At 66.9% G+C, this 56,269-nt stretch carries 50 protein-coding genes and 1 pseudogene (1 of these 51 cut by a window edge); 16 read left to right on the top strand and 35 right to left on the bottom strand.

The window, feature by feature from the left end:
* Positions 1-196: 196 nt before the first annotated feature.
* Positions 197-637, bottom strand: coding sequence for an Rrf2 family transcriptional regulator (locus ACTJLD_RS03060; RefSeq protein ID WP_042974024.1), 441 nt, complete (start codon positions 635-637; stop codon positions 197-199).
* A gap of 139 nt (positions 638-776) precedes the next feature.
* Between ACTJLD_RS03060 and ACTJLD_RS03065 the strand changes: the two genes are divergently transcribed.
* Positions 777-1,691, top strand: coding sequence for an NAD(P)/FAD-dependent oxidoreductase (locus ACTJLD_RS03065; RefSeq protein ID WP_440657961.1), 915 nt, complete (start codon positions 777-779; stop codon positions 1,689-1,691).
* A gap of 27 nt (positions 1,692-1,718) precedes the next feature.
* Here the strand turns inward: ACTJLD_RS03065 and ACTJLD_RS03070 are convergent, their stop codons facing one another.
* Entirely contained in the window at positions 1,719-2,573 is an 855-nt protein-coding gene (locus tag ACTJLD_RS03070; RefSeq protein ID WP_440657962.1) for a hypothetical protein, read from the bottom strand.
* A gap of 230 nt (positions 2,574-2,803) precedes the next feature.
* Between ACTJLD_RS03070 and ACTJLD_RS03075 the strand changes: the two genes are divergently transcribed.
* The 4 genes from ACTJLD_RS03075 (at position 2,804) to ACTJLD_RS03090 (ending at position 6,826) form a co-directional block, all read left to right on the top strand.
* On the top strand, positions 2,804-3,730 hold the full coding sequence (locus ACTJLD_RS03075; protein ID WP_124840269.1) for a LysR family transcriptional regulator: 927 nt from the start codon (positions 2,804-2,806) through the stop codon (positions 3,728-3,730).
* A 139-nt stretch (positions 3,731-3,869) separates the two neighbouring features.
* Complete coding sequence (locus ACTJLD_RS03080) at positions 3,870-5,000, top strand: DSD1 family PLP-dependent enzyme (RefSeq protein ID WP_440657963.1); 1,131 nt, start codon at positions 3,870-3,872, stop codon at positions 4,998-5,000.
* A 108-nt stretch (positions 5,001-5,108) separates the two neighbouring features.
* A complete protein-coding gene (locus tag ACTJLD_RS03085) occupies positions 5,109-6,080 on the top strand; it encodes an ornithine cyclodeaminase family protein (RefSeq protein WP_440657964.1) in 972 nt (323 codons plus the stop codon).
* Positions 6,081-6,103: 23 nt separating this feature from the next.
* Positions 6,104-6,826, top strand: coding sequence for an HAD family hydrolase (locus ACTJLD_RS03090; RefSeq protein ID WP_060196622.1), 723 nt, complete (start codon positions 6,104-6,106; stop codon positions 6,824-6,826).
* Between the two features lie 133 nt (positions 6,827-6,959).
* Here ACTJLD_RS03090 and ACTJLD_RS03095 read toward each other — a convergent pair whose 3' ends face one another.
* Together ACTJLD_RS03095 and ACTJLD_RS03100 are read right to left on the bottom strand one after the other, a co-directional pair.
* Positions 6,960-7,577, bottom strand: coding sequence for a glutathione S-transferase family protein (locus tag ACTJLD_RS03095; protein WP_059693726.1), 618 nt, complete (start codon positions 7,575-7,577; stop codon positions 6,960-6,962).
* An 88-nt stretch (positions 7,578-7,665) separates the two neighbouring features.
* Positions 7,666-8,034 (bottom strand): hypothetical protein, encoded by a 369-nt coding sequence (locus ACTJLD_RS03100; protein ID WP_027790786.1) that lies wholly within the window; start codon positions 8,032-8,034, stop codon positions 7,666-7,668.
* Between the two features lie 81 nt (positions 8,035-8,115).
* Here ACTJLD_RS03100 and ACTJLD_RS03105 point away from each other — a divergent pair, with 81 nt between their 5' ends.
* Complete coding sequence (locus ACTJLD_RS03105) at positions 8,116-8,583, top strand: MarR family winged helix-turn-helix transcriptional regulator (RefSeq protein WP_027790785.1); 468 nt, start codon at positions 8,116-8,118, stop codon at positions 8,581-8,583.
* Between the two features lie 18 nt (positions 8,584-8,601).
* On the opposite strand, the gene ACTJLD_RS03110 is transcribed toward ACTJLD_RS03105, so the two are convergent.
* Entirely contained in the window at positions 8,602-9,213 is a 612-nt protein-coding gene (locus tag ACTJLD_RS03110; protein WP_027790784.1) for a TetR/AcrR family transcriptional regulator, read from the bottom strand.
* Between the two features lie 117 nt (positions 9,214-9,330).
* Between ACTJLD_RS03110 and ACTJLD_RS03115 the strand changes: the two genes are divergently transcribed.
* Both ACTJLD_RS03115 and ACTJLD_RS03120 read left to right on the top strand, forming a co-directional pair.
* Complete coding sequence (locus ACTJLD_RS03115; protein ID WP_440657965.1) at positions 9,331-10,377, top strand: saccharopine dehydrogenase family protein; 1,047 nt, start codon at positions 9,331-9,333, stop codon at positions 10,375-10,377.
* Positions 10,374-11,135 carry an isocitrate lyase/PEP mutase family protein gene (locus ACTJLD_RS03120; protein ID WP_091920277.1) on the top strand — a complete coding sequence of 254 codons (762 nt, stop codon included), beginning with the start codon at positions 10,374-10,376 and terminating at the stop codon, positions 11,133-11,135. Before ACTJLD_RS03115 ends, ACTJLD_RS03120 begins: the two co-directional genes overlap by 4 nt.
* 66 nt (positions 11,136-11,201) lie before the next feature.
* Here the strand turns inward: ACTJLD_RS03120 and ACTJLD_RS03125 are convergent, their stop codons facing one another.
* The 3 genes from ACTJLD_RS03125 to ACTJLD_RS03135 form a co-directional block, all read right to left on the bottom strand.
* Positions 11,202-11,522 carry a hypothetical protein gene (locus tag ACTJLD_RS03125; protein ID WP_059556255.1) on the bottom strand — a complete coding sequence of 107 codons (321 nt, stop codon included), beginning with the start codon at positions 11,520-11,522 and terminating at the stop codon, positions 11,202-11,204.
* A 36-nt stretch (positions 11,523-11,558) separates the two neighbouring features.
* Positions 11,559-11,954 (bottom strand): hypothetical protein, encoded by a 396-nt coding sequence (locus ACTJLD_RS03130; protein WP_060316931.1) that lies wholly within the window; start codon positions 11,952-11,954, stop codon positions 11,559-11,561.
* Positions 11,955-12,277: 323 nt separating this feature from the next.
* A complete protein-coding gene (locus ACTJLD_RS03135; protein WP_059695243.1) occupies positions 12,278-13,480 on the bottom strand; it encodes an MFS transporter in 1,203 nt (400 codons plus the stop codon).
* Between the two features lie 70 nt (positions 13,481-13,550).
* Between ACTJLD_RS03135 and ACTJLD_RS03140 the strand changes: the two genes are divergently transcribed.
* Positions 13,551-14,600, top strand: coding sequence for an AraC family transcriptional regulator (locus ACTJLD_RS03140; protein ID WP_060171396.1), 1,050 nt, complete (start codon positions 13,551-13,553; stop codon positions 14,598-14,600).
* Between the two features lie 105 nt (positions 14,601-14,705).
* Here the strand turns inward: ACTJLD_RS03140 and ACTJLD_RS03145 are convergent, their stop codons facing one another.
* Together ACTJLD_RS03145 and ACTJLD_RS03150 are read right to left on the bottom strand one after the other, a co-directional pair.
* Positions 14,706-14,873 carry a hypothetical protein gene (locus ACTJLD_RS03145; RefSeq protein WP_021161681.1) on the bottom strand — a complete coding sequence of 56 codons (168 nt, stop codon included), beginning with the start codon at positions 14,871-14,873 and terminating at the stop codon, positions 14,706-14,708.
* Positions 14,874-14,936: 63 nt separating this feature from the next.
* The gene (locus ACTJLD_RS03150) at positions 14,937-16,823 is read right to left on the bottom strand and encodes a DUF3857 domain-containing transglutaminase family protein (protein WP_440658261.1); all 1,887 of its coding nucleotides are present in this window, start codon (positions 16,821-16,823) and stop codon (positions 14,937-14,939) included.
* Positions 16,824-17,021: 198 nt separating this feature from the next.
* On the opposite strand from ACTJLD_RS03150, the gene ACTJLD_RS03155 reads away from it, so the two are divergent.
* Entirely contained in the window at positions 17,022-17,180 is a 159-nt protein-coding gene (locus ACTJLD_RS03155) for a hypothetical protein (protein ID WP_021161679.1), read from the top strand.
* Positions 17,181-17,260: 80 nt separating this feature from the next.
* Here the strand turns inward: ACTJLD_RS03155 and ACTJLD_RS03160 are convergent.
* Positions 17,261-17,866 (bottom strand): annotated as a pseudogene (locus ACTJLD_RS03160) (amino acid transporter); the annotation flags it as partial.
* 12 nt (positions 17,867-17,878) lie between these two features.
* Entirely contained in the window at positions 17,879-18,163 is a 285-nt protein-coding gene (locus ACTJLD_RS03165) for a hypothetical protein (protein ID WP_414143179.1), read from the bottom strand.
* A 480-nt stretch (positions 18,164-18,643) separates the two neighbouring features.
* Here ACTJLD_RS03165 and ACTJLD_RS03170 point away from each other — a divergent pair, with 480 nt between their 5' ends.
* A complete protein-coding gene (locus ACTJLD_RS03170; RefSeq protein WP_021161677.1) occupies positions 18,644-19,507 on the top strand; it encodes a crotonase/enoyl-CoA hydratase family protein in 864 nt (287 codons plus the stop codon).
* Between the two features lie 45 nt (positions 19,508-19,552).
* Here the strand turns inward: ACTJLD_RS03170 and pdeR are convergent, their stop codons facing one another.
* On the bottom strand, positions 19,553-21,556 hold the full coding sequence (gene pdeR / locus ACTJLD_RS03175) for a cyclic di-GMP phosphodiesterase (RefSeq protein WP_060171402.1): 2,004 nt from the start codon (positions 21,554-21,556) through the stop codon (positions 19,553-19,555).
* Between the two features lie 291 nt (positions 21,557-21,847).
* Here pdeR and ACTJLD_RS03180 point away from each other — a divergent pair, with 291 nt between their 5' ends.
* Positions 21,848-22,045 carry a hypothetical protein gene (locus ACTJLD_RS03180; RefSeq protein WP_440657966.1) on the top strand — a complete coding sequence of 66 codons (198 nt, stop codon included), beginning with the start codon at positions 21,848-21,850 and terminating at the stop codon, positions 22,043-22,045.
* A gap of 114 nt (positions 22,046-22,159) precedes the next feature.
* Here the strand turns inward: ACTJLD_RS03180 and ACTJLD_RS03185 are convergent, their stop codons facing one another.
* The 3 genes from ACTJLD_RS03185 to ACTJLD_RS03195 all read right to left on the bottom strand — a co-directional run bounded on the left by ACTJLD_RS03185 (position 22,160) and on the right by ACTJLD_RS03195 (position 28,126).
* The gene (locus tag ACTJLD_RS03185; RefSeq protein WP_440657967.1) at positions 22,160-25,831 is read right to left on the bottom strand and encodes a hydantoinase B/oxoprolinase family protein; all 3,672 of its coding nucleotides are present in this window, start codon (positions 25,829-25,831) and stop codon (positions 22,160-22,162) included.
* A 120-nt stretch (positions 25,832-25,951) separates the two neighbouring features.
* A complete protein-coding gene (locus ACTJLD_RS03190; RefSeq protein WP_027790774.1) occupies positions 25,952-27,250 on the bottom strand; it encodes an MFS transporter in 1,299 nt (432 codons plus the stop codon).
* 102 nt (positions 27,251-27,352) lie between these two features.
* Positions 27,353-28,126 (bottom strand): putative hydro-lyase, encoded by a 774-nt coding sequence (locus ACTJLD_RS03195; protein WP_027790773.1) that lies wholly within the window; start codon positions 28,124-28,126, stop codon positions 27,353-27,355.
* Positions 28,127-28,331: 205 nt separating this feature from the next.
* Here ACTJLD_RS03195 and ACTJLD_RS03200 point away from each other — a divergent pair, with 205 nt between their 5' ends.
* A complete protein-coding gene (locus ACTJLD_RS03200) occupies positions 28,332-29,264 on the top strand; it encodes a LysR family transcriptional regulator (protein ID WP_059695231.1) in 933 nt (310 codons plus the stop codon).
* An 869-nt stretch (positions 29,265-30,133) separates the two neighbouring features.
* Here ACTJLD_RS03200 and ACTJLD_RS03205 read toward each other — a convergent pair.
* The 12 genes from ACTJLD_RS03205 to ACTJLD_RS03260 form a co-directional block, all read right to left on the bottom strand.
* Positions 30,134-30,718: a hypothetical protein gene (locus ACTJLD_RS03205; protein ID WP_440657968.1), complete on the bottom strand. Its 585-nt coding sequence runs from the start codon at positions 30,716-30,718 to the stop codon at positions 30,134-30,136.
* Between the two features lie 223 nt (positions 30,719-30,941).
* Positions 30,942-33,227: a cell wall hydrolase gene (locus ACTJLD_RS03210; RefSeq protein ID WP_440657969.1), complete on the bottom strand. Its 2,286-nt coding sequence runs from the start codon at positions 33,225-33,227 to the stop codon at positions 30,942-30,944.
* A gap of 14 nt (positions 33,228-33,241) precedes the next feature.
* On the bottom strand, positions 33,242-35,329 hold the full coding sequence (locus ACTJLD_RS03215) for a type VI secretion system Vgr family protein (RefSeq protein WP_440657970.1): 2,088 nt from the start codon (positions 35,327-35,329) through the stop codon (positions 33,242-33,244).
* Between the two features lie 91 nt (positions 35,330-35,420).
* On the bottom strand, positions 35,421-35,939 hold the full coding sequence (locus ACTJLD_RS03220) for an Hcp family type VI secretion system effector (RefSeq protein WP_027790769.1): 519 nt from the start codon (positions 35,937-35,939) through the stop codon (positions 35,421-35,423).
* 451 nt (positions 35,940-36,390) lie between these two features.
* Complete coding sequence (locus ACTJLD_RS03225) at positions 36,391-36,651, bottom strand: hypothetical protein (protein WP_196488297.1); 261 nt, start codon at positions 36,649-36,651, stop codon at positions 36,391-36,393.
* Positions 36,635-37,333: a hypothetical protein gene (locus tag ACTJLD_RS03230; protein WP_247873412.1), complete on the bottom strand. Its 699-nt coding sequence runs from the start codon at positions 37,331-37,333 to the stop codon at positions 36,635-36,637. Before ACTJLD_RS03230 ends, ACTJLD_RS03225 begins: the two co-directional genes overlap by 17 nt.
* Positions 37,334-37,648: 315 nt before the next feature.
* Positions 37,649-37,975 carry an antibiotic biosynthesis monooxygenase family protein gene (locus ACTJLD_RS03235; protein WP_027790767.1) on the bottom strand — a complete coding sequence of 109 codons (327 nt, stop codon included), beginning with the start codon at positions 37,973-37,975 and terminating at the stop codon, positions 37,649-37,651.
* Positions 37,976-38,040: 65 nt separating this feature from the next.
* The gene (locus ACTJLD_RS03240; RefSeq protein ID WP_136469391.1) at positions 38,041-39,027 is read right to left on the bottom strand and encodes a YkgJ family cysteine cluster protein; all 987 of its coding nucleotides are present in this window, start codon (positions 39,025-39,027) and stop codon (positions 38,041-38,043) included.
* Positions 39,021-39,848 carry a MetQ/NlpA family lipoprotein gene (locus ACTJLD_RS03245; RefSeq protein ID WP_124546764.1) on the bottom strand — a complete coding sequence of 276 codons (828 nt, stop codon included), beginning with the start codon at positions 39,846-39,848 and terminating at the stop codon, positions 39,021-39,023. The genes ACTJLD_RS03240 and ACTJLD_RS03245 overlap by 7 nt, the downstream gene beginning before the upstream one ends.
* Entirely contained in the window at positions 39,845-40,894 is a 1,050-nt protein-coding gene (locus tag ACTJLD_RS03250) for a formylglycine-generating enzyme family protein (protein ID WP_027790764.1), read from the bottom strand. The genes ACTJLD_RS03245 and ACTJLD_RS03250 overlap by 4 nt, the downstream gene beginning before the upstream one ends.
* Positions 40,895-40,909: 15 nt before the next feature.
* The gene (locus ACTJLD_RS03255) at positions 40,910-42,868 is read right to left on the bottom strand and encodes an arylsulfatase (protein WP_136469392.1); all 1,959 of its coding nucleotides are present in this window, start codon (positions 42,866-42,868) and stop codon (positions 40,910-40,912) included.
* Positions 42,869-43,077: 209 nt separating this feature from the next.
* Complete coding sequence (locus ACTJLD_RS03260; protein WP_060171412.1) at positions 43,078-43,797, bottom strand: SDR family oxidoreductase; 720 nt, start codon at positions 43,795-43,797, stop codon at positions 43,078-43,080.
* A gap of 636 nt (positions 43,798-44,433) precedes the next feature.
* On the opposite strand from ACTJLD_RS03260, the gene csgH reads away from it, so the two are divergent.
* Positions 44,434-44,754, top strand: coding sequence for a curli-like amyloid fiber formation chaperone CsgH (gene csgH / locus ACTJLD_RS03265; protein ID WP_124839393.1), 321 nt, complete (start codon positions 44,434-44,436; stop codon positions 44,752-44,754).
* Between the two features lie 188 nt (positions 44,755-44,942).
* Here csgH and ACTJLD_RS03270 read toward each other — a convergent pair whose 3' ends face one another.
* Together ACTJLD_RS03270 and ACTJLD_RS03275 are read right to left on the bottom strand one after the other, a co-directional pair.
* Entirely contained in the window at positions 44,943-45,836 is an 894-nt protein-coding gene (locus ACTJLD_RS03270; protein WP_027790760.1) for a DMT family transporter, read from the bottom strand.
* A 241-nt stretch (positions 45,837-46,077) separates the two neighbouring features.
* Complete coding sequence (locus ACTJLD_RS03275) at positions 46,078-46,989, bottom strand: LysR family transcriptional regulator (protein WP_027790759.1); 912 nt, start codon at positions 46,987-46,989, stop codon at positions 46,078-46,080.
* Positions 46,990-47,116: 127 nt separating this feature from the next.
* Between ACTJLD_RS03275 and ACTJLD_RS03280 the strand changes: the two genes are divergently transcribed.
* Positions 47,117-48,136, top strand: a complete 1,020-nt coding sequence (locus ACTJLD_RS03280) for a zinc-dependent alcohol dehydrogenase family protein (RefSeq protein ID WP_440657971.1) — start codon at positions 47,117-47,119, stop codon at positions 48,134-48,136.
* Between the two features lie 49 nt (positions 48,137-48,185).
* Here the strand turns inward: ACTJLD_RS03280 and ACTJLD_RS03285 are convergent, their stop codons facing one another.
* From ACTJLD_RS03285 to ACTJLD_RS03295, 3 genes are read right to left on the bottom strand one after another with little or no spacing between them, the layout of a single operon-like run.
* Positions 48,186-49,370, bottom strand: coding sequence for a porin (locus tag ACTJLD_RS03285; protein ID WP_440657972.1), 1,185 nt, complete (start codon positions 49,368-49,370; stop codon positions 48,186-48,188).
* A 51-nt stretch (positions 49,371-49,421) separates the two neighbouring features.
* On the bottom strand, positions 49,422-50,219 hold the full coding sequence (locus tag ACTJLD_RS03290) for an ABC transporter substrate-binding protein (RefSeq protein ID WP_440657973.1): 798 nt from the start codon (positions 50,217-50,219) through the stop codon (positions 49,422-49,424).
* A 50-nt stretch (positions 50,220-50,269) separates the two neighbouring features.
* Complete coding sequence (locus tag ACTJLD_RS03295; protein ID WP_440658262.1) at positions 50,270-51,403, bottom strand: M20 aminoacylase family protein; 1,134 nt, start codon at positions 51,401-51,403, stop codon at positions 50,270-50,272.
* 184 nt (positions 51,404-51,587) lie between these two features.
* Here ACTJLD_RS03295 and ACTJLD_RS03300 point away from each other — a divergent pair, with 184 nt between their 5' ends.
* Positions 51,588-52,547 carry a LysR substrate-binding domain-containing protein gene (locus ACTJLD_RS03300; RefSeq protein ID WP_027790754.1) on the top strand — a complete coding sequence of 320 codons (960 nt, stop codon included), beginning with the start codon at positions 51,588-51,590 and terminating at the stop codon, positions 52,545-52,547.
* 67 nt (positions 52,548-52,614) lie between these two features.
* Here the strand turns inward: ACTJLD_RS03300 and ACTJLD_RS03305 are convergent, their stop codons facing one another.
* The gene (locus ACTJLD_RS03305) at positions 52,615-54,927 is read right to left on the bottom strand and encodes a TonB-dependent receptor (protein WP_334046258.1); all 2,313 of its coding nucleotides are present in this window, start codon (positions 54,925-54,927) and stop codon (positions 52,615-52,617) included.
* A gap of 212 nt (positions 54,928-55,139) precedes the next feature.
* Positions 55,140-56,269: the 3' portion of an MFS transporter gene (locus ACTJLD_RS03310; RefSeq protein WP_440657975.1), read on the bottom strand. Its footprint extends 88 nt past the window's final position; only the last 1,130 of its 1,218 coding nucleotides appear in the window; the start codon falls outside the window, past its right edge; its stop codon occupies positions 55,140-55,142.

Below are 56,269 nucleotides of genomic sequence, written 5' to 3' on the forward strand. Positions count from 1 at the left end.
GGGCGGCGGCGTGCGGATTGCGCACTGCCGCCGCCCGGCGCGTGATTCGGTCGCGCCCTCGCGGGTGCGGAAAACCCGTATTTTGCCCTGTGGCGGGCGAACCGGGCAGAAGTTGGGGGACAGAACATCGCGGCGCGACGGTTTCGGCCGCGCCGGCGCGCACGGCGGCCGTGCCCGGCCGCGATGCTGCAGCGCGTCAGCGCGGCTTGCGCCGCCGGGCCGCCTTCGCTTCGAAATCGCGCGACAGCATGCCGAGCGTGACTTCGCCGAAGCGCGCGAGCAGCGTCGTCTCGGCCTCTTTCAGCGTGGCCGACAGGTGCGCGTTGACGGCCTGCTCGACCAGGCATTCGGCCTCGTCGTCGGTGACGAGATCGGAGAACAGCGGCGGCTCGCCCACCGCGCCATAGACGTCGAGCAGCGTGATGTCGTCGAGCGCGACACTCAGCGCCCACCCGCCGCCATGCCCCTTCTCCGACTGCACGTAGCCGTGGTCGCGCAAACCGCCGAGCAGGCGTCGCACGACCACCGGGTTCGTGCCCAGCATCGTCGCGATCGTCTCCGACGTCAGCGGGCCGTCGGCCTGGTCCATGTGGATCAGCACGTGCAGCATGCGCGACAAGCGGCTATCGGTTCTCACGGGCGGCGCCCCTCTCTCGAAACTTTTGAAGTTGCGTGAATGATACCACCGCCCTATCATGCAACTTCTCGTGTTCCATGAGTTGGCCGCCATCGGAACACGTCCTTCAATCACGCAGGTTCAGGAAAGGAGCGGGTGCATGCATGACCATCATGAAGTGATCGTGATCGGCGGCAGCTTTGCGGGGCTGTCGGCCGCGATGCAGCTTGCGCGGGCGCGCCGCCGCGTGCTCGTGATCGACGCCGGCCGGCCGCGCAACCGCTTTGCCGCGCACGCGCACGGCTTTTTCGGGCAGGACGGCAAGCCGCCCGCGCAGATCGTCGAGGAAGCCGCCGCGCAACTCGCCGCGTATCCGACCGTGCAGCGGATCGCAGGCGACGTGCGCACGGCCGAACGCGATGCGGACGGCCGCTTCCACGTGACGCTGGCCGACGGCAGCCGGGCCAGTACCGACCGGCTGATCCTCGCGACCGGCATCCGCGACGAACTGCCCGCGCTGCCGGGGCTCGCCGAACGCTGGGGCGTCAGCGTGCTGCATTGTCCGTACTGCCATGGGTACGAGGTGAGCGGCCGGCGGCTCGGCGTGCTCGCCACGCATCCGCTGTCCGTGCACCAGGCGATCCTGATTCCGGACTGGGGCCCGACGACGTGGTTCACGCAGGGCGTGGTCGAAGCGAACCACGAAGAAGCCGCGTTGCTCGACGCGCGCGGCGTACGCATCGAGCGCTCGCCGGTCGTCGAAATCCTGGGCGACGCGCCGCGTATCGAAGCGTTGCGGCTCGCCGACGGGCAGGTCGTGCCGGTCGATGCGCTGTTCGTCGGCGCGCGTACGGCAATGGCGAACGATCTCGCGCAGCAGCTCGGCTGTGCATTCGACGACGGGCCGCTCGGCCCTGTCGTGCGCGTCGATGCGGGGAAAGAGACGAACGTCGCCGGCGTGTTCGTGGCCGGCGACGCGTCGACGCCGATGACCAACGCGACGTTCGCGTCGGCGTCAGGCGTGATGGCCGGGGTCGCCGCGCATCGGTCGCTGATTGTCGGGCTGCGCGCGTGACGCGGCGCGCAGCCCCGGGGCACACGATCAGGACTTCGCGATGCTCTCGAGCATGTGGCGCGCATCGTTGATCAGCACGCCGAAGTCGACCGTATCCGGCGCGGTTTCGACACCGGTGATCACCGCCGTGATCACCGCCTTCGACCCGTTGTGGTACGGATACACCTGCGTGACATACGTCATGTCGCGACCATGCAGGGTGGACACGAAGTAGCTGCTGTAGATCTTGCCCGTCACGGGATCGGCCCAGCCCTGCCGCGCGGTCATCGGACGCGCGAGACGCATGAAGTTCGCGGTCACCGATTCCGAGTTGTACGGCGAATCCACCTCGAAGCGGTAGACGATTTGCAGCGACGTCAACTGCGTGCGCAGGTCAGCGTCGTTGAAGTTCGGCACCGGAAACTTGCCGATCAGCCCCTGCTGATAGGCGTTGCGCGTCATCGGCTGAAACGCGACCTGATAACCCTTCGGCGATTCCTGCACGTTGAAGTTGACGTCGTACTTCACGCCCGACCCGGCGACCCCGTTGTCCGTACGCGCATGGACAACGAACGATCCGGGCGTCAGGTTCTCGAAGCGAAGCCGGTAGTACTGCGCGTTCGCGATGACCTGCACGCTGCGGCTGTCGTAGCCGACATCGCGGACGATGACCGTCGAATACGGCGCGACCTTGCGCGGCTGGATGCCGGGATCGTTCGGAATCTTCAGGACGACCGGCTTCTGGCTCGACACGTCGGCCCGGCCCGCGTCGGACGTCAGCGCGCCCATGATCCCCTGGCCGGCCTGTTGAAGCGGGTTCGTCGCGCCGCACGCGGCGAGCGAAGCGGCCGCGACGACGATTGCGAGGCGGCCTGCCAGGGGACGGGTAAAGACGGACTTCATAAGGTGAGAGGCTCCATTTTTTCGTTGGAATAGGTCCCGGCCTTCCACGGCATGCACCGCGCTGGTCTGGACACGCTGCACAGAAAGCCGGACGTCGTCTCTATATCGGCGCAACGCGACGGTTCTTTAAGCCGTCGACACCGGCCATGTCGCCCGCGCCGCCGCCTCGATGGCTACGACGCGTGATATGCGGTTTAATGCCCTGCATCGTTCACATTAAGAGACACGAAATGCTCGACCTCGACGACCTTCGGCTCGTACGCGCGATCGGTACGTCGCGCTCGCTGGCCTCCGCCGCCCGGCTGCTCGATCTCACGCCGCCCGCGGTCACGATCCGCCTGCAGCGGATGGAGGCGCGCTTGAACGCCAGGCTCGCGGTGCGTCAGCCGAAAGGGATCGCGTTGACCGACGAAGGGCAACGGCTGTACCAGGAAGCCGTCGACATTCTCGAGCGCGTGGACGCGCTGCCGGTCAGCATTTCAGGCGATCACGGCGACGTGCGGGGCACGCTGCGCGTCGTCGCCCCGCTCGGCTTCGGGCGAAAGTACGTCGCGCGGATCGTGCGCGACCTGCAGCGCGCGCACCCGAAACTCGACATCGCGCTCCACCTGTCGGACAGCCCGTTGACCAGCGCGTCGGGGGCCGACGTGGTCGTGCACGTCGGCAGCCTCAAGTCGTCGTCGTGGATCGGCTATCCGCTTGCGCCCAACGAGCGATTTCTGTGCGCGAGCCCTGCCTATGCCCGTCGCATCGAGGCATTGAACCATCCGTCCGACCTGGCCCGATACGACTGCCTGTGCCTGCGCGAGAACGACGAGGACATCCCGCGATGGCGCTTCTCGTCCGGCGGCGACGTCAAGGGTGCCCCACGCCGGTCCGCCGTGATCCGCGTCACCGGCGCGCTGTCCTCCAACGACGGCACCGTCATCACCGAATGGGCGCTGGCCGGGCTCGGGATCGTCGAGCGCTCCGAGTGGGACGTCGCTCCGCTGCTCGCGAACGGCAGGCTCGTCCGGTTGCTGCCCGACTGGCACCTGCCGCCCGCGCCGGTCACGGCGCTGCTGCCGTCGCGCACCGGCCGTTCCGCGCGGCAACGGGTATTCCTCGAAGCCGCGACGCGGTTGCTGAGCCCGCCGCCGTGGCGCGGCAAGGCATGAGTGGCGCCGAGCCCGGACTCGGGCTCGCGCGATCCGGACGATTAAACGGTGTTTAATGCCGTATTAGCGTTGCGTTAAACACGCGGCCCGTCGACGCGTCTACAGTGCTCGCATCGGCAACATTCCGAGGCAACGCATCGTGGACCTTCAAACCCTCAACACCCCGGCCGCCCTGATCGACGTCGGCCGCATGCGTCACAACATCGGCCGCATGCAGGCACACCTGGATGCGCTCGGCGTCAGGTTCCGTCCGCACGTCAAGACCACCAAATGCACGCACGTCGCCGATGCCCAGATCGCCGCGGGCGCGCAAGGCGTCACGGTGTCGACGCTCAAGGAAGCCGAACAGTTTTTCGCGCACGGTATCCGCGACATCGTCTACGCGGTCGGCATGGTGCCCGCGAAGCTCGGCCAGGCGCTCGCGCTGCGCCGGCAGGGCTGCGACCTGAAGCTGGTCACGGACAGCCTGCCGGCTGCACACGCGATCGCCGAATTCGGGCGCGCGCATGGCGAGCGCTTCGAAGTGTGGATCGAGGTCGACGTCGACGGCCACCGCTCGGGGATCCCGCCCGACGCGGGCCTGCTGATCGACGTGGGCCGCGCGCTGGTCGACGGCGGGCTCGTGCTCGGCGGCGTGATGGCGCACGCGGGCTCGAGCTACGAATACAGCACGCCCGAAGCGCTGGCGGCCATCGCCGAACAGGAGCGCAGCCGCACCGTGCGCGCGGCAGAACGCCTCCGGGCCGCCGGGCTGCCCTGCCCGGTCGTGAGTATCGGCTCGACACCCACCGCGCTCGCGGCGCGACACCTCGACGGCGTCACCGAGGTGCGTGCCGGCGTGTACGTCATGTTCGACCTCGTGATGCACAACATCGGCGTGTGCGACCTGTCCGACATCGCGCTGTCGGTGCTGACCACCGTCATCGGGCACCAGGAAGAGAAAGGCTGGGCGATCGTCGACGCAGGCTGGATGGCGATGAGCCGCGACCGCGGCACGCAGCGTCAGGCGCGCGATTTCGGCTACGGGCAGGTCTGCACCGAACACGGCGACGTGCTCGGCGACTACGTGATGAGCGCCGCCAACCAGGAACACGGGATCGTGTCGCGCGCGAGCGCGCCCGACTCCGGCATCGCGCAACGGTTTCCGATCGGCACCCGCCTGCGCATCCTGCCGAATCACGCGTGCGCCACCGGTGCACAACATCCCGAGTATCAGGCGATCGGCGACGACGGCAGCGCGCGGGCGTGGCCGCGCTTCTACGGGTGGTGAGCCGAACCGCGCGCCCGCACCGTGTCGCCGATGCATTGACTATTTGTCCAAATCTGGACAAAATTTAAACAACTCGTTTTGCATTGCGCCGAAAGCGCTTGCCCGAACATGCCGACAGACGCCCGACTCCTGCTTCTCGACCGCGATGCCGTCGAACCCGCCCTCGAGGCCGCTCAAGTGACGGCGGCGGTTCGCGAAGCCTTCGTGCTGCACAGTCAACGGGCCGGGCGCGTGTTTCCGGTGATTCGCGAGAAGCTGCACACAGGCGGCGTATTCGGGATCAAGTCGGGCGACGTCGCGTGCCAGGCGCTGCTCGGCTTCAAGGCGGCCGGGTTCTGGCCCGGCAACCGGGCGCTCGGCGGCGAACCGCATCAGGCCACCGTCGCGCTGTTCGATCCGGCCACGGGCCGCCCGCTGTGCATCATGGACGGCAATGCGATCACCACCGCGCGAACCGGTGCCGCCGGCGGCCTCGGGCTGCAACTGCTCGCGCGGCGCGACAGCACGCGAATCTGCGTGTTCGGCACGGGCGTGCAGGCGCGCGTCCAGCTCGACTACGCGCTCGGGCTGCTGCCGCAACGGTGCACGGTGCGGTACGTGAACGTCAGCGGCGAGCCCGACCCGGAGTTCGAATCGGCGTTCCGGGAGCGATGCACGATCGGCGTGGCACGCGACCGGAACGACGCGGTGGCCGATAGCGACGTGGTCATCACGGCCACACCGGGCGGCGGCGCGCTGTTCGATGCGGATGCGGTTCGGCCGGGCACCCACCTGACCTGCGTCGGCGCCGACACGGCCGGCAAGCGCGAGCTTCCGGCAGGCGTGCTGGAACGCGCGCGCATCGTCGTGGACGATCACGATCAGGCCCGCAGCATCGGCGAGTGCCAGTGGGCGCCGGATTTGCCATGCACTGAAATCGGTGACATCCTCGCCGGAACCGCGTCGGTCGACCGCGCGCCACACGAGATCACCGTCTTCGACATGACCGGGCTGGCGCTTCAGGACCTGACCGTCGCCCGCTTCCTGTATCGACAGGCCCTCGAAAACGGCACCGGAATTTCCATTCCGTGGCCGTGGTAAACGAAACCCTCTCGTCAACCGCCATGCGTCTCGCCAAAGTTTCCGCCCTCTCGTTCGACCTGGACGACACCCTGTGGCCGTTCGGGCCGGCCGTCGTACGGGCCGAAGCGGCGCTTCACGCATGGTTGATCGAGCACGCGCCCGGTACCGCGCGCGTGCTGTCCACGCAGCAGGCGCTGAGCGGGTTGCGTGAGGAATACGAACGATTGTGCCCCGGGCTCGCCGGCGATTTCCGTGCGATGAGGATCGGATCGATCCGGCTTGCGCTGGAGCGTGCGAACGAGGATGTCGCGCTCGCCGAGCACGCGTACGCGGCGTTCTTTGCCGCGCGCAACCGGGTCGAATTCTATGACGATGCGTTGCCGGCGCTCGCGTGGTTGAGCGCGCGGTTTCCGTTGATCGCGGTGACCAACGGCAACGCCGACCTGCGAATGACCGGCGGCGGCGAATACTTTCGTGCGACGCTCAGCGCGCAGGCGTTCGGGGTCGCGAAGCCGGAGCCCGGGATCTTCCATGCGGCGGCGGAAACGCTCGACGTGCAGCCGGCGGAACTGCTGCACGTCGGGGACGACTATCACCTCGATATCGTCGGTGCGTTGAACGCGGGGCTTCAGGCAGCGTGGGTGGTTCGCGACACGCATCCGGAACCGGAACGTGTGCAGCCGCAGGCCGCCGCGCCGCACCTTACGCTCAACGACCTGTCGATGCTGTGTCGCGCGCTCGGCGGGCCCGACGACGTAGCGTGAGCACAAGCGCCTGCGTGCGCTGCGCGCGCGACGCACGCTTTAACGCCATGACACGCGGCCGGCAGGCATTCGCCCACTGCGCAAACGGAACGGCCGGCCTGGCCGATGCGGCCCATGGCCGGCCGCCGCACGCTCACGCCGCCTTGCGCGCGTCCGCGATCCGCTGCGGCGCCTTCGGCCGCGCATACAGCCGTTCGAGGTACGCCCGCAACTGCGGGAACGATTCGATCAGGTTGCATTCACCGGCCCAGTCGATCAGGTAAGCCGTCACGCAATCGGCCACCGTCAGCGTGTCGCCGACGATGAACTCGCGCCCTTCCAGATGCTTGTCCAGAATCGCGGCCATCGTCCTGAAATCCTCGCGCGCCAGCTCGATGTCGGCCGGCGAGCGCTTTTCCGGCGGATAGAGGAACGAATGCCGCGTGATCCGCCACAGCGGCTGCTCGAGCTCGGTCACCGCGAACATCACCCACCGGTAGGCCTGCGCGCGCAGCGCCAGATCGACCGGCAGCAGCGCCTTCTCCGGGTACTTGTCCGCGAGATACAGCACGATCGCGGCCGATTCGGGGATCACGAGGTCGCCGTCCACCAGCACGGGCACCTTGCCGGCCGGATTGAGGCGCAGGAATTCGGGCCGCTTGTGCTCGCCCTGGAGCAGGTTCACCGAGACGAACTCGAAGTCGGCATCCAGCTCCTTCAGCCCCCACAGCGCGCGCTGAGTGCGGGTGCCGGCAAATCCGTAAAGCTTCATCGCCAGTCTCCATCCAGAATGTCGGAAATTTCCGCATGCCGGCCACGGCGCCTCGCCGATCCGCAACGCCTGGCCTCGCTCGTCTCGTTTACGCGCCGGGAATCGCCAGCACCGGCATCACGTCGATCGCCACGCCCGGGAACAGCGTGAAATGCGGATGGCCTTCGAACAATGCGGCCGCCGCGTCGTGCGACGCCGCCCGCACGACGGTAAAGCCGCTCATCGCGTTCGCCGTGTCGGTGACGCCGGCCGCATCGATCGTCTTCGTCTTGCCGAGCGGCCCGCCCATCTCGACGATCGCGTCGCGATTGCGGTCGACCCAGGCATGCCACGCGGCGATGCCGTCGCGCTCGCGCGTGCGCCGCTCGTCTTCCGGCAACGCCAGCCAGGCCTTCATGGCCGGGCTATCCTTGGCGCCGAGAAATACCGCGAGATACAACTGCTGTTGAGCACTCATGCCGCCTCCTCCGGTGACGGGCACGACGGACTGCCGCGCCTCGACCTTGACACGATAGGTTGATATCAACACAATTGCAACATGGCACGAAAAGAAAAGCTCCCTTTCGAAACGACGCTGATGGTGCGCGATTGCTGCCTGTGCCTGCACATGCAGCGCGCGGCGCGCAATCTTGCGCGGATCTTCGACGATGTGCTGCGCCCGCTGGACCTCACCAACGGCCAGTTTTCGCTGCTGATGTCGTTGAACCGGCCGCAGCCGGCGCCGATGAAATCGGTCGCATCGGTGCTCGCGATGGATCGCACCACGCTCACGGCCGCGCTCAAACCGCTCGAGCGGCGCGGCCTCGTCACGATCGCGCAGGACCCGGACGACCGGCGCAGCCGTCTGCTCGAACTGACGCAGGCCGGCCACGACCTGCTGGCCGAGGCATTTCCGCTGTGGCAGCAGACGCATGCCGAGATCGAACGGCCGTTCGCACCGGGGGAAGTCGATCAGTTGCGCGGCCAGTTGCGTGTGCTGTCCGTCGATCCGGCCGAACGCGGCTGAACGGAACCGGCGCGCGACTTACCGCGGCAGGCCGGCCTGCTTCCGGCCCTTCTTCGGCAACAGCAGTTGGGCGAATTCCTGCAGGAAGGCCACGGGCCCGTGCGCATGCAGCGCCTGCCCGCTGCTCAGCGCGCCGTCGATGACGGTCGCGAGCCGCAGCGCGAAGGTTTCCGGTTCGTCGACGCCCATCGCGCCCGCCAGTTCGGTCAGCCGGCGCCGCAGCTCCTGCTTGTGCGCGACGGCCACCTTGCGGGCCGGATGATTGCCGTCCGCGTATTCGGCGGCGATGTTGATCTGCGGGCAACCGCGATAGCCGGGGCGCGCGATGCGTTCACCGATCCATTGCAGTTGCGCATCCAGTTCCTCGCGCGGCGTGCGCCGGTACTGCGCGGCCACCGCATCCCAATGCGCCCAGAAATCGGCGTCCTCGCGCAGCAGGAACGCTTCGATCAGGTCGTCCTTCGTCGCGAAGTGACGATAGAGGCTCGTCTTCGCCACGCCCGCCTGCGCGACGATCAGGTCCACGCCGACCGCGCGCGTGCCCTCCCGGTAGAACAGCTCGCTGGCCGTTTGCAGAATGCGTTCGCGCGTATCGGGCGCGTTCCCTGGTGTACCTGTTTCCTTTTTCATCCCGACCCGGCCATGCTGGCCGCCCTTGCCGCAACAGTGAGCCGATCATAGCACCGCGGGATTGACGACGATACAGGTCTGTACTATAAAACAGACCGTTCTGTATCGGAGTTGATCATGGACGATCGAATGACGGTTGCAGTCTATGGCGCCACGGGTCATACCGGGCGGTTTGTCGTCGCCGAACTGGCACGGCGCGGCCTGCGCGCGATCCGCATCGGCCGCGATGCGGCGCGGCTCGCGGAAGGCGGCGGCGAAGCGTCGCTCGCGCGCGTCGCCGCGATCGACGATCCGGCCGCGCTCGACACCGCGCTGCGCGGCGCGGATACCGTGATCAACTGCGCGGGGCCGTATCTCGATACCGCGCTGCCGCTGGCCGATGCCGCACTGCGGGCCGGCATCCCCTATCTCGACCTGACGGCCGAGCAGCCGTCGGTGCTGGCGCTGGCCGAACACTGCGATGCCCGGTCACGCGCCGCGGGCGTGACCGTCGTGCCGGCCGCGGCGTTCTACGGCGGCCTGGCCGACCTGCTCGTCACGGCCGTCGTGGACAAGAGCCAGCCGATCGAGCGCGTCGATATCGCGACCGGGCTCGACCGCTGGCACCCGACGCGCGGCACGCGCGTGACGGGCGAACGCAACCGCGCGGTACGGCTCGTGCAGAAGGACGGAAAGCCGACGCCGGTGCCGTCGACCGCACGCGAACGCGCATGGCCGTTCCCGCCGCCGATCGGCCGGGTCGACGTCACGCTGCTGCCGTTTTCGGAAGTGATGACGCTCTCGCGCCACCTGCGCATCGACACGATCGAATCGTGGCTCGCGACGCTCGCGCTGCGCGACGTGCGCGATGCCGCCACGCCGCCGCCCGCGCCGACCGACGCGCTGGGCCGCTCGGCGCAGCAGTTCGCGATGGACGCGATCGTCGTGCAGGGCGGCACGACGCACCGCGCGACCGCGTCCGGGCGCGACATCTACGCGGTCAGCGCACCGATCATCGTCGAGGCCGCCGTGCGCCTGATGACGGGCAACACCGTGGTGTCAGGCGGCGTGCGCAGTCTCGGCGAACTGTTCGACGCGCGCGATTTTCTCGCGGCGCTCGATTCAGTGGCAGTATCGTTCGGCACGACGACCGACCCGGTTTTCCACAAGGAGACTCAAACATGAGCAGCAACGAGAAAGGCGCGTATTTCCGGTCGCTTCACCGCGCGGGCCAGCCGCTGGCGCTATTCAACGTGTGGGACGCCGGCAGCGCGCGCACGGCGGCCGACGCGGGCGCCGTCGCGCTGGCAACCGGCAGCTGGTCGGTCGCGGCGGCCAACGGGTTCGTCGACGGCGAGCAGATGCCGCGCGCGCTCATGATGGAGGTGCTCGAGCGCATCACGCGCGCGACCGACCTGCCCGTCACCGTCGATCTCGAAAGCGGGTACGGCGAGCGGCCGGAAGATGTCGCCGAAACGATCGCGCTCAGCATCGAGGCCGGTGCGATCGGCTGCAACCTCGAGGACAGCTTTCCGGCGACGGGCGAACTGCGCGACGTCGAAGCCGCCGCAGCCCGTCTCGCGGCAGCACGGCAGGCGGCGGATCGCGCGGGCGCCGACTACTTCATCAACGCGCGTACCGACGTGTTCTTCAAGGCGCCGGCCGACACGCACGACGAGCGCCTGCTCGATGCCACGCTGGCCCGCGCACGCGCGTACGCGGCGGCCGGCGCCGACGGGCTCTTCGTGCCGGGGCTGCGCTCGCCGGCGCTCATTCGCGCGCTGACGGCCGCATCGCCGCTGCCGGTGAACGTGATGCGCGTCGCGGAAACGCCGACATTGGCCGAACTCGCGGACTACGGCGTGGCCCGCATCAGTCACGGGCCGTATCCGTACCTGCAGGCGATGAAGACGCTGGCGGAGATGGTCAGGCAGGGCGGCTGACGCGCGTTGTCCCTTGGTACAGGGGGTGGCCGGCACTGCGATGCCGGCCGTACACGACGACGACCATCACAGGTCGCCGGGTTTCTCCCAGACCTTGACACGCGCCATCGCTCGCTCGACGTCATCCATGTCGTCGGCGCCGAGCGACAGGTCGAATTTCCCGGTGATGATCTTTCTGACCTCGGCCAGCCGCCGGGTCACGCCGCCCTCGTCGATGAACCGGTTGGTCTCCCGCGCATACTCCTGATCCGGGCCTGCGGCTGCCGCCGGGCCAGCGTGATAGTAGCGGCCGATATTGCGCAACGAAATGAGGATGTATTCGATCTCCGTGAGCACACGCAACGCCTCGTCGCCGGACAACCCGATCGTTTCGTTTTCCTTCTTCATTTCGCGTTCTGTCGCGCTCATTCGTCGGTTGCCTCACTATTTGCGGACGTTGATTCCGTCAGGCCCGATGTCGTCCACGAGTTCGATCGCACGAACGTCGAACGCGGGATCGGGCGCCCTTCCGGCCAGCGCCTGAAAAAGATCGCGAACATATTTCTCCTTGTCCGTCACGTCGTCCAGCGGAATCGCGTGCGGCACGATGCCACGCCAGTGCGCCAGCCATGAACCCGAAGCCAGCACATACTCCAGTGCGTCGACGACACGCGCCCGGGATTCAGCGCCGTATAGCCCGAACCGGGTCTTCATCTGCCGGAGCAACCACGCCCTCCCGTCATCGGAGTTGATGTAGAAATCGTCCAGCTCGTCATCGGTCATGATGAACAAGCAGCCGTACAACGGCCTCAGATAGTGAAAATCGATTGCCTTCTTCATAGAACCGGGCACTCCACGAACGCAGTTGCCATGTGAAAAAGTCCCGGGAGCCCATCGTGCTGCGCATGCGAACGGCCAATGCGTTCGCCGCGCCCTCTTTGCCGGACCACGATCGCCCGCACTTCCGGCTACGGGCGCCAACACGGGCCACGAATGGCGGCTCATCATACGATCGAATACATGCGCCGGGTGCTCCAGCGCGCTGAACCGCAGCCTTGCGGACCTCGACCGCATCGCGGGCGCCGGCACCGCCTGACGCTCGACGGGCGGACGGCCGCCGGCGGGCCTGCACCACCGCACCACCGCGCCGGCCCGCCGGCCGGTCAGGACGCGGCGACGCCGACCCGCTTCGGCACGCCCGTCACGATCGCCGCGACCGCGACGGCCAGCACGACGGCCGCGCCCACGAACACGCCAGCCGCGCCATTCGCGTCGAACACGACGCCACCGGCCGCCGCACCCGTCGCGATGGCAAGCTGGATCGCCGCGACGATCAGCCCGCCCGCGCTTTCGGCTTCATCGGGCACGGTGCGCGTGACCCAGGTCGACCACGCGACCGGCACGCCGCCGAAGGCCATCCCCCACAATGCGACGAGCACCGCATCGATCATCGGCGCGCGGCCGAGCGCGACGAGCGCGATGGCGAGCACGACCATCAGCGCGGGCATCGCGATCAGCATCGGCCGCAGCCGGTGTTCGAGCACGCGGCCCGCGAGCGACGTACCGACGAAGTTGGCGATACCGTAGCCGAGCAGGATCGCCGACAGGCCGTTCACGCCGACGCCCGCGACCTGTTCGAGGAACGGCCGCAGATACGTGAAGAACGCGAAATGCCCGGTGAACACGAGGATCGTCGCGAACATCCCGAGGCCGACGGTCGGCCGGCGCAGCACGTCGATCAGCGTACGCAGCCGCGTCGTGCCGCTCGGCGGCAGCGACGGCAGCGTGACGAGCTGCGACACGAACGCGATGCCGCCGAGCGCGCCCGCGATCAGGAACACGTTGCGCCAGCCGATCAGGTGGCCGAAGTAGCTGCCCATCGGCGCGGACGCGATCGTCGCGACCGCCACGCCGCTGAAGATGATCGACAGCGCACGCGGCACCATCGCCGTCGGAACGAGCCGCATCGTGGTGGCCGTCGCCATCGTCCAGAAGCCGCCCAGCGCGACGCCGAGCACGACGCGGCCGATCAGCAGCATCGTCAGGCTGGTCGCGAACGCGACCGCGAGATTCGACGCGACGAGCAACACCGAAAACGCGAGCAGCACGCGCCGCCGGTCGATCGTGCGCGTCACCGCGGAGATCAGGAGGCTCGTGACGAGCGCCACCGTCGCGGTGGCCGTGACGGCCTGCCCGGCGACGCCTTCGGTCACGCCGAGGCTCTCGGCCATCGGCGTCAGCAGGCTCGCGGGCAGGAATTCGGCCGTGACGAGCCCGAACACGCCGAGCGCCATCGCAAATACCGCGCCCCAGGCCGGTTCGCGGGGGGCCGCCGTCGCGGCGACAGAGGAAATTCCGGGATTCATGCGTCGTTCCGTGTCGTTTAGGGAAAATACCGATGACGGCGTATCGTAAGGAACCACGGCAGGACGGTCTATGACATACAATCCGCTCTTGTTGATCGATCGTCCGAATCTCGCCATGTCCGAGCCCTTGCCTTCGTCCGCGTCCGACGTACACGACCTCGTCAGCGAACTGCTGCTGGGGATGCGCCTGAGCGGCGTCCAGTACCGCCGCATCCAGGTGGCGCGGCCGTTTGGGCTGAGTTTCGGCGATGCGCCGGGCCGCGCGCAGTTCCATTTCGTCGGGCGCGGGCCCGTGCTGCTGCGCGACGCGAACGGCGAGACGATGCAGCTCGAAGCCGGCGACGCGATCCTGCTGCCGCACGGCGGCATGCACGCGCTGGTCTCCGACCCCGATGCGCCGTGCCGCGAGATCAACGGCTTCGAGGTCGCGAAGATCTGCGATACGGTCGCGTCGGTGGCATCGGCGGGCGCGTCGCCGGCAAGCTGCGCGACAACCGAGCCGGGTGCCGGCGACGCGCTGATCTTCAGCGCGTGCATGGAGCTCGATCTCGGCGGCATGCAGCCGCTCGTCGGCACGATGCCCGAGTTCATGCACGTCGGCACGCTGCTCGCGCGCTACCCGGAAATCCGCCCGATGCTCGATGCGATGGAGCGCGAATCCTGCTCGGCGCGCGCGGGCTTCGCCGGCATCCTCGCGCGGCTCGCGGACGTGGTCGCGGCGTTCATCGTGCGCGGCTGGGTCGAATGCGGCTGCGGCGACGCGACGGGCTGGGTGCAGGCGCTGCGCGAACCGAAGCTCGGCCGCGCAATCGTCGCGCTGCATCGCGATCCGGGCCGCAACTGGAGCGTGGCGGAACTCGCCACCGAAGCGGGCGTGTCACGTTCGGTGTTCGCCGAACGCTTTCTCGCGGCCACCGGGATGACACCCGTGCGCTACCTGACCGAGCTGCGGATGCGGCTCGCCGCGCAATGGATCACGCGCGACCACGAGACGATCGAGGCCGTCGCGTACCGGCTCGGCTACGGCTCGCTCGCCGCGTTCAGCCGTGCGTTCAAGCGCGTGGTGGGCAAGCCGCCGGGCGCCGTGCGCGCGGACGGCGAGGCGCGCGTCGAAGCGTAAGGCGCGACGTGTCACGCACGCGCCATGTATCGCGCGTGATGCCAGCCGCGGCCGCCGGCAGCCGCCAGCGGTCGCCCGAATTGCCGCCACGCGTGATTGCCGCGCTCAGCCGCTGCGCGCTTCCAGCCTGTCGACCAGCGCCGTCGCGCACTGCACGGCAAGCGCCGCGCACTGCTCCGCATCCACCACCGCGCCGCCGGCAACGGTGCCTTGCACGATCCGGCCCAGCAATTCCTTCGAGAGATCGGCGATCTCGTGATCCCGTTCCGTCATGATGTCCCTCCTGCGCGCCGACCGATGGTCTCCACGCGCTCGCGTCCCCTGCCCGATCGACGTTCAGCGCCCTTTCGCCCGCACGACGATCTGCGCCTGCGTGTCGCGCTCGATGCGTTCGAGCGACGCGCGCAACGCCGTGAATTCGTCCGGCGTACACACCTGGCGGCCGAAATCCGCCGTCATCCGCCGCGAGACCTGCACGACATGCGCGGCCGCGTCGAATACGTAATGCGACGTGAAGTCGACGAAGCGGTCGTGCACGGCCGTATCGGCCGGCAGGTCGGTCACCGTGACGTCGGCCGGCAGCGCGATCTGGCCGGTCTCGTCGAACGTGCCGCCGATACAGCCCCACGGCTGCGTGCGCACGGGTTCGGCCAGCCAGCTCTCGACCTGCGTCGCGATGCCGCCCGTCAGGCTCGACAGCGCGGGCAACGCGGTCGTGCCGTCGGGCCATACGAAATGATCGAGCGTGCCGGAAAGCGTCACGTCGAACGGCCCGTCGGTCACGCGCCGGTCGCTGGTCGACAGTTGCGCGCGGCCGCGCAAGCCGCTTTGCCGCAGACGGTTGTTCGCGAGCTGGACGATGGCGTCGGGTGTCGCGCGGCGAAACAGGTTGCGTTCGAGTTCGGCAGTCCAGCCGTCATCCTCGATGTACGCGTGAAACTGCGCGGCGCCCGGCCCGGCCGCATCGATTTCGACGCGCGCGAGGCGGCCGCGCGGCTGCGTGGCCGGGGTGCGCGACAGCACGCCCGAATCGACGAGCAGCGCGGGGCGATCCATCACGATGGGCGGCAGATAGCCGAACGCGATGCCGGACGTCGTCGTATCCGCAAAGCGGGCGAGATCGGGCAGCCACGTGATCGCATGATTGATCGCCCCGCCGCCGTAACCGGGCACCGACGGCAGCGTGTAGACGGACCCGAGATTGATCAGCACCGGTTCGCTGCGGATGCCGACCGCCGCGAGCAGCGCACCGAACAGCGCGACATGATCCTTGCAGTCACCGTAGCGGTTGCGCAGGATGTCGGTGACGCGATGCGGCGCGGCAGCCGTTTCGCCGAGAAACAGCCCGACGTAGCGCACGTTCGCCTGCACCCAGTCGTACAGGATGCGCGCCTTGTCGCGCGGATCGGCGGCGCCCGCGGTCAGCGTGCGCGCCAGTTGCGTCACGGCCGGATCGTCCGTGCCCGGATCGACGGCCGCGTTGCGGTAGCGCGCAGCGAACGCCGCATAGTCGGGCAGCGTCGACACGACGAGCCGGTCGCCGTAGGTCGCGTAGCCGACCGCGCCGTTCTCGATGCGGTCGTACGGGCCGTGCCGGTAGTCGAACTCGTAGCGCGTGCGGCCGTTCGCCGTGACCGGCGGCAGCGCGACGTAGCCGCGCGCATCCGCGTACAGCGGCATGTCGGCCGGCAGGTCGAAGATCAGCCGCTGGTTGTCGACCGGCTCGCGCGACGGCTCCACGGTGTAGCCGAAGTAACCGCGGTTGACGGGCTTCGTGCGGGTCTTGCGGAACGCCACGCGCGTGCTCGACCCGGCTTCGACGCCGGGAAACACGACGGTGCGCAACAGCCCGTCCTGGAACGTCGGCGCGCCGGCCGAGCGCGGTTCCTGCACGTCGCGGATGCCGTCCACGCCGACCGGATGCGCGACACCGTCGCGGTCGATCGTCTCGGCCGCGAGCAGGTCCACCTTCTCGAGATTCTTGTCGAACCACACGTAACGCTGCGCGACGGCGTCGATGCCGTTCGCGTTGTTCGCGCGCAGCGTCGAATCGTCGTGCTCGTCGAGCGAACCGTCGTGCTGGATCACGAATTCATGGACGTCGCTGACGAGCGTGACGGGCGCCGTGCCGGCCGTGTCGTGCGGCGCATCGGCGGCCACGTTCGCGCCCGGGCTCGCACCGGCCGCATGCGATGCGCCGAGCGCAACGGCACATGCCAACATCCAGCCGGCCAGGCCGACAGAAAAGCGCACCACATCGCACCTCGTCGCGGTTCGGAAAACGCGGCCGCGCGGCGGGCAAGGTCACGCGCGCGGCCCTCGTGCCGGCCAGTGTGGGCGACGCATCCGCACGCGTCAAGCCGGTGCAGGCCGACCTACAATGAGTCATCGATGTGTCATCGCGCGCGGCCGGGAGGCACCATGGAAAGCGCAATCGTGGAAGGCGTCGTCCTGCTGGCATTCGCCGCGCTCGCCGCGCTGTTCTTCTTCAAGCGACCGGGGCGCGACCGCGCGAGAGCCAGATTCCATCATCCGCTGCTGCGGCGGCCGAACCGTCCGCATCGGCATCATCGGCCCTGACGGCCGCCAAGGGGCAGTCGCCGGCGGCGCTTGCCGCGTCGCGTCCACGCGGGTGTGCATCGCGGCTGCCCGTCCCGCTGACCGACGTTCATCGGCAGCAGCACCGTCTGCTTGCCATCGACGTGCAGACACGCCTGCAACTCGACAGGCGTCTGGTTGTGCAGCCAGGCCGTGAGGCAATTCACGCGACGGAAGATCAGCTGGCTCGCGAAGCTCGCGGCGTTCGGATACTCGTCGAGCGTCGACGACGCGCGGTTCATGAATTCGACGACGGAGTTCGTGCCGAGCGCGATCCGGTAGTCGGCCGCGATGCCGCTGCGACGGCAATGCGCGACATCGTTGCCGAGCTTCGGTGATCGCGTGACGCAGCCGTTCGAGATGTTCGTGCCCGTCGTATGCCTTCGCATCGACCTCGCCGACCGCGAGGTCGATCACGTTGCGGAAGTGCCCGGGAAACAGCCGGTAACCCACAGCAGCACGCGCATGCTCGCGCCGCGATGCTTGCCGACCAGCAGCACGGCCGGTGGTTGCGACGGATCGGGCCTGCCCGGCGCGGTCGCCTCGTCGGCTTCAGGCGGCTTGCCCGAGAACAGTTCGTCCTCCTTGGCGAGCTGCGCGCGCGTATACGCGTAGCGGCGGTTGATCGTGAAGCACAGCGCGATCACCGCACTCGTCACGCACAGCGACGTCGCGGCGCGCTAGCCGCCGCCCGTCGGAAACAGCGCGATCACCTGGTTGCAGCCGAGCGAGATGATGAACACGGTGGCCGCCGTCGCGAGTGCGAGGAACAATGCGAGCGGCGTGCGGTGTGCCAGCGCGAGGAATGCCTCCTCCGGGCCGTAGCACGCCGACGACAGGCCGTCGGCGCCGAGCCCGCCCCGGGCCAGCAGCGGCGTCACGGCGATCGCATGCCGCGTGCGCGGATCGAGGGGGTCAAACAGCCTGCCGACGAGCAATTGCCACACCCTCCGGAAGGCGGTCATGGTCCCCTCCCGGAACGCCCGGTGCCACGCGCTGCGTGATCCTTCAAGACTGATCGACGCACTGGTACGGCGCCAGTCCACATCTTCCACAGGGGCCGCCCGGCGGCCCGGCACCGCTTTCGGCGTGTCAACGAACGACGCCGGCAGCCACGCGCCGGATCGTCCACCTGCACGCACTCGCGCAACACGACGACCCTGCCCCGGCGACCTTCACGGCGATCTTGCCGGCCGCCTTCCCCCGCCAGCCGGCCTCACACCTCATACCGCCCGATACCGGCCCGCCCCGCTCGCCGCCACTTTCCCCGCACGCCCCGGCGCGACCGGCACCTGCGTCCTGTTCGTGCGTTGTTCCCCGCAATTCGACTTTTGTGCGCGCGCAACAATGGCGATGCCTCGCGCCCGGCGCCCTGCGGGAAACCCGTCTCCCGCTCGGCACCGGGCGCGACGGTCTTCAAAAACCACATCTCTCGAGGACATACCATGCAACTCCAATCCCATCCCGCGTGCCGCCCGTTTTATGAAGCCGGCGAACTCACGCAACTGACTGCCTTTTACGAAGAAGGACGTAATGTCATGTGGATGATGCTGCGATCGGAGCCGCGGCCGTGCTTCAACCAGCAACTCGTTACCGACATCATCCATCTCGCACGCGTCGCACGCGACTCGGGCCTGCCGTTCGACTTCTGGGTGACGGGCTCGCTCGTCCCCGAGCTGTTCAACGTCGGCGGCGACCTGAGCTTCTTCGTCGACGCGATCCGCAGCGGCAAGCGCGACCTGCTGATGGCCTACGCGCGCTCGTGCATCGACGGCGTGTACGAGATCTACACGGGCTTCGGCACCGGGGCGATCTCGATCGCGATGGTCGAGGGCAGCGCGCTCGGCGGCGGCTTCGAGGCCGCGCTCGCGCATCACTACGTGCTCGCGCAGAAGGGCGTGAAGCTCGGGTTCCCCGAGATCGCGTTCAACCTGTTCCCGGGCATGGGCGGCTATTCGCTCGTCGCGCGCAAGGCCGATCGGGGCCTCGCGGAGCAGCTGATCGCGACCGGTGAAGCGCACGCATCCGAGTGGTACGAGGATCGCGGCCTGATCGACCAGACGTTCGACGCGGGTGACGCGTATCTCGCGACGCGTACCTTCATCGACGTGACGAAGCCGAAGCTGAACGGCGTGCGCGCGATGCTGCGCGCACGCGAGCGGGTGTTCCAGCTGTCGCGCTCCGAGCTGATGGACATCACGGAAGCATGGGTGCATGCGGCGTTCACGATCGAGCCGAAGGATCTCGCGTACATGGAACGCCTCGTGATGCTGCAGAACCGGCGCGTGTCGAAGCTGCGCACGGTGTAGTGCGACGGGCGCCGCTTGCGGGCGGCGCCCTTTCATGAACGGAGCTCAGGCGATCAGCCTGAGCTTTCTCGTCTCCGCGAGCCACGCCTCGAACGCCTGTGCCGGCATCGGGCGCGCGTAGTAGTAGCCCTGCGCGTGATCGACGTCGAGCTGCTTGAGGAATTCGGCTTCCGCATGCGTTTCGACACCTTCGGCGATCACCACGAAATTCAGCGCCTTCGCGAGCGACACGACCGAGCGCACCAGCGCCTGCGAGCGCGGATTGCGGTCGATGGCCGTGATGAAGCTGCGGTCGAGCTTGATCGCGTCGAGCGGCAGGCGCGACAACTGCGACAGCGACGAATAGCCGGTGCCGAAATCGTCGAGATGGATCTCCGCGCCGAGCTGGCGGAACTGGCGCATCAGCCCGTTGGCCGCATCCTCGTCCTCGATGAAGCAGCTCTCGGTCAGCTCGATGTCGAGCAGGCCGGGCTTCAGCCCCGCGGCGTCGAGGATCGACGCCATCTGGTGCACGATGTTCATGTCCTGCAACTGCCGCGCGGACACGTTCACCGCGATCCGGATACCGAGCCCCTTCGCCTTCCACGCGGCGGCCTGCGCGGCCGCGGTGCGCATCACCCAGCGCCCGAGCGGCGCGATCAGGCCCGACTCCTCCGCGAAGCGGATGAATTCGATCGGCGCGACGAGCCCGCGATCGGGCGACTGCCAGCGGATCAGCGCCTCGACGCCATGCACGTCGCCGGTCGCGATATCGACGACCGGCTGGTAGTGCAGCACGAACTGCTCCTCTTCGAGCGCCTTGCGCAGGTTCGTGTCGAGCCACATGTACTTCGCGACCTTCTGGTTCATCTCCAGCGAGAACACGCGGTACGTATGCTTGCCCTCTTCCTTCGCGACGTACATCGCGGTATCCGCGCTGCGGATCAGCGTCTCGAGCGAGTCGCCGTGCTGCGGATGCATCGCGATGCCGATCGAGCAGCTCGTGTAGACCTCCATCAGCCCGAGATGGATCGGCGTGCGCAGCCGCTCGAGAATGATCTGCGCGGTCGCTTCGAGCAGCGGCCGCGTGCCGTGCTCGAACAGCACGAGGAATTCGTCGCCGCCGAGCCGCGCGAGCGTCGCGCCGGACGGCAGGCAGCCGCTGATGATCGCCGACACGTCCTGCAGCAGCCGGTCGCCGGTGATGTGCCCGTAGTGATCGTTGACGCGCTTGAAGTTGTCGAGATCGAGGAACAGGATGCCGACCTGCCCGCGCGTCGCGGCGGTTTCGGCGGCGATCGCCGCGTGGATGCGCTCGCTGATCGCATGGCGGTTCGGCAGCCCGGTGAGCACGTCGGTGTTCGCGAGTTCGGTGAGCCGCTGCTGCGCGCTGCGCTCCTCGGTGATGTCGATGCCCGAGCAGATCAGGAACTGCTCGTCGACCCCGCTGCCGCTCTGGACGAACTTGTTGCGGAACTGGAACAGGCGCGGCCCGTTGACCGTATTGATGTAGCGCTCGACCGCGAACGACTGGTTGCTCGCGAAAAAGCCGGTGATGTTGCTGCGCGACTGCGCGCCCTGCTCCGGGCTCATGAACAGCTCGAACGCGCTGCGGCCGATCACGTCGACCTCCCGCTTGCCCGTCACTTCCTCGCACAGGCGGTTGAAGCGCTGCACCATCCCGTTGCGGTCGAGGATCACGACGAGCGAGTTCACCTCCGACACGACCTGTTCGGCGAACGCGAGCCCGTGCGCGAGATCGATCGCGACGGACTCGGCATCGGAATAGGCGGAGGCGGTGCCGGCCCAGTTGCTCGTGTCGACCTTCCGGCCAACGAGATGGAGCCTGACCGGTTCGCCGAACAGCGCGATGTCGAGCACGAGGTGCGACGTGACGCCGGTCAGCGCGCGGATGCTCGCGGCCTGTTCGGCCGTCAGCGCGACGGCGACGTTGGTCAGCCCGCGGACGGCCGCCAGTTCGAGTGCATTGCTGTCGCTGCCGAGACGCCAGCAGGGGCTGCGCGTACCGACGTGCGCCTCGAGCACCGCGCTATCGTTTTCGTCATCCATGGAGACGCCCCGATCCAGAAAAAACGCACAGTGTAGACGGAGGCGAGTCGGCCGACCGCCCTTCCGGGCCGCGCAGCGCGCGCTCCCGGAAGGGCAACCGTGGTTGCCGTGATGATGGGCCTCGTCCCGTACTTGTTTCCAGCTAATGCGACCCGGCGTTCGCGCATGATGCGCGCAGGTTGTGCCTAACGAATGATGAGAGCCATCTTATCAAATGACGATCGAGAATGGCACTCACATTTAGAGCGGAGTGTCAAGGAATTGGGACTCGATTGGCAAGCCGGATTTTTCATGATTGGCAGCCTGCCTGAACGCGGGTGCGACGGTGCGCAACGAGTCTGGCGCGGCAGGCTGAACGCCCCGCCGGGCGGGCGTTTGCGGCCGATTTCGGAATACCGGGACAGCGATGCGGCGGGATCGTGGCGACAGGGTCGGATCGCGTTCCTGCGATCCGATTTCCCGTATTTTTTGATTCCGTTCGGGCATTAATGCACGGCTTTATTCCACAGTCCGTTGCAATGTTATCCGCGCACCGGCGCGGGGCTCCCACGCCGGTCGCCCACGCCGGTCGCCCACGCCGGTCGCCCACGCCGGTCGCCCGGCTCAGCCCGCCGCGCCGTATCCGCCGCCGCCCGGGGTTTCGACGACGAACACGTCGCCCGGCGCCATCTGCGCACGGCCGATATGCTCGAGCGCCTCGACCGTGCCGTCCGCGCGCTCGATCGTGTTGCGGCCGAGCGCGCCGGCCTCGCCGCCCGCCGCGCCGAACGGCGCGTGGATCCGGTTGTTCGACAGGATCGACGCGGTCATCGGCTCGAGGAAGCGGATCCGCCGCACCGCGCCGTCGCCGCCGCGCCAGCGGCCGCCGCCGCCCGACCCGGCGCGGATGCGGTGCGAATCGAGTCGCACCGGGTAGCGCCATTCCAGCACCTCCGGATCGGTGAGCCGCGAGTTCGTCATGTGCGTCTGCACCGCGCCGACGCCCGCGAAGCCGTCGCCGGCACCGCTGCCGCCCGCAATCGTCTCGTAGTACTGGTAGCGATCGTTGCCGAATGTGAAGTTATTCATCGTTCCCTGGCTCGACGCGACGCAGCCGAGCGCGCCGTACAGCGCGTTGGTGATGGCCGACGACGTCTCGACGTTACCCGACACGACCGCCGCCGGATACTCGGGATTCAGCATCGAGCGGGCCGGCACGATCACCGTGAGCGGCTTCAGGCAGCCGGCGTTCAGCGGGATGTCGTCGCCGACCAGCGTGCGGAACACGTACAGCACGGCGGCCATGCATACGGCCTTCGGCGCGTTGAAGTTGTTGTCGAGCTGCGCGGACGTGCCCGTGAAATCGATTTCCGCGCGCCGCGCGGCCCGGTCGACGCGGATCGCGACACGAATCTCCGCGCCGTTGTCGAGCGGGTAGCGGTACGCGCCGTCCTGCAGCGCGCCGATCACGCGCCGCACCGCTTCTTCCGCGTTGTCCTGCACGTGCCCCATGAACGCGAGCACGACGTCGCGGCCGAACTGCGCGACCATCCGGCGCAGCTCGTCGACGCCCTTCTGGTTCGCGGCGACCTGCGCGCGCAGGTCGGCCATGTTCTGCTCGACGTTGCGCGCCGGGTAGCGGCCCGACGCGAGCAGCGCGCGGGTTTCCGCATCGCGCAGCGTGCCGGCCGACACGAGCTGCCAGTTGTCGATCAGCACGCCTTCCTCGTCGATATGCGTCGAATCGGGCGGCATCGAGCCCGGCGTCGTGCCGCCGATGTCCGCGTGGTGGCCGCGCGAGCCGACGTAGAACAGCGGCGCGTCCGAACCGTCCGCGAACACCGGCGTGATGACGGTCACGTCCGGCAGGTGCGTGCCGCCGTGATACGGATCGTTCAGCATGAACACGTCGCCGTCGCGCATGCGGCCGCGGTTGCGCTCGATCACCGTGCGGATGCTCTCGCCCATCGAGCCCAGGTGCACCGGCATGTGCGGCGCGTTCGCGATCAGGTTGCCGTCGCCGTCGAAGATCGCGCACGAGAAGTCGAGCCGCTCCTTGATGTTCACCGAGTACGCGGTGTTCTGCAGCCGCAGCCCCATCTGCTCGGCGATCGACATGAACAGGTTGTTGAAGATCTCGAGCCGCACCGGGTCGGCGTCGGTGCCAAGCGAGCGGCGCGTCGGCAGCGGCGTCGTGCGTGTCAGCACGAGGTTGCCCTGCGCGGTCATCTGCGCGCGCCAGCCGGGCTCGACGACGGTCGTGCCGTTCTTTTCCGCGACGATCGCCGGGCCGTCGATCGCGTCGCCAGCCAGCAGCGTGTCGCGCACGTAGAGCGCCGCGTCGTGCCATTGGCCGCCGGAATAAAAGCGCACCGCGGAATGCGCGCGCAGTGCGCCAGCGCCGCCATCGCTGCCGTCGCTGCCGTCGCTGCCGTCGCCGCGCGGCGCGAGCGGGGCGATCTCCACCGGCGCGTCGGAGCGGCCGATCGCCTCGACCGACGCGAGTTCGGCCACCAGCGGCGTGCCGGGCATCAGGAACGCGTAGCGCTGCCGGTACGCGGTCTCGAATGCCTGCTGCATCGCGGCGACGCTGCCGGCCGGCACGTCGAGCGTCGAATCGGTGCCCTGGTAGCGCAGGTGCACGCGGCGCTCGATCGCGATCCGCGCCTGCGGCACGCCCTGTTCGAGCAGCGCGCCGACGGCCTCGTCGGCCAGCCGGTCGAGCGCCGCGTTCAGCGCCGGCAGCGACGCGTCGGACAACACCGCTTCGACCGCGCGTTCGCGCATCGCGGTCTGGTCGGCGAGGCCCATCCCGTATGCGGACAACACGCCCGCGAGCGGGTGCGCGAACACCTGCGTCATCCCGAGCGCGTCGGCCACGCCGCACGCATGCTGGCCGCCCGCGCCGCCGAACGTCGTCAGCACGTAGCGCGACACGTCGTGGCCGCGCTGCACCGAGATCTTCTTGATCGCGTTCGCCATGCTGCCGATCGCGATTTCCAGGAAACCTTCGGCGAGCGCCTCGGGCGTCTCGCGCCGCCCGGTCGCCGCGTGGATCTCGTCGGCGAGCGCGGCGAACTTCGCGACCACGCCGTCGCGGTCGAGCGGTTCGTCCGCATGCGGGCCGAACACGCGCGGGAAATGATCGGGCTGGATCTTGCCGAGCATCACGTTGCAGTCGGTCACCGTCAGCGGGCCGCCGCGCCGGTACGCGGCCGGCCCCGGGTTCGCGCCGGCCGACTCGGGCCCGACGCGCAGCCGCGCGCCGTCGAAGCCCAGCACCGAGCCGCCGCCGGCGGCCACCGTATGGATGCTCATCATCGGCGCGCGCATCCGCACGCCGGCCACCTGCGTCTCGAACACGCGCTCGAACTCGCCGTGGTAGTGCGACACGTCCGTCGACGTGCCGCCCATGTCGAAGCCGATCACGCGCTCGAAGCCGGCCGCCTGCGCGGCGCGCACCATCCCGACGATGCCGCCGGCCGGGCCCGACAGGATCGCGTCCTTGCCCTGGAACGCGTCGGCACGCGTGAGGCCGCCGCTGCTCTGCATGAACTGCAGGTTCACGCCCGGCATCTCGTGCGCGACCTGCTCGACATAACGACGCAGGATCGGCGACAGGTACGCATCGACGACGGTTGTGTCGCCGCGCGACACCATCTTCATCAGCGGCGACACCTCGTGCGACACCGATACCTGCGTGAAGCCGATCCGGCGCGCCAGCGCGGCCAGCGCGCGCTCGTGCGCGGTGTAGCGATAGCCGTGGATCAGCACGATCGCGAGCGCGCGCACGCCCGAGTCGTACACGCGGCGCAGCGACGCTTCGGCCTGCTCCGCGTCGAGCGGCACGACGACGTCGCCGTGCGCGCCGATGCGCTCGTCGATCTCGACGACGGTTTCGTACAGCGCATCGGGCAGCACGATGTCGAGATCGAACAGGCGCGGCCGGTTCTGGTACGCGATGCGCAGCACGTCGCGAAAACCGCGCGTCGTCGCGAGCGCGGTGCGTTCGCCCTTGCGTTCGAGCAGCGCGTTGGTCGCGACCGTCGTGCCCATCTTCACCATGTCGACGCGCGCGGGCGTGATCGGCTCGCCGGCCGCGAGGCCCAGCAGGTGGCGAATCCCGGCCACGGCCGCGTCGCGGTACTGCTCGGGGTTCTCCGACAGCAGCTTGTGCGTGACGAGCGTGCCGTCGGGCCGGCGCGCGACGATGTCGGTGAACGTGCCGCCGCGGTCGATCCAGAATTGCCAGCGCGCGGCGTCGGAGGAAACGGGGGTGTCGTGTCGGTCAGTCATGATGTCGGGTCGATGCGTCGTGAAATCGAGGACGAGCGCCGCCGCACGGCGCGCGCGGCGCGCCATGTCACGGTGTCGATGAAAGGGGGAAGAAAACGCGGGGCGGACCGCCCCGCCGGTTCAGGCGGCGTCGAGTTCGCGGCCGCGTGTCTCGGGCAGCGTCAGCGCGGCGACGATCACCACGCCGTATGCGGCGACCGCGAAAATGCCGATGCTCATGCCGAGCCCGTATTGCTTGGACAGCGCGCCGATCAGGAACGGGAACAGCGCACCGATCGCGCGGCCCACGTTGTAGCAGAAGCCCTGGCCGGAGCCCCGCACGCGGGTCGGGAACAGTTCGGTGAGGAATGCGCCCATCCCGGAGAAGATGCCCGATGCGAAGAAGCCGAGCGGAAAACCGAGCCATAGCATCGACGCGTTGGTCAGGTTCAGCGACGTGTACGCGAACGCGATCACCATCGAGCCGAGCGCGAACAGGATGAAGTTCGGCTTGCGGCCGAGGCGGTCGGTCAGGTACGCGCTCGTCAGGTAGCCGACCCACGAGCCGAAGATGATCATCGCCAGATAACCGCCGGTGCCCATCACCGTGAGGTGACGCTCGGTCTTCAGGAAGGTCGGCAGCCACGTCGTGATCGCGTAGTAGCCGCCCTGCGCGCCGGTCGTCAGCAGCGCCGCGCGCAGCGTCGTCGTGATCAGCTTCGGCGCGAAGATCTCGGTGAGGCGCGGCGCGTCGGCCACTTTCGCCTGCGCGGCCTTCTCCTTTTCGTAGACGTCCGGCTCCTTCACGTAGCGGCGGATCGCGACGACCAGCAGTGCCGGTGCGAGCCCGACGAGGAACAGCGCGCGCCACGCCTGCTCGGCGGGCAGCACCGAGAACAGCAGCGCATACAGCAGCGCGCACAGCCCCCAGCCGATCGCCCAGCCCGACTGCACGAGGCCGACCGCCTTGCCGCGGTCGCGCGCGCGGATCACTTCGCCGATCAGCACGGCGCCGGCCGTCCATTCGCCGCCGAAGCCGAAGCCCATCAGCGCGCGCGCGGCGAGCAGCTGATGGTAGTTCTGCGCGAGCCCGCACAACGCGGTGAACACGGCGAACCACAGCACCGTGAGCTGCAGTGTGCGCACGCGGCCGATCCGGTCGGACAGGATGCCGGCGATCCAGCCGCCGGCCGCCGATGCGAGCAGCGTGACCGTGCCGATGAAGCCCGCATCCGCGAACGAGATGCCCCAGGTCGCGACGAGCGTCGGGATCACGAACGACAGCATCTGCGTGTCCATCCCGTCGAGCATGTAGCCGACCTTGCAGCTCCAGAACGCGCGGCGCTCGCGCGGCTGCGCGTCGCCGTACCACGAGAACAGGCCGTTGCGCTCGGGGCTCGCGGGCTCCGCGGCGTTCGCCGCGAGGGTCTTGCTTTCCATGGTGATGCTCCTGTCGTGATGCGCCGTCAAACGGCGGTCGTGCGTGCGGTATGTGGTGCGGTACGTCGTGCGATATGTGGTGCGGGCCGTCGTCGCCCCGGATCAGAATACGGCCAGCGACGCGTTCGTGATGTCGGTCATCAACATGTGGCCGGGCGTGTGCGCGATCGCGATCGGCAGCTTCGCGTCCATCAGCGCCGTTTGCGGCGTCACACCGCACGCCCAGAACACCGGCAGCTCGCCGTCGCGGATCGTCACCGCGTCGCCGAATTCGGGCGCGTTCAGGTCGGCGATGCCCAGTTCGCGCGGATCGCCGAGATGAATCGGCGCACCGTGCACGCCCGGAAACCGGCTCGTGACCTGCACCGCGCGGATCGCGTCGGCGCCGCGCATCGGCCGCATCGACACGACGAGCTGGCCACCGAAGATCCCCGCCCGGCGGTTCGGGATCGACGTGCGGTACATCGGCACGTTGCGCCCCTCCTCGACGTGGCGCAGGCCGATCCCTTCGCGGGCCAGCATGTCCTCGAATGAGAACGAGCAGCCGATCGCGAACACGACGAAATCGTCGCGCCACAGCGCGTCCAGCGACTCGACGCGCTCGGTCAGGCGGCCGTCGCGGTAGACGTTGTAGCTCGGCACGTCGGTGCGGATGTCGAGATCCTCGCCGAGCGCGTCGACCCGGAACGCGCCCGGTTCGCCGACGCCCAGCAGCGGGCAGGCTTTCGGATTCGCCTGACAGAAGCGCAGGAAATCGTGCGCGTACGCATCGGGCAGGATCGCGAGGTTCGCTTGCGCGTACGGACCGCAATGGCCCGCGGTCGGGCCGCGGAATGCGCCGCGGCGCACGGACTGGCGGAATTCGGAAGGCGTCATGAGGTTCTGTCGCTTGTCGGTGTGTCGTCGGGATGACGGTGCCGTGTCATCGGATACGGCGAAGAATAGAAAAGAAAAAATTTTGTCGCCAACGAGTTTTTTTGCGCTTCGTGTATAGAATTTCTTTACACGAAGCCGGGTTTTCCCCAGTCCCGTTCATTTTTTCAGCGGGACAAGCTGCGCGCCCAACGCCTTGCCGACCACCATGAACACGCGTTTTCTCGAAACCTTCGTCACGCTCGCGAAGCTGCGCAACTTCCGCACGACGGCCGCCGCGCTGCACGCGACACCGGCCGCGATCTCGCAGCGCCTGAAGGCGCTCGAGGACGAATTGCAGACGGTACTCGTCGACCGCGACAGCCGCGAGTTCCGGCTCACGCCGAACGGCGAATACCTGCTCGGCTACGCGAAAGCCGTGGTCGAGGCGACGCAGGAACTGCAGGCCGCCGCGTCCGGCGAAAGTGCGCTGCGCGGGAAGCTGCGGCTCGGCGTGATCGAGACCGTCGTGCACAGCTGGCTGCCGCACTACATGCGGCGGCTGGCGGCCGACTATCCGCAGCTGGAAATCGATCTGACCGTCGACGTCAGCGTCGTGCTGCAGCGCCGGCTGATGGCCGGCGAGCTCGACCTGATCATCCGCGTGGAAGGCAGCGACGAAGCGTCGGTCGTATGCGATGCGCTCGCGAACTATCCGGTGCGCTGGATCGCGCGGGCGGGGCTGCTGCCGAATACGCGCTCGGGCCTCGCGCGGCAGGTGCTGCGCCAGCCGATTCTCACGTACGGGCGCGGTACGGCGCCCCACCGCGCGCTCGAGGATATCGTCCGTACCCTTGCGCATGCGCACGGCGTGCCGCTGTCGGACACGCGCATCACCGGGTCGCCTTCCATCTCCGTGATCGTTCAGCTCGTGCGCGACGGTTTCGGCGTCGCGGCGATTCCGGTGCTGTTCGTCGATGCGCTGATCGAGAGCGGCGAAGTCGTCGAGCTGCCGCTGCAGCCGTCACCGCCGTCGATCGTCGTGTCGATGTCGCGGCGGGCGGATGCGCCGAGGTTCGTGCACGGCGCGTCGATTGCGGCGCGGGTCGCGTGTCACGAGTATTGCGAGAAGAGTACGCGGCGGTTGGTTGAAGCGCTTTGAGGCGTGGGGCGCGCAAGGCTGTGTTTTTCGGGTTCCTGAGCGGGTATCTCGCTTGTGACCAGGACGGGGGCGGGTTCACTGCCTCACCGAGTTGCCCATCGAAGCGAATCCGGCTTCCTCTCACCGCTCGACGTTTCTGGTGCGAATCTTGAGTAATTCAATAAACGCACGAACGGATTCGACATGACGCTTTGCCTTGGCGCCAATTTAATTTCCCGGTGCAGGAGGCCTCTCTATAATGGCGTCGACATAAATGGATAGCGGTAGGTTTCTGATGACAAACGGCGACAGGGCTGCCGTATAGCACGTGGCAGGTTGCCCTAAGCCCGGCAAATCATCGCGACACAACACACTGTCAACTCGTGCACATCGAACTGTCCCAGCCTATTGTGCTTCGTTGGATAGAGCCAACCATAGGAACCACCCATTACATAAACATACGTTTCCGACGATAACGGGTGTACTCAACCCATTTATTAATATGAAAGATTAGAGTATTTTTTAAAGTTATTTTCGCCGGCATAATTTCGGCATTTCATTCAAATATAGGTTTCGAAAATTTTTAAATTAATACAATCATCAAAAATACAATAAAACGTCGCCACCCCGAAATTTACTCAGCCCCCTCAACCCCAACCACCCATTTATTGGCATAGATTATATTGGCACATGCCAAAAAATAGATTTTATCCGTCGCCCCTTCCAACCTCGATACGCGCTCTCTAACTGAGCGAACATATTTATTCATCAAATCCACCGCCTCATCAAATTCATCCTCATTAGCCAATACAACGACCTGAGCTTCTCATGAAACCCCGCCCTTCAAAAGATTGCGTACAAACCTGACGAAAACTTGGCGCGCAAACCATTTACCGCGTCAACCTACCCTTCAGGATAGGCACCCGACGGCGAATCTTCGAGACGTTCCCCGCACGATCGGTATAAGTAATCACAAATCGGTGATCTTCGACCACAACCTCTTTAATGGAGGCAAAAGCATCCATCCCTTGGGGTATATCCAACGCAATCTCCCCAACGACTCGAGATTGCTTTGAGAACATGGCGTACATAGGGAGAGGATTCCGTTTGCTGAGCAAAACAACGCCACGCTCCACGTCATAAGCTTCGACGAAGGGGAACGGACCACCCAGCCCTTTCCTCTCACTATAGAAGTAGGTTGACGAACACTGTGTTCCACAAGGAAGGTCAATAACAAAAACTCCGGAAGTCATCGATATATTCGTTGGCGCACTAGGGTAATCGATGATCTTCTTCTCGCCGGCTGAGCCGGATGCATAGATCCCGCAATTCGCACCGCTGCCGAATTCCTGGCATCGCACCTTGATCTGACTAGAACCATCAGGAAAGTTCGTTGATTCATCTAGTGCGACAGCTAAGGCACCGTCCGCAATCGCAACAAGACAACTACATACGATAAAACTGATAATCCTCATCGCTAACACCCTCCGGATTTTTGACTCGCTTCTCCGGAACCGCAAATAGAGGCGTGTTCGGATATAGGGTCGGATTTTTGGCGTGCAACTGCGCTTGAGCCCGCGGGCTATAGTAGTGAGTCGCTCCTGGGAACACATTCTCCTCATCTCGCGCCAACATCACCTTCAATGCTGCCTTCTTGCAGTCCTTCCAAGGGTCACCCTGGGGATTGTGAATCGCTTTTTACCCGTCGGGATCAATCCGTTCGCTCCAGCACGTGAATTGGAGTCGTGCAGTCACGACATCCTTGTATGTATCTCCCCACGTCCCACGCTCCAATCGATTTCGGATAATCCACGCAACAGCGACCTTGGACTCAAAATTCTGCCCGCGTGCCTCCCCATATAGTGTCCGTGCCATGTACATCCATTCATCAAAATCTGGCCAATTGAAAATTTCGACAAGCGAGACGGGGTGGATATGAAAGACGGAGGGATCTACAGGGAAATCCTTAGCCTTGCCGGCGACGTTCTCCCACCATACAAGTTGCACAATTCGAGTTTTCTCCGACTCCCAGACCATCTTCGACGACGGTGGTATCAACGCATCGTAGGCATCCCACGCCTTCTTGTCTGCCTTCCATTCACTCGGATAGCGCAGGATGACGCGAGACAGTTGGTAGATGGTGTCACGATCGCGCTGCGCCGCCTTCACTTCGGCCAAGGTGAGCTGACCGTCGTGATTGGCATCGAGCAGCGCTCGCACTTCGCGCAGCGGCACGTCGAGGTCGGCGTCCTTCAATCCCAATCGCCCGCGCTGAAACTCCTCCATCTGCTTGAAGTCGGCAAAATAGCTGCCGTAGGCGGCCGTGGTTGGCTTGGACTCAATCAGTTTGAAGTCCACCCACTCATACGGCGAGTGCAGGGAAACACCAGCATGGCCCGCTTCGCCTACCCAGCCGATGGCGGTGGTGCCAACGGTTTTCAGTCGCACCTGCCACCATGCGTTACCCGCTTCATCCAGGGCAAACACCTTGGGCAGCTCCGTGGGGATTTGTTTGTCCGGTCTCGATTGCTGCAACATGAGCCGCGACACGTGCTGCGGCTGCGCACCGTTTTTGGGGCCGTTGGCTGCGAACGTCAGTGGAAAACTTACCCACCCTTGTGCCAAGTCCGCTGTCAACAACTTGCCTCCTTGGACACTGACCAGCGCAGTGTATGCATCTTTGGTGATCCAGACAGGTGTTTGGCTGGCAGTCCCGACGAAAACCCCGCGGAAGCGCGTGGCTCCAGGTTGACCGACCGTCCCCTGCCGAGGCACGCGGACGATATCCGCTGCCGTGTACACGGCCCCATCGTTGAGACGGAACAGATTGGCCTCCTTGGCGCCCGTCGGCAACTTGGCTTTGCGGTCGATCCACTGCATAACCGCCGTTGGCTTGACTTTGACGTACAGGGCATCGTCAGGCGGCGTACCGTCCAAGGCGACAATGGTATTCACCGGCAGCAAACCGGCCTGCGGCGGCGCGAGTACCGGGTTATGCAATTGGGCATCTGGCGCCACCCGCAGCAGAGTTTTCTGCTGAGGCGTGGCCCTTGCCGCAGCAGCACGACTCTTTTCCAGAAAGGCTCGCAGTTCCGGGCCGACGATGATCTCGTGATGCATCAGCCTGCGGCTCTGCCCCGGATCCTGTACTCGCCGATACTCACCCATGTGGCCCAACAGTTCGCCAGCTTTGACCGCCGGCGGGCTCGCTGGCGTAACCACGACATCAAAGTCCTCCGGCGCCTGGCCTCGTGCTTCCAGCCAGCTCATCGAGACCCATCCGCTATGCGCGGCGGCAGGCACCTCCGTCTGCGCGGTCGATGGCGGCACGATCGCTTTCTCGATCACGCGCTTAATCTTGACCCACTGTTTGTCGCGCTGGAGCACCGTAAAGCGAGCACCGTGTGGCAGGTAGCCAAGGACGGGCGAGTCTTTGGCAAACGAAGGCTTTGCACGCACGCTCAGTCCGATGACCGGCTGATCCGTGGCCCCTTTCGGTACAGTTTGTTTCTCTTTGGCGGTTTCCTTGACGCGACAGATCTTGGCCGGCCAGTACGCGGGACGCTTGACCACACTCCCCATGCGTTCGTAATCGCCAAACGAGCGCAGGTGCATTGCCAGGCAGAAGTACGTGAGCTTATTGCCGGTCGGGTATTCCAAGGTGTGCCGGGTCAGGACAAAGCCGGTACTAAAGGCGGCCGAGGTAGATTCGGCGGTCGTCGGTACTTTGGCCGCCCCGGGGGAGGTGGGGTATTCGCGATTGATCCGATAGGCGACCACTTCGCCTTTGGTCATGGCGCCGATGCCCTCGTCGAGGGACAGCAGGTTGGCCATCGCCGACTCATAGTGAATGCCACTATGTACGCCCGACGGTCCGAACACGTAATAACCACCGCTGGCCATACCGAGCGCGCTGTAGTAAACATCGGCGTCGACCACGTCCTTTCCGGCCTTGTCCTTGAAGGGGTATTTGTAGTTAGCCATAAATGTCCGTGTGCTTAGGCATCGCCCGAGAAGGTCAGGTAGAAAGCGTCATCCGGCGGATCACCGAATACCGAGTCGCCAGATAGTGAGAGCACATTCCCTGCACCCTTACGATCCTGAACCATTGGGCCCTTCACGCGGATGGCGACGGCTTCGATCTCCACGCCGCAATCGTCCAGCGTGATCGTGCCGCCGGGGCCGCGCAGGCGGATTACCTCGCCGGCTTGCAACTCAACGACCTTGGTGCGATGCCGAATGGCTTGCCCGGCCTCCAACTCGGCACGCCCCTGCACGCGCTGCGTCAGATGCCCGCCGATATCCATCGTGTGGTCGGCTGCGGTCTTGTCGCGCCGATGGTTGCCAACTTCCTCCGTGCGGTCCTTGGCCGTCGTAATGGTGTGGTTGCGACCAATGCTCAGGAAGTCGTCCTGCCCGATATCGTGGCGTCGGTCCTGCCCGATGGTGACCTGCTCGTCGTGGCCGACGGTCTCTTTGCGATCGTTACCGATGGCGATGGTTTCGTCGTGTTCGACCTGCTCGCTGCGGTCATGCCCGACGAACGTGGTTTCGTCGTGGTTGACGTGGATGTTCTGGTCCTTCTGCGCATGGACGTAGATTTCCTCTTGATCCGCCTCGTCCTCGAAGCGCAGTTCGTTGTAGCCCTCGCCCTTGTGCGTCTGACTTTTGATCGTCATCCGCGTTTTGTGCCGCGGCAGTTCGTACGGCGGCAACTGCAAGCGGTTGTACGCCCGCCCGATGATGAGAGGCTGGTCCGGATCGCCATCCAGGTTGACCACGATCACTTCCTGCCCGATGCGCGGGATCGCCATATGTCCCCAAGTCGCACCGGCCCAGTTCTGTGCGACCTGGATCCAGCACGAGCTGTGCTCGTCGTACTTGCCTTCGCGATCCCACGGGAACTGCACCTTCACCCGGCCGTACGCGTCGGTGTAGATCTCTTCGCCTTCCGGACCCACCACGGTTGCCGGCTGCGGGCCGTCGATGCGCGGGCGCGGCAGCGGCTCGGCGCGCCACTCGGCATCGTCGGGCACCAGCGCCGCTTCGTAACGGTAGTGCGTGCCTTGTTGCGCGTCAGCGCCCTCCTCCGCCTGGCTGGTGTATTGCTTGCCGTGATGCACGAGGCTCACCGGACGCCAGCCGCGGTTCATGTCCTCGCGCGGGTGGCCGGTGAGGTCGAACGCGATGCCGGGTTGCAGGCGCGCATCATCGCCGTTCACCCGCGCGATACGCGCATCGCGACGGTGACCACGCAGGCGATCCTGCGTAAACGCCTTGCCACTGCCCTCGTGCTTGTAGCGGCCCGGATAGTCGTAACGCGCGTAGCCACGGCCCTGGTGATCGAGGTCGGTGCCCTCGCGCGGGTACTCGTGCGGAAAGCGTGGGCTCTTGAACGTGTAGTCGCGCTGCACCTGACGCGCGGTGCGCACGTTCTCCGTGTAGGCGAAGGTGCGCAAACTGGGCTGCGGCTGGTCGCCGCCGGGCGTCGGGTTATACAGCACCGGCTCCCCCTGCTGCCGGCCGAAGATGAACAGCCGGTCGCAGTGGATCAACCGATGCCCATCGGCCTTGTGCTGGAAGGCGTAGAAGAAGCCTTCCTCGCGCAAGATACGTTCGATGAAATCGTAGTCGGTGTCGCCTGCCTGCACGCAATACTCGCGCGCTAGATGCTCGTTGGTGACACGCTGCTCGTAGTCCAGCGTTTGATGGTGTGCCTTGAGCACGGCCGTGGCGATCTCCGGCACGCTCAAAGTCTGGAAGATGCGCCAGTCGGAGGACAGCTTCAGACGCGCCAAACGCGGCTCGACCACCGCGGAATAGCGAGTACGTCGAAAGCCCGTGTCACGCTGAACGAATGATGAGATGGCGCCATGCACGTAACGCACCGGCTGCCCGCCCTGCCAAATCGTGAGCAGGCCGTTACGATCGAGCACCTCGCCAAAGTCGATGGCCGGATTCGCGCTGGCCAATTCGACCTGCAAGAGAAAGGTCTCGGACAGGCCCTCGTGCAGAGTGAACTCGACGACCTCGAACGATTCGTCGCCGATAGTGAAAGTAAAGTTCAAGTCGGTTCGATCAACCATGAGCGCCCCTTGCCGGCCCGTTACCGGGCCGGCGATCTACATGCTGAGTTGAGCGACCGGCTCAAGCGCCGGTCACACGGGTGACCCGACCTCAGGCTTCCTGGGGCTTGCGCCAGTCGTCCGATGCTTCGGTGCCGGCGATGGCGTGCGTCCAGGTAATCTTGCGGTAGGCCATGGCGACCTTCACCAGCTGGGTGTACTCAGCCTTGGTTGCATCCTGCGCATGCGGCAGCACGGTGTTGATGTTGACGATGGTGGCGTCTTCGAGCTTGGTGGTGAAGAAGTGCTCCTGCTTGCCCTCGGTCGACGTGCGATACCACTTCACTTCCACTTCGGGGAGCATTTCACCGGAGGCCAAGGCTTGGTACAGCAGCGGCGTGGCCTTGTTGAGCGGCGAGGTGAAGATGAACGGCTTGTGCACACGCTGGCCCGACGGCTGGCCGCTCTGCGGGTCGGTCGGCGTGGCGATCAGGTGTTCGACTTCCTGGACCAGGATCTGGTCCTCGTGACCTTCCTGATAGACGTTGCCGACGGAGTCGGCCGTGAAGGCGCCTTGCGTGATGTTGCCCTGGGTCTTGCCCTGGATGCTGATATAAGCGGGAGTCGGCATGGATGCAGTCCTTGTTGTTGGAATCGACACGGCCCTCCGACCGTGTTGCCATCGGCGATGACTGCTTACGTAACGCAATGCCCGTGCCAATTTTCTCAAATCGGCATTTAATCCTTTGATATCAGCGCATTAGTGGGGATGCGCATCGTTCCGCACAGACGACGGGGAACGTGAAGCCACGAAAACTGACTTTTTCGAGTGGAAATCGGGCCATTCGTGGCCCACTCAACACCAATCGCTTGAAAATAAAAGGGATTTACCGGGCCATTTTTGGCCCGACCGAGCCAAAAATGGCCCGATCGCCAAAGCGAACGACAATCCATACATCGCTGAAGATATGGAAGCCCCGAAGGCCACCCTGCATTCAGGGCTTTTTGCGGCGGTTCGCGAGCGTACGGGCCACTTGCACGCATGCGGCCACGCTCTTCGCTTCAGCCGGGTTTCACCCGCCTCAGTGCGACCGCCCCGTCTCCGTACCCGGCGCGAACTCGATACCCCGCAACACTTCCGCAAACTTCGCAGTCCGCAGCACGGCAAACTGCTCGTGCGCCGCCGTCGTCGCGCTCGTACTCTTCAACACGTCACGCACGGCAACCAGCCGGTTCGGATCGGCACCGACATCGTCGTTGACGCTGACCGTCGACGTAATCGCCCAGATAGTCATCGTGCCGTCGCGTTCGACGCGGCCCATCAGGTTACGCAGGCCCGTCACCGAATTGCTGCCCGCCGGGCAGCCGGCGACCGAATACGGCTGACCGAGGTTCAACCCGCTCTGCCGCGTATACGCGAGCTTCCACTGCATCGCGCCCGCGTCGTAGACCCACTTCTGCAGGCCCGCCGTCGTCTGCGCGGCCGTTATTACCGCTGTACGCATTCGTCTCGGTGAAGCGGAAGTGTCCGCGGCAATCGACGCGCGCGATCGCGCGATAGAAGTTCTGCTCGTCCGGGTCCGTCGCATCGACCGCGAGCGGCGCGTTCGAGTTCGACACGTCGATCGCGCTGACCGGCGCGACGTAACCCATGAACGTCAGATAGCTGCCGTCGAGAGACAGGTGCAACTCGAGTTCTGACTTCGAGCTGAAGCTCGTCACCATCTGGTCGTGCGCGAAACCTTTCTGCAGGCTGTTCGGCACTTCGAGCGTGCCGACGACGCCGCCGGCCGGCGTGATCTGGTCGAGGAAGATGCGGGACGTGATGCCGAAGCTGCCGCCGTAGCGGCCGTTGTTCCACACGTACGGATAGGTGCCGTCGTCCGGCGCGCCGGCAGCCGTGCCGCAGCCGACAGTGGTCTTCGTGCAGTTCGGCGGCAGGATCGCACCGGTCTGGGGATTGCCCGACACGTTGTCGTACACGCCGGCCCGGCACGAAACCCGGCGCAATACGGCTGTCGCCATTGTTGCCGTGCGGGGCGGCCTGCGCGCCGATGCTCGCGGCAATCAGCGTCAGTGCGGGAACGGGAACGGTACGATCGCGCAGCGCGCGGCGGCGCTTCGCGAGCAAGGCGACATTCGACATGGACAAGGCTCCGAACGACATCGAGTGAGGACCTTGTTGGTGGACAGACTGGCGACGTGAAGCCCCGCCATCCTAGCCATGCTTGACGAAGAATTTGCACGCGTTACCGCGAAAACCCGCGTCCCAACACGGGCTTCCGAGCACGGCGCGCCGCTACTTATCCGTCACACGAAATAAATGATTCAGACAGCCATTCACGCGGATTGCCCTGCATGCGGCTGCGTCAGCTTGCCGTCGCCGTACTCGCGCAGCACCTTCGAAATCACGACGCGATAGCCGTCCAGCCAGCGCGCCTGCTTCGCCTTTGCCTCGCGATGCGCCGGATGCTGCATCAACTGCTGCAGCGCCGCCTCCGACTCCCAGTAATAGACGTTCTGGATCAGCCCCGATTCGGCGTTTTCCCACGTCTCCTCGCCGAGATAGCCGGGTGTCGCGCGCGCCATGTCGGCGATCTGCCGGTCGAGCCGATGGAATTCGTCGTCGTATTGCCCGGCGCGAAAAATGAAGGTCGACGCGTACATGCCAGCTCCATCGAAAGCGATTGAAAGAGCGGCGATTGTAAGGCACGCGCGGCGTGCCGCGATCGTCACGCGGCTAGCGGATCGGCACCGGCCTGGCCGGTGAGCCACGCGTCGATGCGCGGCGCGTCTTCACGCATGCCGGCCGCGGGCGCCGGCATCGCGGCCAGCGCGTGCCGTGCACGTTCGAGCGCCTCCCCGAAGCCGCGCAACTCGCGCGTCGCGGGCCGGTCGCCGGCATGGCGGCGTGCGAGTGCCGCTTCGATGTTCGCGGCGATCAATGCACGCTGAGCGTCGATGAAGTCGATGCACAGCGTGCGGCAATGCGCGGATACCGACGCAACGGCGAGCAGGACGGGCACGATCGACACGGTCAGGTACCCGCCGGGCGCGAGCCGCGACAGCGCACGATGCCCCTCCTGCCCGCCGCCGGTCAACGATGCGAACACCGCATCGCGCCACACCGCGCGCTCGAACACGAGCGCATCGCGATACGCATCGAGCGCCGCACGGTCTGCGACCTGTCCGGCCGTCACCAGCGGAATCGGGAAAGAGGATTCGACGGGAGCCTGCGCGCCCGCGGTGTCGACAATGCAGTTCGCGCCAAGCCATTCCGCATCGTCGCGCCGCGCGGCCAGCACTCGGGACTGCAACCGGTCGGGCAGCATCGGATCGAGCGGCACCGCGCCGCAGATCGACGGCTTGTCCGCATGCACGCCGCAGCGGCCGTCGTCGGCCAGTGCCGCGCAACGACCGAGCGACGGATAGTCGTAGCCCTGCAGCGTCAGCGCGATCCATTCGCTCCCCGCGCCGCCGGTGCGATGAAACAGCTGCCCGGCCAGCGCATCGGAAGCCGCGACATCGTCGGCATCGAGCGCGTATTCACGGCCGCCCGCGCGCCAGCGCTCGCCGATCCGCCGCTTCGGCACACGACGGATCGTCAGCGCGCCGACGAAGCGATGACGATGCCGGAACAGTTCGCGCAACGACAGCGTCGGCGCACTGTTGCAGCAGCGTCCGCATGCGTTGCACGCGAGCAGGTAGGTGTCTACCACGGCCGTCGCACCGAATCCTGGTAGCGCGTGAGAATGAAGCGCGCGACGTCGTCCGAGTGATAGGCGGCGACGAGTTGCGTCACCCACGGCTTCGCGCGATCTGCGTCGCGCACCGTCAGCACGTTCGCATACGGCGAGCGCGCGTCCTCGAGGCTGATGCTGTCGCGCGCGGGTTGCAGCCCGGCGCGCGCGGCATCGTCGCTGTCGATTGCAACGAACGCGGCCTTGTCGAGCGCCGCGTAAAGGCGTTCGCGGCGCAGCGCGACGAGCTTCAGCCCGAGCCGGTTGCCGGTCACGTCGCGCAGCGTCGCATGCAGGCCGGCCTGCTCGCGCAGCGTCACCAGCGTGTCGTTCTGCAGCAGCACGAGCGCACGCGCCATCCCGCGCGGATCGTCGGGAATCGCGACCGTCGCACCGGGTTGCAGTTCGTTCAGGTTCTTGAGCTTGCGCGAATACAGCGCCATCGGCAGCGTGACGGTCGGCGCGATCCCGGTCAGGGCGTAGCGTTTCCGCGCGCGCGTCGCGGCAAGCTGTTGCGCGTCCTCGAAGCTGGCCGCGTCGATCCGGCCATCGGCCAGCGCCGCGTCGATGCGCGACGCATCGTCGAATTCGACGACGTCGATGCCGAATCCTCGTGACGCCGCGACCCGCTTCACTTCGTCGAGAATCTGCGCATGCACGCCGCGCGTCACGCCGACGCGGACGGCCGCAGCAGTCGCTGCAGTCGCCGCAGTCGATTCAGCGGCGACGGCCAAAGCCGGATGAACAGCCCCGCACGCAACCATCAGCCACGCGCCCAGGTAGTGCACGACGCGCTTCATGACGCATCCCTCAGAATCGTGCGAAATCCGATATGCGACGCGCCGAGATCGGCTTCCTGCTGTTCACGCGACGACGCGCGATAGCGCACGCAGTAATCGCGCGAGCACAGGAACGAGCCGCCCTTGATGACCATCGGCGTATCGTGCCGGCGCGTCGGCGGCGCGACGGCCGCCGTGTCGCCGTTGGTATGCGACTGGTGCGGGCCCGTGTATGCGTCCCGGGTCCACTCCCACGCATTGCCGATCATGTCGTAGAGCCGGAACCCGTTCGCCGCGTAGCAGCCGACGGGCGCGAGCCCCGCATGGCCGTCCTCGGCCGTGTCGAGCACCGGGAACGCGCCCTGCCAGTAGTTCGCGGCCGGCTTGCCCTGCGCGTCGCGCGGCGCCGCGTCGAGCGACGCGTCGTCGCGGCCGGCCTTGCCCGCGTATTCCCATTCGGCCTCGGTCGGCAGGTCGCGGCCGAGCCACCGCGCATACGCGAGCGCATCGCGCTGCGTGACGAGCGTGACGGGCAGGTTGCCGATCCCGTCGACGCCGCTGCCCGGCCCGCGCGGATGACGCCACGACGCGCCCTTCACCCACGACCACCACGCGAGGTCGCGCGCGTTCATCTCGTCGCGTGTCGGCACATGGAACACGGCCGCCCCGCCCTGCTGCTCGGCCTCGGTAACGTAGCCGGTCGCCTGCACGAACGCGGCGAACTGCGCGATCGTCACGTCGGTCTGGTCGATCCAGAACCCGCCGACGCGCGTGCGGCCGTCGCCCACCGGGCGCTCGTCCGCGTAGCCACGCGTGCTGCCGAACACGAACGCGCCGCCGCGCAGGTGCACCATCCCGGCCTTCGGGTCGTCGCGCCACCCGGCCGGCAGCCCCGAATAGCGCGCGCACTGCCGCTCCGAGCCGAGCGGCGCGAGCGCGCGGCCGCGATTCGCGTCGTCGAATGCGTCGCCCCCCGGCGCGACGGGATTCGCATAGCCGGCCGCGAACGCGGCGGCGAACAACGTGGCAGCCAGCGCCGCGCCGATCGTCCAGAACCGGAACCGCATCGTGTCGCCCCGGTATCAGTAGTAGCCGCGCGGACGCAGCGGTTCGACACCGCCGACGTTGCTCATGTAGGTCTTCCACTGGTCGACGAGCGTGCCGATCACCGACGGGTTTTGCGCCGACACGTCGGTCGTCTCGCCGCGATCCGACGCGAGGTCGTAAAGCTGCCAGTGCCCGTCGAGCGGCCCGAGCGGCGGTTCGGTCCACAGTGCCTTCCAGCGGCCGTCGGCGCTGCGCAGGTAGGCGCGGCCGTAGGCTTCGTCGCCGAACGGCGTCGTATGCACCTCGCCCGTCGCCGACCCCGTGAGCACCGGCAGCAGCGACTGGCCGGTGACCGGATACACGTAGCGGTTGTTGTAGATCACCTTGCCCTTGTTCTGGTCGACGCCCGTCAGCGTGTTGACGAGCGGCGGCGCCGGCTGCGACGGCGGCGTGACGCCCGCGATCGCGAGGAACGTCGCCGTGTTGTCGGTCACGTGCGTGAACGCGCGCAGCGTCGGCAACTGCTGCGTCTGGCCCGGCAGGCGCACGATCGTCGGCGTCGATACGCCGCCTTCGGCCGAATACCCCTTCGTGAGCCGGAACGGCGACGCGCTCACCTCGGCCCAGCGCAGCCCGTACTGCAGGCGCTGCGCGTTCTGCTTGCCGTTGTCGGTGCCGAGGGTCGAGTAGACCGGGTCCTGCCCGTTCGCGGTGTCGGTCGCCGTCGGGTCCGCGCCCGAGTCGATCGGCCAGCCTTCCGAGCCGTTGTCCGACTGGAACATGATGAACGTGTTGTCGTATTCGCCGATGTCCTTCAGGTGCTGGATCAGGAGTCCGATGTTGTAGTCGAGGTTCTCGACCATCCCCGCATAGATCTCCATGTAGCGCGCCTGCGCCCGACGTTCGGCCGGCGACAGGCTCGACCACAGCTTGTCGACCTTGCCGGGGCCGTAGTCGCTGTAGCCGTCGGCGGCCGAATGCACCGCGCTGACGTATTTCGCGTTCGCGGTGCCGTTGTTCGCGGTCGCGGGCGACGCCGCCGTCGTTTCGGGCAGGCCGTCGAACGGCTTGAAATCGGCGGGGATCAGGCCGAGCGCCTTCTGCCGTGCGATCCGCGCATTGCGGATCGCGTCGTAGCCGGCGTCGTACACGCCCGCGTACTTGTGCAGCCATGGTTCGGGCACCTGCAGCGGCCAGTGCGGCGACGTATACGCCGCGTACGCGAAGAACGGCTTGCCGTCGCGCTTGTTCGAATCGATGTACGAGATCAGCTTTTGCGTATAGAAATCGGTCGAATAGAACACGGCCGGGCTGCCGCCCGCGCCGCCCGGCTGCCCGGGCTGGCCAGGCTGCACGTAACGGCCGTCTTCCGTGTAGTTCGACGAGCCGGCCGGCTCGTGCGCGAAGTGGTTGGTCGCCGCGCCGCCGAGCAGCACGTAGCTGCGCTCGAAGCCCCACTGGTCCGGCGTCTGCCCGCTGCCCGTCGCGCTGCCGACGATCCCCGAGCCGATATGCCACTTGCCCGCGATGTACGTGTGGTAGCCGGCATCCTTCAACAGTTGTGCGAACGACAGCGCGCGGTCGTTCAGGTAGCCCTCGTAGCCGGGCAGCCCGCGCCGTTCGTCGGTCGGTACCCCCATCGTGCCTTCGCCGACCAGATGGTGATCGGTGCCGGACACCAGCATCGCGCGCGTGATCGCGCAGACGGTGCCCGTGTGATGGTTCGACAGGATGCGGCCCGACGCGACGAGCGCGTCGAGGTTCGGCGTGTTGATCTCGCCGCCGAATGCATGGATGTCGGAATAGCCGAGATCGTCGGCCATGATGTACAGGACGTTCGGGCGTTTCGCCGCCAGCGGCGGCGCGGGGTTCGTCGATGACGACGGCGGATCGCTGTCGACGCCGCCGCACGATGCGAGCGACAACGCGCCGGCAATCGCGGCGCAGACGACACGGAAACGAAAAGCATGCAACGGCGAAGCGGACTTTTTCATCGTTCTGGAACGCGCGATCTACGGGATCGGCGATCTTAGCGTCGCGCGCGCGGCACCCAAAGTCTGATTCGTCACATGCTAACGGGACGGCGGAATATGCACGCAAGCCGAATACCGGCCATCAGCACGCGCGTATGCATGCGCCCGCGCCGCGCGCCGAAGCCGGCCCCCGCCGGGCCGCGCGCGACGGCTCGGCGGCGCGTCGTGCTTCAGCTGCGTCCGCCGAGGCTGCCGCCGCCGTCCACGGCCAGCACCTGCCCCGTGACGAAGCCGGCCTCGTCCGACAGGAAGAACGCGATCGCGGCCGCCACATCGTCGGGCGTGCCGAGCCGGCGCGCGGGAATCGTCGCGAGCACCTTGCGTTCGGCTTCGCTGCCGACGGGCCGGGTCAGCCGGAACAGTTCCGTCTCGATCGGCCCCGGCGCCACCGCGTTGACGGTCACACCATGTTCGGCCAGTTCGAGCGCCCACGTGCGCGTGCAGCCGACGAGCGCGCTCTTCGCGGCGGAATACGCGGTGCGGTCGAGACTGCCGAAAATCGCCCGGCTGCAGATGTTGACGATGCGCCCGTGGCCGCGCGCCTTCATCGCGTCCGCGAAGTGCTGCGTGACCTGGATCGCGGCCCGCACGTTGAGATCGAACACGGTCTGCAGCGACCGGAAATCGATCTGCCCGAGCGGTTGCGGCATCACGATGCCCGCATTGTTCACGATACCGTCGACAGCGTGCTCCTCACCGATACGGGCAAGCGTTGCCGCCGTCTGTTCGATGTCGGCGAGATCGCACGCGCGCAATTCGCCGGGAAAGTCGATGCCCTGCACATTTCGCGCGAGGCCGATGACGTGATGACCGTGCCGTGCGAGCAAGGTGCTGACCGCAAGGCCGATGCCGCGCGATGCGCCGGTGACGAGATAGGTGCGAGATGACATGCGTGCTCCCGAAGTTCGTTCACGTGAGTAGCGTGGAGAGAGGTTTCCAGGGTGGAGGCCCGGAACCGGTACTTTGGTCAGACGATTCTACGTGCGTAACGGAAGTTACGTCGTGTCGTTACGGGCGTGTCCGTGGCAACACGGTACGTTTACTGCGCATGAGGTGCGTCAGGAATTTCCAAATCACGACTGGTGGGAATTATCGTCTGATTTAATCTTGATGCGCCGAATATAAAAGAAAGCTTGTTAATCAAATATCGAACCCGCAAACGTTTTACGCGAATGAATTACGCACCCGAAAAATTAGACTAATAACGAATTTAAAATAGATTCCGCTTGAAACGACAACAGGCACGCCTCTTGCTGACTCCTCTCACCATGTGCTGCGTTCGGCAAGGAACGAATAACCCGAAAATCGGGCGCAGCCATATTTCGCACAAGTGGATCCGGGCTACGTGACGCAGACCGGCTACAACAACGCCACGCTGGTGCAACAAGGAAACGCCAACTACGCGAACACCAACCAGAACGGCTTCAACAACACCGTTTCGGTCAAGCAGCATTAAGTGCCGCCGGCGTAACGGAAAGGCCGGACGGATACACGTTCGGCCTTTTTTTATTCGACAGGGGACGATCATGGTTGGCATTCACGATCTCAGCGCCTATTTCGACATCGCCGCCAGTGCCGGCGGCGTGAATATCGTGCCGCACGTGCGGGCGGCTGCACCGGTCGACGTGTCGTACAGCCTGCGCATCACCCGAACCGGCGGCGCGGGCTCGGCCTCGCTGACGCGCTCCGGCGAATCGCGGCTCGCTGGCGGCGAGGACCAGCCGCTCGCGACGCTGCTGCTGAGCGTCGATTCGAGCGATATCTGCAAGGCAACGCTGGTTCTGCACGTCAACGGCGAGCACGCGGAGTATTCGGCGGACTGCAATCCGCATCGGACGGCGGGTTGATACGGCGCGGCCTGGGCGCCGTCGCGCCGCATGGCAAGCGCCTGCCGCGCGGCGCGACCGGCATCGGCGCGCGCGGCGGTCAGCCGGCCCGCCCCTCCGCCATCGGCATCGCGCGCCGCTACGCGATCCGCCACGCACGAATCGGCCGGCATCGACACGCCGCCCCGCATCCCGCGCGCGTTCGGTATTCAGTAACGCATCACGAGAAACAGGCCGGCAGCCGCGAGCGCCATCCCCGGCCATGCGAGCGCGCCGATCGTCTCGCCGAGCGCCACGAGCGCGATCAGCGCGGTCGCGGGCGGGATCAGGAAGAACAGCGCCGACACGCGCGACGCCTCGCCGTACCGCACCATCGCGAGCAGCAGCGAGATCGCGATCAGCGAGTTGCAGATGACGAGGTACGCGAGCGAACCGGCGAGTCCGGCGGTCCATTGCACGTGCATCGGTTCGAGCGCGAACGCGAGCGGCGCGGTGACCGCGAGGCCGACCGCGTACTGCACGAGGTTCGCGGTGACCGGATGGACGTCGGTGCCGAAGCGTTTTTCCCACAGCGTGCCGCCGGTGATGCAGGCGAGCGCGAACAGCGCGAACGCGAGCGCCCAGGGCGACGCGACATCGACCGACGAACGCGCGAGGATCACCAGCACCGCGCCCGCGGCGCCGAGTGCGAGCCCGATCCAGCGCAGCACGCCGACGCGTTCGCCGGCAATCATCGGCGCGAGCAGCCCGACGAGGATCGGCTGCTGCGACGTGACGAGCGCGACGGCGCCCGCCGACATGCCGAGCTTCAGGCTCAGGTACGTACACGCGAAATAACCGGCCTGCAGCAACAGGCCGACCACGACGAGATCGCGCCATGCGCGCCCCGTGCGCGGCAACGCAGGGCGCAGCCACAGGAACGGGCCCGCGAGCAGCGCGACGACGCACGCATAGCGCAGTGCGAGGAAGGTGAGCGGATCGGCATAGCGCAAGCCGAGCTTCAGGAACACGAAGCCGCTTGCCCACAGCAGCAGGAACAGTGCGGGCGCGATGCGCAGCCAGCCGGGTTGCCGTGCGGCCTTCGTGGTATCGATCGTCGTCATGTACGCGCGCGCCGGGTTGTCGCAGGGAGGTCTGCCCCGTGCGCACCGGGGCTGCATGCCGGCCCGTGCATCACCGAAGAACCGTGTAACGGGTGAGGTTCGGAACGGACGCTGCGATAGCGATGGCGACCTGCGGTTCGCGCTTCATCACGTCGTGCCCCCGGCGGATTGGGTGTGCGACGATCATACGCCGCACCGGCCGACCATGCGTCGCGGGGATGCCGCGACCGACGCGCCCGCCTCAACCATCCGACGCGAGCATCTTCGGTATCTCGTCGACGAGCGCATCGATGACGACACGCACCTTCGACGGCACGTGGCGCGATGCCGGCCGCACCGCGAACACTTCGGCGCCCGACACGCTGTTGCTGTCCATCACGAGCGCGAGGCGGCCGTCGCGCAGGTAAGGCGCCATCAGCCAGCAGGGGAGCCACGCAAGGCCCGCGCCGGCGGCGGCCGCATCGGCAATGGCCTGCAGGTCGTCGAGCCGCAGGCGCCCGGCCGGACGATGGTCGTGCACCGCGCCGTTTGCGCCGACTATCGGCCACGGCGTCGGCTGCCCGCCGCGCGAATACGCGATGCCGACGTGCGACGCGAGTTCGTCGAGCCCCGCCGGCCGGCCATGACGTTCGAGATACGCGGGCGATGCGCAGATGCCCATGCGCTGCACGCCGAGCTTGCGGCCGACGAGCGCGCTCGTATCGGCGAGCTCGCCGATGCGCACCGCGATGTCGAAGCCGTCGTTGACGAGGTCGGCCACGCGATCGCTGAACGACACGTCGATTTCGAGCCGCGGATGGCGCTCCACGAGGCGCCGCATGAGGGGCGCCACGCATTGCCGCCCGAACAGCACCGGCACGCTGACGCGCAGCCGCCCCGCTGGCTCGCGCTGGCCCGCGTCGAGCGCGGCCTCAGTCTCGCCGAGTTCGGCGAGCAGCCGCCGGCACTGTTCGTAATAGACGAGCCCCTCGTCGGTCAGGCCGAGCTGGCGTGTCGTCCGCTGCAGCAGCCGGGTGCCGAGACGGCGTTCGAGCCGCGCGACGACCTTCGCGACCGCCGAGCGCGTAACGCCGAGCCGCAGCGCGGCCGCCGCGAAGCTGCCCGAATCCACCACGTCGACAAATTCGGCAACGCCTCTCAGCCGCTCGTCCATGCCATTTCGCTCCGGTGGGGTAACAGGTTTGTGTCCATGCAGGCGACAGTCATCGGCCGAATTATCGTCAATGCGTCCCTGCGCGCAACACTATGATAGTCCGCACTATCTCGAAAAAGGAGTCGACATGCACGCATGGCAAGTGAAACCGGGCGACGGTGCGGCCGGGCTTCGGCGCATCGACGCGACACGCCGCGCGGTCGGGCCGACCGACGTCGTCGTGAAGATCCATTCGGCCGGCCTGAACTATCGCGACCTGATGTTCGCGCGCGGCGACTATCTCGGCATCGGCACGGAAGCGCTGATTCCGGTTGCCGACGGCGCCGGCGAAGTCATCGAAACGGGCCGCGACGTCACGCGCTTCAAGCCCGGCGATCGCGTGATCAACACCTACTTCCCGCGCTGGATCGAAGGGCCGCCGACGCCGCAGAAAACCTCGGGATCGCCCGGCTCGCATTTCGACGGCGTGCTGGCCGAGCACTTCGTGTCCGACGAAGCGGCGCTGGTCGCGATTCCCGCGCATCTGGACTACGACGAGGCGGCGACGCTGTCGTGCGCGGGCATCACCGCATGGAACGCGCTGTTCGCCGACGGCGGCCTGGGGCCCGGCGCGACCGTCGTGCTTCTCGGCACGGGCGGCGTGTCGATCGTCGCGCTGCAGCTCGCGCATGCCGCGGGGCTGCGCACCATCGTCACGTCGTCGAGCGACGCGAAGCTCGAACGCGCCCGCGCGCTCGGTGCGGACGCAACCATCAACTATCGCGCCACGCCCGAATGGCAACACGACGTGCTGCGGCTCACCGGCGGCGCGGGTGCGGATCTGGTCGTCGAAGTCGGCGGCAAGGATACGCTGCCGCGCTCGGTCGCCGCGACGAAGATGGGCGGCACCGTGTCGGTGATCGGCGGCCTCAGCAGCTTCGGCGGCCCCGAGCTCGGGCTGCTGTCGCTGATCGGCGGGATCCGGCGGCTGCAGGGGATCATGGTCGGCAGCCGCGCGATGCTCGACGACGTCGTGCGCCTCGTCGACGCGAAGCGGATCAAGCCGGTGGTCGATCGCGTGTTCGGCTTCGACGAAGCGCCGCAGGCGTATGCGTACCTGCAGTCGGGGCAGCACTTCGGCAAGGTCGTGATCCGCGTCGCGCAGTAAGCGCATCGGGGCGACGGGCAGCGGGCGGCCTCGCCCGCTGCATCCGGCGTCAGAACCTGTGACGGATCCCCGCGTGAATCATCAGCTGCTTCGAGGTCGACGACAGGTCCGCCGCGCCGGGAACATAGGCCTGGTCGAGCGACGAGCCCGTCGCGTCGCCCGCGATCCGCTGGTAGGCGCCCATCAGGTACACGTCCGTGCGCTTCGACAGCATGTAGTCGGCCATCAGCCCGAGCGAATGGATCTTCGGCTTCGCGGTGCCCGTCGTTGCGTCGTAGCGCACCGTCGTGTACACGTACTGCGCCCCGACGAACAGCGCGGGCGTGAACTGGTATTTGCCGTTCACTTCGAAGTTCTGGTATTTGATCGACGTCACCGTGCCGCCTGCGAGCGGGCCGGTCACGGGCTCGATCGTTTCGTCGCCGAACAGGTAACCGACGTTCGCGGTGGGCCGCGTGACGTTGCTGTTCGTGTACGCGAACCCGACCGTCGCGGGCCCCGCCGTGTAGTTGATGCCCGCACCGAAGATCCGCAGCCGCGCCGACGCGAAGTTCGCATCGGCGCCGACCGATCCCGAGCCCGCGATCGCGCCACCCGATGTCGCACCCGGGTTGTCCGCATTCAGGAAGGCCACGCCGACGAGCCACCCGCCCTGCTCGTACTGCGCGCCGACGCTCCACTGCCGGTTGTTCGCGAAGCCCGTGTCGTTGCTGAAGCTGTACGTGCCGCCGAACGAGAAGCCGGCGAAATCCGGGCTCGCATACTTGACCGTGTTGTTGACCCGAAACGTATTGCCGGTGTTGTCGTTGTCGAGCGGATGCGAGAACGGATAGACGCCCCAACTGCCGTTCGCGGTGGTCGGCGCGAGATAGTCGACCACCGCATCGTATTGCCGGCCGAGCGTCAGCGTGCCGAACCGCGCGCTGCCGAGGCCGACGTACGCCTGCCGCCCGAACATGCGGCCGCCCTGCGCGAGCGTGCCGCTGTTCACGTTGAAGCCGTTCTCGACCTGGAACAGCGCGCTGTAGCCGCCCCCCAGATCCTCGCTGCCCTTCAGCCCCCAGCGGCTGCCCTGCGCGAAGCCGCTCGCCATCTGCCACGCGCCGTGGCCGCCGACATTGTTCGTGTAGTCGATGCCCGCATCGACGAGGCCGTACAGCGTGACGCTGCCTTGCGCGAACGCGGGCGCGGCGCACAGTGCCGGCATCGCGACGAAAATCAATCTCCAGTTCATCCGTCATCCTTATTTGTTTTGTCGTTACCGCGCCATGCATGGCGCCACCGCTTACTTCGTGCCGTAGATATCGAAGTCGAAATACTTCCGGTTGATCCGCTGGTACGTGCCGTTCGCGAGGATCGTCGCGAGCGCGCGGTTGAAGGCGTCGCGCAGGTCGTTGTCCTGCTTGCGCAGCCCGAGCCCGTCGCCCTGCCCGAAATACTTCGCGTCGTCGATCGCCGCGCCGACGAACGCAAACTCCTTGCCCTGCGGCTTCTTCAGGAAACCGTCGCTCGCCGCGATCGATGCCTGGAACGCCGCGTCGAGCCGGCCCGTCACGAGATCGGCATAGACCTGGTCCTGGTTCGGGTACGACACAATCTGCACGCCGGCCGGCTGCCAGTTCGCGATCGCATAGTCGGCCTGCGCGGAGCCCTGCTCGACGCCCACACGCTTGCCCTTCAGCGCGTCGGCCGTCGGCAGCAGCGGCGAACCCTTGCGCGCGACGAGGCGCGCCGGCGCATTCGAGATCCGGTTCGTGAAGGCGATCTGCTGCTGCCGCTTCGGCGTAATCGTCATCGACGACGCGATGACGTCGAACTTGCGCGCGAGCAGCCCCGGAATCATCCCGTCGAAACTCGACTCGACCCACACGCAGCGCGCATGCAGCTCCGCACACAACGCATTCGTGATGTCGATCCCGAAGCCCGTCAGCGTGCCGTCGGGCAGCTTGTACTCGAGCGGCGGGTAAGTCGGATCGACCGCGAGGCGAATCTCCCTGCCCGCCCAGTTACCCGCATGCGCCGCCCCTGCCGCCAGCGCCAACGCGAGCGCCGCCATCCGCTTACATTGCTTCCACTGCTTCATTGCCAGTCTCCTTCCTCGTGTGAATCGTCAGTCAAAACCATGCGGGTGCGTCACGCGAGATAGCGCTCCGCCAGCGCAATCCAGTAGCTCGCGCCGGTGGCGAGGCACGCATCGTTGAAGTCGTAGCCGGGATGGTGCAGCCCGCATCCGGCGCCGCCGTCGCCATTGCCGTCACCGTTGCCGATCGACAGGTAGCTGCCGGGGCAAACGTTCAGCATGAACGCGAAGTCCTCGCTTGCAGCGATCGGCCGCAGATGGGGGATCAGCGCGCCGTCACCGCCCCATTCGCGGGCGACGTCGCGCGCAAAGGCGGTTTCCGCCGCGTGATTGACGAGCACCGGATAGTCGTGGCGGTAATCGATCTCGGCCGTCGCGCCGTAGCTCGCGGCCTGCCCGTGCACGATCTCGCGAATGCGCCGTTCGAGCAGCGCGCGCACGTCCGGCGACAGCGCGCGCACGCTCAGCGTCAGTTCCGCGTGCGGCGGGATCACGTTCGACGCGGTGCCCGCGTGGATCGAGCCGGCCGTCACGATCGCTAGGTCCTGCGGGTTCACGTTGCGCGACACGACGGTCTGCAGCGCCATCACGATCGACGCGCAGACGACCACCGGATCGATCGTCGTATGCGGCGCCGCGCCATGCCCGCCGCGCCCGGTCACGCGCACGCGCACCTCGTCGGCCGATGCCATCGCCGGGCCGTCGCAGAAACCGAGCACGCCGGCCGGCAGGCCCGGCACGTTGTGCATCGCGAACACCGCATCGCACGGAAACTGCTCGAACAGCCCGTCGTCGATCATCCGCTTCGCGCCGCCGAGCCCTTCCTCGGCCGGCTGGAAAATCAGGTTCAGCGTGCCCGTGAAGCGGGCGCGCTCGGCCAGGCACCGCGCCGCCGCCAGCAGCATCGCCGTATGGCCGTCGTGGCCGCATGCATGCATCACGCCGTCGCACCGGCTCGCATGCGGCAGCCCGGTCGCCTCGCGGATCGGCAGCGCGTCCATGTCGGCGCGCAGCCCGAGCCGCTTACCGGCGCCTCGCGTCAACGTGCCGACCACGCCCGTGCCGCCGAGCCCGCGCGTCACCCGATAACCCCACGTTGTCAGGAAGCCGGCCACGAGGTCGCTCGTCGCATGTTCCTCGAAGCCGAGCTCCGGATGCGCGTGCAGCCGTCGGCGCAGCGCAATCATCTCCGTCTCGATGGCCGCCAATTCCGGCTGGACTGATCTGTGGTTCAACCCCGATTCTCCTCGATGTACGCCGGTTGCCGATCGCCCAAATGACCGATCGTGGCCGCATCGTAGGCAGCGAAAATCCCGGCGAACAGCCGCGGTTTCGTTATGATGACAACCTTTCGTTGTCGGGTATCGCACCATGGGTACGATCAGGCTGCATCAGCTTCAGGCGCTCGTCGCGAGCGCGGAGGCCGGGAGCATCCGCGGCGCGGCGCGCACGCTCGGGCTGTCGCAGGCGGCCGTCACGCGCGCGCTGCGCGAACTGGAGGCCGGCGAGCGCCTGCCGCTGCTCGTGCGCGCGCCGGAGGGAATCGGCTTCACGGAATACGGCAAGACGCTGCTCACGCACGCGAAGCTCGTGCTGAAGCAGCTCGAACACGCGCAGAGCGATCTCGAGCGCATGCGCGGCCGCATCGAGGGCCGGCTGAGCATCGGCGTGACGCCGTGGCTCACGATGACGTTCCTGGCGGAAACGGTGCTGCGCTTTCGCGAGCGGATGCCCGACGTGCGCCTCGAACTCTACGAGGCGCTGATGGCCGTCGCGCAGCCGCTGTTGCGCGACGGCAGCATGGATTTCGCGCTCGGGCACGTGCAACCGGGTGGCACGCAGGAATTCGCGTTCGAGCCGATGCTGCGCTACGAGACATCGGTGATGGTGCGCGCCGGCCATCCGCGCGAACACGCGCGATCGATCCACGACCTGCTCGAGAACGACTGGGTGCTGAATTTCGCGGCCGACGGGCAGGCCGCGCTCGTCGACTACCTGTTCACGCGCCACGGTGCCGACATCGACGAACGGCGCATCGTCCGCGCGCAGTCGGTGGCGATGCTGCAGACGATGCTCGAACAGGCCGACATGTGCACGTGGTGCCCGACGATTCTCGCTGCGGTGCCGCCGTTCGGCGAACGGATGCGCGCGTTGCAGCTGAAGGAGACGTTCGAGCCGCGCGACCTCGGGATCGTCACGCGGCGCAGCAGCACGCTGAGCGACGCGGCGCGCTGCTTCATCGACTGCCTGCTGCACGTGATCCGCCGGCACGCGCGGTCGGCACGCAAGGCGGATCTCGCGCTGTTCAGGACGCTGTCGCTGCTGATCTGACGCGCGGCGAACACGGGCGGGCCGCCGCGTCGCCGCATGTGTGTCGTGCTCGTGCCCGTGCCGCCCGTCAGATTTTCGCGGTCAGCGTGATCCCGACCGTGCGCGGATCGCCGTACAGCACCGGATACGCGCCATACGACGGCAGCAGCTCGAGCTTCTTGTAGACCTTGTTGGTCAGGTTCGTCACGTAGCCCGTCACGATGTACTTCTGGTTCGGCGTCGTGTAGGAAACGTGCGCGTTCAGCACCGTGTAGCCGCCCTGCCAGAGCTGCGGCATCGTCTGCCGGGTCGCGCTGAAGTATTCGCGGCTGCGGTAGTTCACGTCACCGCCTGCGATCAGCGTGCCGAACGACACCGGTACGCGATAGTCGAAGCCCGCATTGATCGTCGTATGCGGCGAGCGCGCGAACGAGTTGCCGACGGCGGTCGGCACGTAGCGGAACTCCGTGTAGCGCGTGTTCAGCATCCCGAGGTTCGCGAACAGGTAGAGGCTGTTGACCGGCTGCGCCTTCAGCTCCAGTTCGAAGCCGTCCGCGCGCCCCTGCCCCGCATTCGACAGCGTCGACACCGGCGGGCCGCCGAACGGGTTCGGCGCGAGCGCGAACACCTGGATGTCGCGATAGTCGTAGTGGAACACGCTCGCGTTGACGATCAGCCGCTTGTCGAACCACTCGCTCTTGATGCCGACTTCATAGTCGGTCAGGTACTCCGGCGACACGGTCGACACCGTGCTCTGCGTATACGCATTGCCGTTGTAGCCGCCCGAACGGAAGCCGCGCGCATAGCGGAAGTACGCACGCACGTTGCTGCTGAGCGCGTATTCGGGCGTGAGGTCCCAGGTCGGCGCGCGCCAGGTGTTCGTCTGGTTCTGCCGCGCGCTGACCGCCAGCGGCGACGACACCGACGACGGCTCCCACCAGCTGCCCGGATTGTCGAACGTCACGTTGCCGGTGCCCTGCAGCCCGGTCAGGTTGATGTTCTTGCGCTCGATCGTGTAACGCAGCCCGCCCGTCACGTTGAAGCGGTCGGTAAACCGGTACTTCACGCTGCCGAAGATCGCCGCGCTCTGCGTGTGCTGCGTGAGGTCGGTCAGGTGGTAGAACGCGGGTGACGGCGAACCCGGCAAGCCGCCGCCGGCGCCCTGCTCGGCCAGCTGCTCGGTGAACAGGTGGGTGCCGACGAGCCAGCTCAGCCGGTCGTTCTGCGGCGATTCGAGCCGGAATTCCTGCGAGAACTGGCGGCTCGACAGGCGATCGTGCGAGCGTGCGGCGTCGAACGCCGAATAGTCCTCGTCGTCCTGGTACCAGCGGTGCAGCCCTTCGAACGCGGTGATCGACGTGAGCGTGACTGCCGGGTTGATGCGCCAGTGCGCGGTGAGCGACGTGCCCCAGGTCGAGATGTGATCGCTCGACGGCGCGTTGAGCGACACCGTGTACGGATCGCTCGAGCCGACGAAGCCGAACTGGTTTGCGCCGCCCGGCCCCGCGCCTTGCGCGTGCCACGCATTGCCGCCGCCCGTGTAGTTGCGGCCGTGGATGTTGAACAGGAAGTTGGTGTCCGACGTGGGCACGGCGAGCACCTGGAAGCGCACCGCGTTGTCGTGGAAGCCGCCGAAGCGCCCTTGCTGCACCGTATTCGTGTAGAAGCTGTCGGCGTTCTCGTGATACACCGACACGCGCGCGGCCAGCACGTCATTCTTGCCGATCGGCCCGCCGATCGCGGCCTCCGCGAGCCGGCTGTTGTACTGGCCGAGCCCGATCTTGCCGTAGCCGCTCACGTCGAAGGTCGGCTTCTGCGACGTGATGCTGAGCGCGCCGCCGACCGTGTTCTTGCCCCACAGCGTTCCCTGCGGGCCGCGCAGCACTTCGATGCGGTCGAGGTCGAACAGCGGGAACCCCTGCCCGAACACGCTGTTGATGTACACGTCGTCGAAGTACACGCCGATCGGGCTCAGCGACAGGTCCGACGGATCGTTGCTGCCGACGCCGCGCAGGAACCAGCGCGGCCGCTCGCGGCCCTCGGTCGATTGCCCGGTGAAGTTCGGCACGTACTTCGTCACGTCGTTGACCACGCGCAGCTCGTTGTTCCTGATCGCGTCGCCGCTCAGCGCGCTCACCGCGACCGGCACGTCCTGGATGCTCTCCTTGCGCCGGCGCGCGGTCACGGTGACCGTGCCGAGGTTCGTTTCGCGGATGGCCGTGCCGCGGGTCGCACGGGCCGCCGTCGGTGCAGCCGCGGCTGCATCGTCCGTGCCCTGTTGTGCCGGCTTCGCGTCCGGTGCCGCCGTCACCGCACCTTCTTCCGCCCACGCGGGCAACGATACGGCTCCGCCCGTCAGCAGTCCCCCCAGCGCGGTGACGATTAGTTTTTTCCTGAACATCGATGAGTCATCCTGTTTGATCGGTTGAACGCACGTGCGTGCGCGACGCACGGGTTCCCTGTTGCAATTCGGATGCCAGCCTCGAGAGGCCCGTCGTATCGGGCTTCCGGCAGGTATGCGGGGTGCGCGTTGCTGCATGCGCATCTGTGAACGGAAGCAAACTGCTTGTCACGCAACACTGCCGGATCGCGCGACACCCGCTCCGATGGTCGTCAGGAGAGCTTCGCAGTCACGGGCCGCGACGCATCGCGCCGCCCATGTGCGACGCGCAACGCGCACGCGACCAGCACGACGACGGGCAGCCAGCACAGAAACACGGCCTGCAACCCGACGGCCGGCACGAGCGCACTGCCGGCCAGCGGGCCGCAGAACGCGCCCGTCATCGACGCGAGGTTGTAGAGGCTCGACACCTGGCTCTTGTCCGCCGGGTGACGGCCGAGGCGCTGCATGTTGACGAGATGCAGCAGCGACGAGCCGGCGCACAGCAAAGCGAGCCCCGCGCCGACGATCCACGCGTCACGGGCGAGCCCGAGCGCGAGCAGGCCGGCTACGGCGCCGGCCAGGCTGAGCCCGTGGCAACGGCGCGCGCTCAGCCGCTGCGCGACATGGCCGAGCCCGAACAGCGCGATCACCGCGACCACGGCCTGCAACGTCAGCAGCGCGACGGCGTGCGCCTGGGACAGCCCGAGCGACTGGATCGCGAGCACGACCGTATACGCGCCGGCAAGCGAACGCGTCGCACTGTTCACGGCCTCCAGCACGAGTTGCTCGCGCACGTCGTGATTCCATGCGAGCGCCAGCAACGCGCGCAGGCCACCGGCTTCCGGTTGGGCGCCGCGCGGCACGGCCTCGGCGTCGCCGAGCAGCGTCCGGCTGAACAGCGCCATGCCCGCGAAGCTCGCCGACGCCGCGCAGAACGTCGCGACCGCGCCATGCGCGCCGATCAGCCAGCTCGCGAGCCACGGCCCGACCATGCCGGTTCCGACCGACATCGCCGCGCGGTACCAGCCGGCGCGCGCGAGGCCGATCTGCGCGAGACGCGCGAGAAACACGCCGTTGATGGACACGATCCGGAACGGGATGCACAGCCCGATCAGCACTTGCGTGAGCGCGATCAGCGGCCATGCGCCGGTATACGGCACGACGAGGTTGAGCAGCATCGGCCCCATGCTCGCGGCGAAGTACACGCGCCGCGCGCCGTAGCGCGCGACGAGCAGCCCGGCCGGCAGCGTCATCAGCGCGATGCCGAGCGGCTCCATCGCGGCGATGATGCCGAGCCGCGCGCTGTCGACGCCGAGCGCGAGCGCATACAGCGTCGTCGCGAGCTGCGCCATGCTGATCG

The sequence above is a fragment of the Burkholderia sp. 22088 genome, assembly GCF_052045915.1.
Taxonomy (GTDB): Bacteria; Pseudomonadota; Gammaproteobacteria; order Burkholderiales; family Burkholderiaceae; genus Burkholderia; species Burkholderia cepacia.

What these genes read in the sequence shown, in the direction of transcription:
- ACTJLD_RS03065 (WP_440657961.1), top strand. Translation starts at nt 777, where the DNA reads ATGCATGACCATCATGAAGTGATCGTGATCGGCGGCAGCTTTGCGGGG.
- ACTJLD_RS03070 (WP_440657962.1), bottom strand. Translation starts at nt 2,573, where the DNA reads ATGAAGTCCGTCTTTACCCGTCCCCTGGCAGGCCGCCTCGCAATCGTC.
- ACTJLD_RS03075 (WP_124840269.1), top strand. Translation starts at nt 2,804, where the DNA reads ATGCTCGACCTCGACGACCTTCGGCTCGTACGCGCGATCGGTACGTCG.
- ACTJLD_RS03085 (WP_440657964.1), top strand. Translation starts at nt 5,109, where the DNA reads ATGCCGACAGACGCCCGACTCCTGCTTCTCGACCGCGATGCCGTCGAA.
- ACTJLD_RS03090 (WP_060196622.1), top strand. Translation starts at nt 6,104, where the DNA reads ATGCGTCTCGCCAAAGTTTCCGCCCTCTCGTTCGACCTGGACGACACC.
- ACTJLD_RS03095 (WP_059693726.1), bottom strand. Translation starts at nt 7,577, where the DNA reads ATGAAGCTTTACGGATTTGCCGGCACCCGCACTCAGCGCGCGCTGTGG.
- ACTJLD_RS03100 (WP_027790786.1), bottom strand. Translation starts at nt 8,034, where the DNA reads ATGAGTGCTCAACAGCAGTTGTATCTCGCGGTATTTCTCGGCGCCAAG.
- ACTJLD_RS03105 (WP_027790785.1), top strand. Translation starts at nt 8,116, where the DNA reads ATGGCACGAAAAGAAAAGCTCCCTTTCGAAACGACGCTGATGGTGCGC.
- ACTJLD_RS03110 (WP_027790784.1), bottom strand. Translation starts at nt 9,213, where the DNA reads ATGAAAAAGGAAACAGGTACACCAGGGAACGCGCCCGATACGCGCGAA.
- ACTJLD_RS03115 (WP_440657965.1), top strand. Translation starts at nt 9,331, where the DNA reads ATGGACGATCGAATGACGGTTGCAGTCTATGGCGCCACGGGTCATACC.
- ACTJLD_RS03120 (WP_091920277.1), top strand. Translation starts at nt 10,374, where the DNA reads ATGAGCAGCAACGAGAAAGGCGCGTATTTCCGGTCGCTTCACCGCGCG.
- ACTJLD_RS03125 (WP_059556255.1), bottom strand. Translation starts at nt 11,522, where the DNA reads ATGAAGAAGGAAAACGAAACGATCGGGTTGTCCGGCGACGAGGCGTTG.
- ACTJLD_RS03130 (WP_060316931.1), bottom strand. Translation starts at nt 11,954, where the DNA reads ATGAAGAAGGCAATCGATTTTCACTATCTGAGGCCGTTGTACGGCTGC.
- ACTJLD_RS03135 (WP_059695243.1), bottom strand. Translation starts at nt 13,480, where the DNA reads ATGAATCCCGGAATTTCCTCTGTCGCCGCGACGGCGGCCCCCCGCGAA.
- ACTJLD_RS03140 (WP_060171396.1), top strand. Translation starts at nt 13,551, where the DNA reads ATGACATACAATCCGCTCTTGTTGATCGATCGTCCGAATCTCGCCATG.
- ACTJLD_RS03145 (WP_021161681.1), bottom strand. Translation starts at nt 14,873, where the DNA reads ATGACGGAACGGGATCACGAGATCGCCGATCTCTCGAAGGAATTGCTG.
- ACTJLD_RS03150 (WP_440658261.1), bottom strand. Translation starts at nt 16,823, where the DNA reads ATGTTGGCATGTGCCGTTGCGCTCGGCGCATCGCATGCGGCCGGTGCG.
- ACTJLD_RS03155 (WP_021161679.1), top strand. Translation starts at nt 17,022, where the DNA reads ATGGAAAGCGCAATCGTGGAAGGCGTCGTCCTGCTGGCATTCGCCGCG.
- ACTJLD_RS03165 (WP_414143179.1), bottom strand. Translation starts at nt 18,163, where the DNA reads ATGACCGCCTTCCGGAGGGTGTGGCAATTGCTCGTCGGCAGGCTGTTT.
- ACTJLD_RS03170 (WP_021161677.1), top strand. Translation starts at nt 18,644, where the DNA reads ATGCAACTCCAATCCCATCCCGCGTGCCGCCCGTTTTATGAAGCCGGC.
- pdeR (WP_060171402.1), bottom strand. Translation starts at nt 21,556, where the DNA reads ATGGATGACGAAAACGATAGCGCGGTGCTCGAGGCGCACGTCGGTACG.
- ACTJLD_RS03180 (WP_440657966.1), top strand. Translation starts at nt 21,848, where the DNA reads ATGATTGGCAGCCTGCCTGAACGCGGGTGCGACGGTGCGCAACGAGTC.
- ACTJLD_RS03185 (WP_440657967.1), bottom strand. Translation starts at nt 25,831, where the DNA reads ATGACTGACCGACACGACACCCCCGTTTCCTCCGACGCCGCGCGCTGG.
- ACTJLD_RS03190 (WP_027790774.1), bottom strand. Translation starts at nt 27,250, where the DNA reads ATGGAAAGCAAGACCCTCGCGGCGAACGCCGCGGAGCCCGCGAGCCCC.
- ACTJLD_RS03195 (WP_027790773.1), bottom strand. Translation starts at nt 28,126, where the DNA reads ATGACGCCTTCCGAATTCCGCCAGTCCGTGCGCCGCGGCGCATTCCGC.
- ACTJLD_RS03200 (WP_059695231.1), top strand. Translation starts at nt 28,332, where the DNA reads ATGAACACGCGTTTTCTCGAAACCTTCGTCACGCTCGCGAAGCTGCGC.
- ACTJLD_RS03205 (WP_440657968.1), bottom strand. Translation starts at nt 30,718, where the DNA reads ATGAGGATTATCAGTTTTATCGTATGTAGTTGTCTTGTTGCGATTGCG.
- ACTJLD_RS03210 (WP_440657969.1), bottom strand. Translation starts at nt 33,227, where the DNA reads ATGGCTAACTACAAATACCCCTTCAAGGACAAGGCCGGAAAGGACGTG.
- ACTJLD_RS03215 (WP_440657970.1), bottom strand. Translation starts at nt 35,329, where the DNA reads ATGGTTGATCGAACCGACTTGAACTTTACTTTCACTATCGGCGACGAA.
- ACTJLD_RS03220 (WP_027790769.1), bottom strand. Translation starts at nt 35,939, where the DNA reads ATGCCGACTCCCGCTTATATCAGCATCCAGGGCAAGACCCAGGGCAAC.
- ACTJLD_RS03230 (WP_247873412.1), bottom strand. Translation starts at nt 37,333, where the DNA reads ATGGCGACAGCCGTATTGCGCCGGGTTTCGTGCCGGGCCGGCGTGTAC.
- ACTJLD_RS03235 (WP_027790767.1), bottom strand. Translation starts at nt 37,975, where the DNA reads ATGTACGCGTCGACCTTCATTTTTCGCGCCGGGCAATACGACGACGAA.
- ACTJLD_RS03245 (WP_124546764.1), bottom strand. Translation starts at nt 39,848, where the DNA reads ATGAAGCGCGTCGTGCACTACCTGGGCGCGTGGCTGATGGTTGCGTGC.
- ACTJLD_RS03250 (WP_027790764.1), bottom strand. Translation starts at nt 40,894, where the DNA reads ATGCGGTTCCGGTTCTGGACGATCGGCGCGGCGCTGGCTGCCACGTTG.
- ACTJLD_RS03255 (WP_136469392.1), bottom strand. Translation starts at nt 42,868, where the DNA reads ATGAAAAAGTCCGCTTCGCCGTTGCATGCTTTTCGTTTCCGTGTCGTC.
- ACTJLD_RS03260 (WP_060171412.1), bottom strand. Translation starts at nt 43,797, where the DNA reads ATGTCATCTCGCACCTATCTCGTCACCGGCGCATCGCGCGGCATCGGC.
- csgH (WP_124839393.1), top strand. Translation starts at nt 44,434, where the DNA reads ATGGTTGGCATTCACGATCTCAGCGCCTATTTCGACATCGCCGCCAGT.
- ACTJLD_RS03270 (WP_027790760.1), bottom strand. Translation starts at nt 45,836, where the DNA reads ATGACGACGATCGATACCACGAAGGCCGCACGGCAACCCGGCTGGCTG.
- ACTJLD_RS03275 (WP_027790759.1), bottom strand. Translation starts at nt 46,989, where the DNA reads ATGGACGAGCGGCTGAGAGGCGTTGCCGAATTTGTCGACGTGGTGGAT.
- ACTJLD_RS03280 (WP_440657971.1), top strand. Translation starts at nt 47,117, where the DNA reads ATGCACGCATGGCAAGTGAAACCGGGCGACGGTGCGGCCGGGCTTCGG.
- ACTJLD_RS03285 (WP_440657972.1), bottom strand. Translation starts at nt 49,370, where the DNA reads ATGAACTGGAGATTGATTTTCGTCGCGATGCCGGCACTGTGCGCCGCG.
- ACTJLD_RS03290 (WP_440657973.1), bottom strand. Translation starts at nt 50,219, where the DNA reads ATGAAGCAGTGGAAGCAATGTAAGCGGATGGCGGCGCTCGCGTTGGCG.
- ACTJLD_RS03295 (WP_440658262.1), bottom strand. Translation starts at nt 51,403, where the DNA reads ATGATTGCGCTGCGCCGACGGCTGCACGCGCATCCGGAGCTCGGCTTC.
- ACTJLD_RS03300 (WP_027790754.1), top strand. Translation starts at nt 51,588, where the DNA reads ATGGGTACGATCAGGCTGCATCAGCTTCAGGCGCTCGTCGCGAGCGCG.
- ACTJLD_RS03305 (WP_334046258.1), bottom strand. Translation starts at nt 54,927, where the DNA reads ATGTTCAGGAAAAAACTAATCGTCACCGCGCTGGGGGGACTGCTGACG.